General features: G+C 63.0%; 49 protein-coding genes and 1 tRNA gene (1 of these 50 only partly in view). 22 read left to right on the top strand and 28 right to left on the bottom strand.

Translation table 11 applies throughout. The features are described 5' to 3' along the window. Positions 1–144: the 5' portion of a bifunctional 23S rRNA (guanine(2069)-N(7))-methyltransferase RlmK/23S rRNA (guanine(2445)-N(2))-methyltransferase RlmL gene (gene rlmKL, locus POS17_RS09375; protein ID WP_060838300.1), read on the bottom strand. Its footprint begins 2121 nt before the window's first position; the window shows 144 of its 2265 coding nt (coding positions 1–144); the start codon lies at positions 142–144; its stop codon lies beyond the left edge, outside the window. Positions 145–689: 545 nt separating this feature from the next. Between rlmKL and rmf the strand changes: the two genes are divergently transcribed. After that, complete coding sequence (gene rmf, locus POS17_RS30780) at positions 690–905, top strand: ribosome modulation factor (protein WP_016965693.1); 216 nt, start codon at positions 690–692, stop codon at positions 903–905. 130 nt (positions 906–1035) lie between these two features. Here rmf and POS17_RS09370 read toward each other — a convergent pair whose 3' ends face one another. Beyond that, entirely contained in the window at positions 1036–2055 is a 1020-nt protein-coding gene (locus tag POS17_RS09370) for a quinone-dependent dihydroorotate dehydrogenase (RefSeq protein ID WP_060838299.1), read from the bottom strand. Between the two features lie 230 nt (positions 2056–2285). On the opposite strand from POS17_RS09370, the gene POS17_RS09365 reads away from it, so the two are divergent. The 8 genes from POS17_RS09365 to cobA all read left to right on the top strand — a co-directional run bounded on the left by POS17_RS09365 (position 2286) and on the right by cobA (position 14187). After that, on the top strand, positions 2286–3497 hold the full coding sequence (locus POS17_RS09365) for a CmpA/NrtA family ABC transporter substrate-binding protein (RefSeq protein ID WP_060838298.1): 1212 nt from the start codon (positions 2286–2288) through the stop codon (positions 3495–3497). Between the two features lie 15 nt (positions 3498–3512). After that, positions 3513–4088, top strand: a complete 576-nt coding sequence (locus POS17_RS09360; RefSeq protein ID WP_060838297.1) for an ANTAR domain-containing response regulator — start codon at positions 3513–3515, stop codon at positions 4086–4088. Positions 4089–4430: 342 nt separating this feature from the next. After that, positions 4431–5642 carry a nitrate/nitrite transporter gene (locus POS17_RS09355; RefSeq protein ID WP_060838296.1) on the top strand — a complete coding sequence of 404 codons (1212 nt, stop codon included), beginning with the start codon at positions 4431–4433 and terminating at the stop codon, positions 5640–5642. Between the two features lie 7 nt (positions 5643–5649). Then, positions 5650–7320: a bifunctional protein-serine/threonine kinase/phosphatase gene (locus tag POS17_RS09350; RefSeq protein WP_060838295.1), complete on the top strand. Its 1671-nt coding sequence runs from the start codon at positions 5650–5652 to the stop codon at positions 7318–7320. 632 nt (positions 7321–7952) lie between these two features. Beyond that, positions 7953–10406 (top strand): nitrite reductase large subunit NirB, encoded by a 2454-nt coding sequence (gene nirB / locus POS17_RS09345; protein WP_060838294.1) that lies wholly within the window; start codon positions 7953–7955, stop codon positions 10404–10406. Further along, positions 10403–10720 (top strand): nitrite reductase small subunit NirD, encoded by a 318-nt coding sequence (gene nirD / locus POS17_RS09340; protein WP_060838293.1) that lies wholly within the window; start codon positions 10403–10405, stop codon positions 10718–10720. Before nirB ends, nirD begins: the two co-directional genes overlap by 4 nt. Next, on the top strand, positions 10720–13437 hold the full coding sequence (locus POS17_RS09335; protein WP_060838292.1) for a nitrate reductase: 2718 nt from the start codon (positions 10720–10722) through the stop codon (positions 13435–13437). The genes nirD and POS17_RS09335 overlap by 1 nt, the downstream gene beginning before the upstream one ends. 9 nt (positions 13438–13446) lie before the next feature. Beyond that, positions 13447–14187 carry a uroporphyrinogen-III C-methyltransferase gene (cobA, locus tag POS17_RS09330; protein WP_060838291.1) on the top strand — a complete coding sequence of 247 codons (741 nt, stop codon included), beginning with the start codon at positions 13447–13449 and terminating at the stop codon, positions 14185–14187. Positions 14188–14264: 77 nt separating this feature from the next. Here cobA and POS17_RS09325 read toward each other — a convergent pair whose 3' ends face one another. From POS17_RS09325 to ppsA, 8 genes are all read right to left on the bottom strand, one after another. Further along, positions 14265–15245 carry an OmpA family protein gene (locus POS17_RS09325; RefSeq protein WP_060838290.1) on the bottom strand — a complete coding sequence of 327 codons (981 nt, stop codon included), beginning with the start codon at positions 15243–15245 and terminating at the stop codon, positions 14265–14267. Between the two features lie 107 nt (positions 15246–15352). Further along, a complete protein-coding gene (gene sigX / locus POS17_RS09320) occupies positions 15353–15943 on the bottom strand; it encodes an RNA polymerase sigma factor SigX (RefSeq protein ID WP_011060195.1) in 591 nt (196 codons plus the stop codon). Positions 15944–16030: 87 nt separating this feature from the next. Beyond that, on the bottom strand, positions 16031–16855 hold the full coding sequence (locus POS17_RS09315; RefSeq protein WP_016964357.1) for a mechanosensitive ion channel family protein: 825 nt from the start codon (positions 16853–16855) through the stop codon (positions 16031–16033). A gap of 2 nt (positions 16856–16857) precedes the next feature. After that, on the bottom strand, positions 16858–17103 hold the full coding sequence (locus POS17_RS09310; protein ID WP_060838289.1) for a hypothetical protein: 246 nt from the start codon (positions 17101–17103) through the stop codon (positions 16858–16860). Positions 17104–17166: 63 nt separating this feature from the next. Further along, a complete protein-coding gene (locus tag POS17_RS09305; RefSeq protein ID WP_060838288.1) occupies positions 17167–18162 on the bottom strand; it encodes a zinc transporter ZntB in 996 nt (331 codons plus the stop codon). Positions 18163–18187: 25 nt separating this feature from the next. Then, positions 18188–18679 carry a ribonuclease E activity regulator RraA gene (gene rraA, locus POS17_RS09300; protein WP_060838287.1) on the bottom strand — a complete coding sequence of 164 codons (492 nt, stop codon included), beginning with the start codon at positions 18677–18679 and terminating at the stop codon, positions 18188–18190. Positions 18680–18947: 268 nt separating this feature from the next. Then, positions 18948–19922 carry an alpha/beta fold hydrolase gene (locus POS17_RS09295; RefSeq protein ID WP_060838286.1) on the bottom strand — a complete coding sequence of 325 codons (975 nt, stop codon included), beginning with the start codon at positions 19920–19922 and terminating at the stop codon, positions 18948–18950. A gap of 101 nt (positions 19923–20023) precedes the next feature. After that, positions 20024–22399, bottom strand: coding sequence for a phosphoenolpyruvate synthase (gene ppsA / locus POS17_RS09290; protein ID WP_060838285.1), 2376 nt, complete (start codon positions 22397–22399; stop codon positions 20024–20026). 174 nt (positions 22400–22573) lie between these two features. On the opposite strand from ppsA, the gene ppsR reads away from it, so the two are divergent. Further along, on the top strand, positions 22574–23392 hold the full coding sequence (gene ppsR / locus POS17_RS09285) for a posphoenolpyruvate synthetase regulatory kinase/phosphorylase PpsR (RefSeq protein WP_016964354.1): 819 nt from the start codon (positions 22574–22576) through the stop codon (positions 23390–23392). A gap of 74 nt (positions 23393–23466) precedes the next feature. Here the strand turns inward: ppsR and POS17_RS09280 are convergent, their stop codons facing one another. Next, positions 23467–24891, bottom strand: a complete 1425-nt coding sequence (locus tag POS17_RS09280; RefSeq protein WP_060841905.1) for an aminotransferase-like domain-containing protein — start codon at positions 24889–24891, stop codon at positions 23467–23469. Positions 24892–24984: 93 nt separating this feature from the next. On the opposite strand from POS17_RS09280, the gene POS17_RS09275 reads away from it, so the two are divergent. Then, positions 24985–25953 (top strand): DMT family transporter, encoded by a 969-nt coding sequence (locus tag POS17_RS09275; RefSeq protein ID WP_060838284.1) that lies wholly within the window; start codon positions 24985–24987, stop codon positions 25951–25953. 110 nt (positions 25954–26063) lie between these two features. On the opposite strand, the gene prpD is transcribed toward POS17_RS09275, so the two are convergent. From prpD to POS17_RS09245, 6 genes are all read right to left on the bottom strand, one after another. Beyond that, on the bottom strand, positions 26064–27548 hold the full coding sequence (prpD, locus tag POS17_RS09270) for a 2-methylcitrate dehydratase (protein ID WP_060838283.1): 1485 nt from the start codon (positions 27546–27548) through the stop codon (positions 26064–26066). 283 nt (positions 27549–27831) lie between these two features. Next, a complete protein-coding gene (gene prpF / locus POS17_RS09265; RefSeq protein WP_060838282.1) occupies positions 27832–29022 on the bottom strand; it encodes a 2-methylaconitate cis-trans isomerase PrpF in 1191 nt (396 codons plus the stop codon). A 61-nt stretch (positions 29023–29083) separates the two neighbouring features. Beyond that, entirely contained in the window at positions 29084–31678 is a 2595-nt protein-coding gene (acnD, locus tag POS17_RS09260; RefSeq protein ID WP_060838281.1) for a Fe/S-dependent 2-methylisocitrate dehydratase AcnD, read from the bottom strand. Positions 31679–31877: 199 nt separating this feature from the next. Continuing rightward, the gene (gene prpC, locus POS17_RS09255; RefSeq protein WP_060838280.1) at positions 31878–33005 is read right to left on the bottom strand and encodes a bifunctional 2-methylcitrate synthase/citrate synthase; all 1128 of its coding nucleotides are present in this window, start codon (positions 33003–33005) and stop codon (positions 31878–31880) included. 161 nt (positions 33006–33166) lie between these two features. Beyond that, on the bottom strand, positions 33167–34060 hold the full coding sequence (gene prpB / locus POS17_RS09250; RefSeq protein ID WP_011060181.1) for a methylisocitrate lyase: 894 nt from the start codon (positions 34058–34060) through the stop codon (positions 33167–33169). After that, positions 34057–34779 (bottom strand): GntR family transcriptional regulator, encoded by a 723-nt coding sequence (locus POS17_RS09245; protein WP_060838279.1) that lies wholly within the window; start codon positions 34777–34779, stop codon positions 34057–34059. The genes prpB and POS17_RS09245 overlap by 4 nt, the downstream gene beginning before the upstream one ends. A 267-nt stretch (positions 34780–35046) precedes the next feature. Between POS17_RS09245 and rloA the strand changes: the two genes are divergently transcribed. The 4 genes from rloA (at position 35047) to pabB (ending at position 39614) form a co-directional block, all read left to right on the top strand. Next, positions 35047–35583, top strand: coding sequence for a retropepsin-like aspartic peptidase RloA (gene rloA, locus POS17_RS09240; RefSeq protein ID WP_060838278.1), 537 nt, complete (start codon positions 35047–35049; stop codon positions 35581–35583). 5 nt (positions 35584–35588) lie between these two features. After that, the gene (gene rloB / locus POS17_RS09235; protein WP_060838277.1) at positions 35589–37121 is read left to right on the top strand and encodes an osmotic stress tolerance membrane protein RloB; all 1533 of its coding nucleotides are present in this window, start codon (positions 35589–35591) and stop codon (positions 37119–37121) included. After that, on the top strand, positions 37121–38107 hold the full coding sequence (locus POS17_RS09230) for an alpha-L-glutamate ligase-like protein (RefSeq protein WP_060838276.1): 987 nt from the start codon (positions 37121–37123) through the stop codon (positions 38105–38107). The genes rloB and POS17_RS09230 overlap by 1 nt, the downstream gene beginning before the upstream one ends. 163 nt (positions 38108–38270) lie before the next feature. Continuing rightward, a complete protein-coding gene (gene pabB, locus POS17_RS09225) occupies positions 38271–39614 on the top strand; it encodes an aminodeoxychorismate synthase component I (RefSeq protein ID WP_060841904.1) in 1344 nt (447 codons plus the stop codon). Positions 39615–39728: 114 nt separating this feature from the next. Here the strand turns inward: pabB and thrH are convergent, their stop codons facing one another. Beyond that, complete coding sequence (gene thrH / locus POS17_RS09220) at positions 39729–40346, bottom strand: bifunctional phosphoserine phosphatase/homoserine phosphotransferase ThrH (RefSeq protein WP_060838275.1); 618 nt, start codon at positions 40344–40346, stop codon at positions 39729–39731. Positions 40347–40521: 175 nt separating this feature from the next. Here thrH and POS17_RS09215 point away from each other — a divergent pair, with 175 nt between their 5' ends. The 3 genes from POS17_RS09215 (at position 40522) to POS17_RS09205 (ending at position 44103) form a co-directional block, all read left to right on the top strand. After that, on the top strand, positions 40522–41256 hold the full coding sequence (locus POS17_RS09215) for a phosphoadenylyl-sulfate reductase (protein WP_016964342.1): 735 nt from the start codon (positions 40522–40524) through the stop codon (positions 41254–41256). A 515-nt stretch (positions 41257–41771) separates the two neighbouring features. Next, positions 41772–43319 (top strand): NCS1 family nucleobase:cation symporter-1, encoded by a 1548-nt coding sequence (locus tag POS17_RS09210; RefSeq protein ID WP_060838274.1) that lies wholly within the window; start codon positions 41772–41774, stop codon positions 43317–43319. 55 nt (positions 43320–43374) lie between these two features. After that, a complete protein-coding gene (locus tag POS17_RS09205; RefSeq protein ID WP_060838273.1) occupies positions 43375–44103 on the top strand; it encodes an aspartate/glutamate racemase family protein in 729 nt (242 codons plus the stop codon). A gap of 37 nt (positions 44104–44140) precedes the next feature. Here POS17_RS09205 and POS17_RS09200 read toward each other — a convergent pair whose 3' ends face one another. Beyond that, positions 44141–45064: a LysR family transcriptional regulator gene (locus tag POS17_RS09200; protein ID WP_060838272.1), complete on the bottom strand. Its 924-nt coding sequence runs from the start codon at positions 45062–45064 to the stop codon at positions 44141–44143. Positions 45065–45189: 125 nt separating this feature from the next. On the opposite strand from POS17_RS09200, the gene POS17_RS09195 reads away from it, so the two are divergent. Then, positions 45190–45936, top strand: coding sequence for a 3-oxoacyl-ACP reductase family protein (locus tag POS17_RS09195; protein WP_060838271.1), 747 nt, complete (start codon positions 45190–45192; stop codon positions 45934–45936). A 124-nt stretch (positions 45937–46060) separates the two neighbouring features. Here the strand turns inward: POS17_RS09195 and POS17_RS09190 are convergent, their stop codons facing one another. The 6 genes from POS17_RS09190 to POS17_RS09170 all read right to left on the bottom strand — a co-directional run bounded on the left by POS17_RS09190 (position 46061) and on the right by POS17_RS09170 (position 49492). Beyond that, the gene (locus tag POS17_RS09190; protein ID WP_047302870.1) at positions 46061–46756 is read right to left on the bottom strand and encodes an HAD-IA family hydrolase; all 696 of its coding nucleotides are present in this window, start codon (positions 46754–46756) and stop codon (positions 46061–46063) included. A gap of 153 nt (positions 46757–46909) precedes the next feature. Next, positions 46910–47071, bottom strand: a complete 162-nt coding sequence (locus POS17_RS32140; protein ID WP_164990755.1) for a hypothetical protein — start codon at positions 47069–47071, stop codon at positions 46910–46912. Between the two features lie 108 nt (positions 47072–47179). Next, positions 47180–47545, bottom strand: a complete 366-nt coding sequence (locus POS17_RS09185; protein ID WP_047302868.1) for a glycine zipper domain-containing protein — start codon at positions 47543–47545, stop codon at positions 47180–47182. 397 nt (positions 47546–47942) lie between these two features. Further along, positions 47943–48407: a hypothetical protein gene (locus POS17_RS09180; RefSeq protein ID WP_375136249.1), complete on the bottom strand. Its 465-nt coding sequence runs from the start codon at positions 48405–48407 to the stop codon at positions 47943–47945. Between the two features lie 446 nt (positions 48408–48853). Further along, on the bottom strand, positions 48854–49045 hold the full coding sequence (locus POS17_RS09175; protein WP_016964335.1) for a hypothetical protein: 192 nt from the start codon (positions 49043–49045) through the stop codon (positions 48854–48856). 357 nt (positions 49046–49402) lie between these two features. Next, positions 49403–49492, bottom strand: a tRNA-Ser gene (locus POS17_RS09170). A 318-nt stretch (positions 49493–49810) separates the two neighbouring features. Here POS17_RS09170 and POS17_RS09165 point away from each other — a divergent pair. The 3 genes from POS17_RS09165 (at position 49811) to POS17_RS09155 (ending at position 52561) form a co-directional block, all read left to right on the top strand. After that, positions 49811–50500 (top strand): crotonase/enoyl-CoA hydratase family protein, encoded by a 690-nt coding sequence (locus tag POS17_RS09165; protein WP_060838269.1) that lies wholly within the window; start codon positions 49811–49813, stop codon positions 50498–50500. 213 nt (positions 50501–50713) lie between these two features. Beyond that, entirely contained in the window at positions 50714–51436 is a 723-nt protein-coding gene (locus POS17_RS09160) for a lysophospholipid acyltransferase family protein (protein ID WP_060838268.1), read from the top strand. A gap of 153 nt (positions 51437–51589) precedes the next feature. Beyond that, entirely contained in the window at positions 51590–52561 is a 972-nt protein-coding gene (locus POS17_RS09155; RefSeq protein WP_060838267.1) for a magnesium and cobalt transport protein CorA, read from the top strand. Between the two features lie 40 nt (positions 52562–52601). Here the strand turns inward: POS17_RS09155 and POS17_RS09150 are convergent, their stop codons facing one another. The 3 genes from POS17_RS09150 to POS17_RS09140 all read right to left on the bottom strand — a co-directional run bounded on the left by POS17_RS09150 (position 52602) and on the right by POS17_RS09140 (position 56805). Then, positions 52602–53324 (bottom strand): amidotransferase, encoded by a 723-nt coding sequence (locus tag POS17_RS09150; protein ID WP_060838266.1) that lies wholly within the window; start codon positions 53322–53324, stop codon positions 52602–52604. Between the two features lie 105 nt (positions 53325–53429). Beyond that, entirely contained in the window at positions 53430–55574 is a 2145-nt protein-coding gene (locus tag POS17_RS09145) for a 3-hydroxyacyl-CoA dehydrogenase NAD-binding domain-containing protein (protein ID WP_060838265.1), read from the bottom strand. A gap of 25 nt (positions 55575–55599) precedes the next feature. After that, the gene (locus POS17_RS09140) at positions 55600–56805 is read right to left on the bottom strand and encodes an acetyl-CoA C-acetyltransferase (RefSeq protein WP_060838264.1); all 1206 of its coding nucleotides are present in this window, start codon (positions 56803–56805) and stop codon (positions 55600–55602) included. Between the last annotated feature and the right edge of the window lie 411 nt (positions 56806–57216).

The raw sequence follows: 57216 nt of genomic DNA, 5'->3' as shown, positions 1-57216 counted from the left end.
ATAGGCCGTCTCCATGTCGGCCATGCCGCGCACGGCAGAAGTGTGCTCACGCGCTTGCTCAAGGCCAAGCCCGACGGCTTCCTCGATCAGCAGGCCTTCAAGGCCTTTGGGGCAGGTGAGGAAGAGTTCGTAACGATCCGACATGGGAGTACCAGGGCCTTTGGCAATAAGTGAACGGGCAACGCATCGCCCGCTCGGTTTTCAATCAAGCGCTTTTCTTCAAGAGCGCTCGTGTGGCACGAAACTGTGCCGTCCCACCCCGGCAGGCAGGCTTTCTTGCAGGGCAAAAGAGCTTTGAGGCCGGGACAGATAAAAAGTCAGGGCAACAAAATGACATAAGTCGACCCTTCGTCGAATAGTAGTTGAGTGCAACCGTTCGACATTCTCACTAAAGCATTAACCTCATCATCTAGTCAGAGGCTGATCACAGCGGGCTTCGCCTGACAAACAGGCGACAAAACCACTCCCGGCTTATGGCCTGGACAGCAATATCGTTACGTCCTTATGACAAAACGATCATTCACTTGCTGTGACCTATTGGTTAGAACTCACCACAGGTTGACGCCGCAATGACGTCAACATCAAAGCTCGCCACGCCGGCAGCGAGCACCAACGGCAGAGACATTCTGCCCGACCTCAGAAGAAGGTCGACGGGACATAAAGCAGTCAACAAGTGAGGGAAACACCCTATGAGAAGACTAAAGCGTGATCCGTTGGAAAGAGCATTTTTACGCGGATATCAGTATGGCGTTAATGGCAAGTCCCGTGAGCTTTGCCCATTTACTCTACCGTCGGTACGCCAAGCCTGGATCAACGGCTGGCGCGAAGGACGCGGCGACAACTGGGACGGTATGACAGGCACTGCGGGCATCCACAGACTCAACGAACTTCGCGCTGTCGGCTGATCAGGGCACATTCCGACACCTACAACTTGAATAGATGACGACTTAACCACGCACGCCCCATCCGGGCGGCGGGCTTCGGCCCAGGGGCTCCTTCGAGGAGCCCTTTTTTATGCCTGCCGTCCTTGCCCTCTCAGCCCATGGCCGCGATAGCGTCCACCGACTCGCGAATCAACGCCGGGCCCTTATAGATGAAGCCCGAATACAGCTGCACCAGGCTGGCACCCGCGGCGATTTTCTCAGCCGCGTGCTTGCCTTCGGTGATGCCGCCCACGGCAATGATCGGCAAACGGCCGGCCAGCTCTGCGGCCAACACCTTGACCGTATGGGTGCTCTTGTCGCGCACCGGCGCGCCAGACAGGCCGCCCGCCTCATCACCATGCTCCAGGCCTTCGACGCCTTCGCGACTCAGGGTGGTGTTGGTGGCGATCACCGCATCCATGCCGGTTTCCAGCAAGGCCCGGGCCACTTCCACGGTTTCTTCATCGCTCATGTCCGGAGCGATCTTGATCGCCAGCGGCACCCGCTTGCCGTGGATAACCGCCAGCTCCTGCTGGCGCCGGCTCAGGGCCGCCAAAAGCTGCTTGAGCGACTCGCCAAATTGCAGGCTGCGCAGCCCCGGCGTGTTGGGCGAGCTGACGTTGACCGTGACATAGCTGGCATGGGCGTAGACCTTGTCCAGGCAGATCAGGTAGTCGTCCACCGCCCGCTCCACCGGGGTATCGAAGTTCTTGCCGATATTGATCCCCAGCACGCCCTTGTATGACGAAGCGGCAACTCGCGACAGCAGGTTATCGACCCCCAGGTTGTTGAAGCCCATGCGATTGATGATGGCTTCGGCCTGGGGCAGGCGGAAGATCCGCGGCTTGGGGTTGCCCGGCTGCGGACGCGGGGTGACGGTGCCGATCTCGACAAAACCGAAACCCAGCTGGGCAAAGCCGTCGATGGCCGCACCGTTCTTGTCCAGGCCGGCGGCCAGACCCACCGGGTTGGCAAACTCCAGGCCCATGACCTTGACCGGCAACTGGGCCGGCGCCTTGCACAGCAGACCGTTAAGCCCCAAACGCCCGCCCGCACCGATCAGGTCCAGGGACAGATCGTGGGAGGTTTCCGGGGAGAGTTTGAACAGCAGCTGGCGGGCCAGGGTATACATGGGCGGGATGAACTCGGTTGGCGGCGAAATTGGCCGCCGATTATAGCCGCGCCCGGGGCTTGCAGGCGAGGCGCACAAGCAAATCCCCGGCAATGGCATATGCCTTGCACCCCTTTTGCGCATCAAACCCGAGCCAATGGCGGCCCGGGCTCAAGGACAACGGCGTCGTCACCTGCGCGGGCTTGGCCCGGCCCGCGGGTACGACGCTTTTTTATGCAAGGTGCCCCGTCATGACTGAACGCCCAAACACCCCGCTGGCCTGGGTCAACGGCAGCGATGCCCCGGAAAAGTCCGCCATCGACCTGGGCTTCATGGCCCTGACCGATTGCGCCTCGGTGGTGGTCGCCGCCACCCAGGGCTTCGCCCAGCCCTACGGACTGACCCTGAACCTCAAGCGCCAGAGCTCCTGGGCCAGCCTGCGGGACAAGCTGGTGAGCGGCGAACTGGATGCCGCCCACAGCCTGTACGGCCTGATCTACGCGGTGCACCTGGGCATCGGCGGGACCAGCCACTGCGACATGGCGGTGCTCATGGGCCTGAACCAGAACGGCCAGAGCATCAACCTGTCCCGCGAGCTGCAGGCCCTCAAGGTGACCAGCCCTGAAGCACTCGACCGCCACGTGCACCAAAGCCGGGCGCGCCTGACCTTCGCCCAGACCTTCCCCACCGGCACCCACGCCATGTGGCTCTACTACTGGCTGGCCAGCCAGGGCATCCACCCGCTGCAGGATGTCGACAGCGTGGTGGTGCCGCCGCCGCAGATGGTCGCCCACCTGCAGGCCGGGCGCATCGACGGTTTCTGTGTCGGCGAGCCGTGGAGCGCCAGCGCGGTGCAGCAGGACCTGGGCTTCACCCTGGCCACCAGCCAGGCGATCTGGCCCGACCACCCGGAAAAGGTCCTCGGCTGCACCCGCGCCTTCGTCGAGCAATACCCCAACACCGCCCGCGCCCTGGTGATGGCGATCCTAGAAGCCAGCCGCTTCATCGAGCAAAGTCCGGAAAACCGCCGCAGCACAGCCCTGCTCCTGAGCGCCGCCGACTACCTGAATGCCCCGCTGGCCTGCATCGAACCGCGACTGCTGGGGGACTACGCCGACGGCCTGGGCAATCGCTGGCAGGACCCTCATGCCCTGCGCTTTCACCAGCACGGCACCGTCAACCTGCCCTACCTGTCCGACGGCATGTGGTTCATGACCCAGTTCCGCCGCTGGGGCCTGCTGCGCGAGGACCCGGACTACCTCGGCGTCGCGCGCCAGGTGCAACAGCTGGAGCTGTACCGCGAAGCCGCCGGCGCGCTGGGCATCGCCGCCTGGGGCCAGGACATGCGCAGCAGCCAACTGATCGACGGCAAGGTCTGGGACGGTTCACAGCCTGCCGCCTATGCCCGCAGCTTCCGCCTGCACGCCCTCAACGACTCACCGTCCCTTGTCGCCCAGCGCTGACCGGAGCCCGCCACCATGCTGCGTATCCTGCTGATCAACGACACCGCGAAGAAAGTCGGCCGGCTCAAGGCTGCTCTGAGCGAGGCCGGCTTCGAGGTGATCGACGAATCCGGCCTGACCATCGATCTGCCCGGACGCGTCGAAACAGTGCGTCCGGACGTGATCCTGATCGATACCGAGTCACCCAGCCGCGACGTCATGGAGCAAGTGGTGCTGGTCAGCCGCGACCAGCCCCGGCCCATCGTGATGTTCACCGACGAGCACGACCCGGGGGTGATGCGCCAGGCAATCAAGTCCGGGGTCAGCGCCTATATCGTCGAAGGCATCCAGGTCCAGCGCCTGCAACCCATCCTCGACGTGGCCATGGCGCGCTTTGAAAGCGACCAGGCCCTGCGCGCGCAACTCCAGGCCCGGGACCAGCAACTGGCCGAACGCAAGCGCATCGAACTGGCCAAGGGCCTGCTGATGAAAATGAAGGACTGCGACGAAGAACAGGCCTACACCCTGATGCGCCGCCAGGCCATGAGCAGGCAGCAGAAACTGATCCAGGTGGCGGAACAGATCATCGCCATGCAGGAACTGCTGGGCTGACCTGCGCCCCGTAGGAGCCGGCTTGCCGGCGAATAGGCCTCTGAACCTTGTGCCAGTCTTGAGGGCGCCTTCGCTGGCAAGCCAGCTCCTACAGCGAGCCTGCCCATGCCAGCCAACATGGCCGCCGGTTGGCTCGGCTCTTGCTTTCAAATCCACGACGGTAACCAACGGCGGTTGCCCACCTACGACAAAGACGTCGCGCGCCCTGCTCGCCCACCGCGAGCCGGACGCCGACGTCTTTGTCGTTCTGGCCCCACTGAACGGGGCCGGTGGCGCGGCTGCACGGCGCTCCACCTGCAAGCTCATGACGGCTCCAACGACCCCTATCAGCTGAGGTGCGCGATGAATTCAAGCTTCTGGAAATCCGGCCATACCCCGACCCTGTTTGCAGCCTTCCTGTATTTCGACCTGAGCTTCATGGTCTGGTACCTGCTGGGCCCTCTGGCGGTGCAGATCGCCGCCGATCTGCACCTGAGCACCCAGCAACGCGGCCTGATGGTGGCGACGCCAATCCTCGCCGGTGCGGTGCTGCGCTTCATCATGGGCCTGCTGGCCGACCGCCTGTCACCGAAAACCGCCGGCCTGATCGGCCAGGTGATAGTCATCGGCGCCCTGTTCGTGGCCTGGAAACTGGGCATCCACAGCTATGAACAAGCATTGTTGCTGGGGGTGTTCCTCGGCATGGCCGGTGCTTCTTTCGCAGTGGCCCTGCCCCTGGCCTCGCAATGGTATCCACCGCAACACCAGGGCAAGGCCATGGGCATCGCCGGTGCCGGCAACTCCGGCACCGTGTTCGCCGCCCTGATCGCCCCGCTGCTGGCGGCGGCTTTCGGCTGGAGCAATGTCTTCGGCTTCGCCCTGATCCCGCTGATCCTGACCCTGGCGCTGTTCGCCTGGCTGGCGCGAAACGCTCCCGAGCGCCCTCGCGCCAAGTCCATGGGCGACTACTTCAAGGCCCTGGGCGACCGTGACAGCTGGTGGTTCATGTTTTTCTACAGCGTGACCTTCGGCGGCTTCATCGGCCTGGCCAGCGCCCTGCCCGGCTACTTCAACGACCAGTACGGCCTGAGCCCGGTGACCGCCGGCTACTACACCGCCGCCTGCGTCTTCGGCGGCAGCCTGATGCGCCCCCTGGGCGGCGCCCTGGCCGACCGCTTCGGCGGCATCCGCACCTTGCTGGCGATGTACGGCGTGGCCGTGGTGTGCATCGCTGCCGTGGGTTTCAACCTGCCCAGTTCCTACGCCGCACTGGCCTTGTTCGTCTGCACCATGCTGGGCCTGGGCGCGGGCAATGGCGCGGTGTTTCAACTGGTGCCGCAGCGCTTTCGCCGGGAAATCGGGGTCATGACCGGACTGATCGGCATGGCCGGGGGCATCGGCGGTTTCGCCCTGGCCGCGGGCATGGGCGCCATCAAGCAGAGCAGCGGCAGCTACCAACTGGCCCTGTGGCTGTTCGCCAGCCTCGGAGTCCTGGCCTGGTTCGGCCTGCATGGGGTCAAGCGCCGCTGGAGAACCACCTGGGGCTCCGCCGCCGTCACCGCGGCACGAGTCTGAGCACGTCATGGGCCTGCAACTGAGCCACGCCGAGGCCAGCGCCAGCGGCCCGCGGGCGGAGAACCAGGACGCCCTGCGCCGGGTCACCCCGGCGCCGGAGCTGGCCGCCAGCAAAGGACTGCTGTTCGCCATCGCCGATGGCGTCAGCCAATGTGCCGATGGCGGCCTCGCCGCGCGTTCCAGCCTGCAGGCCCTGGCCCTGGACTACTACGCCACCCCGCAGACCTGGGCCGTGGCCGAAGCCCTGGAACGCCTGCTGAGCGCGCAGAATCGCTGGCTCCAGGCCAATGGCGGCGGCCAGCCCCTGCTCACCACCCTCAGCGCCCTGGTGTTGCGAGGGCAGCGCTTCACCCTGGCCCATGTCGGCGACTGCCGGGTCTATCGCTGGCACCAGCAGCAACTGCAACGCATCAGCCAGGACCATGTCTGGGAGCAACCGGGCATGCAGCATGTGCTCAAGCGCGCCCTGGGCCTGGACCAGCACCTGGTGGTGGATTTTCTCGATGGCGAACTGCGCCAGGGCGAATGCTTCCTGATGCTCAGCGACGGCGTCTGGGCCACCCTGGGCGACAGCGCCATCGCCGCCATCCTGCGCGACCAGCCGGACCTGGACCGCGCGGTGGCCACCCTGGTCAGTGCCGCGCACCTGGCCGGCAGCCAGGACAATGCCAGCGCACTGCTGGTGCGGGTCGACGCACTGGGGGAACGCAGCATTGGCGATGCCCTGCTGCACCTGCGGCAATGGCCCCTGCCACCGCCGCTGAAACCGGGGCAGCAGTTCGAGGGCTGGCAGGTCGAGGCACTGCTCAACCACAGCCGGCAAGCGCTGCTGTATCGGGTGCGTGACGAACAGCAACAGGCCTGGCTGCTGAAAACCCTGCCGGCGGCCCTGCACGACGACCGGGCGGCCTGCCAGGGGTTGCTCTCCGAGGAGTGGCTGCTGCGCCGCGTGGCCGGGCGGCACTTTCCCCAGGTGCACGGCGGCACGGCGCGCCAGCACCTGTATTACCTGATGCGCGAATACCCCGGGCGCACCCTGCAACAGCTGTTTCGCCACAGCGGCCCTTTGCCACTGGACCAGTGGCAATCCCTGGCCGAGCGCCTGTTGCGGGCCGTTGGCCTGCTGCACCGGCGGCAGATCCTGCATCGCGACATCAAGCCGGACAACCTGCTGCTGGGGGACGACGGCGAACTGCGGATTCTGGATTTCGGCCTGGCCTACTGCCCGGGCTTGTCGGCGGACCCGGCGCACCTGCTGCCCGGCACCCCGGGCTACATCGCCCCGGAAGCCTTCACCGGCGAACCTCCGAGCCCGCAACAGGACCTCTATGCGGTGGGCGTCAGCCTGTATTACCTGCTGACCGGGCACTACCCCCACGGCGAGATCGAAGCCTTCCAGCGCCCGCGCTTCGGCGCCGCGGTGCCTCCCAGCCGCTATCGCCCGGACCTGCCGGAATGGCTGGAGCAAAGCCTGGAACGCGGAGTCTGTGCCGACCCCGCCCAGCGCTATGAAACGGCGGAAGAATGGCTGCTGGCGCTGGAACAGGGTGAACGCCGCAGCCTGAGCCCCCGCCCGCGGCCCTGGCTGGAACGGGAGCCGCTGAAGGTCTGGCGAGGCATCGCCCTGCTCGCCCTGCTGCTGAACCTGATGTGGCTGCTGGCCCTGCTGCATCGCTGACGCCACCAGGGGGCGGGCACAACCTTTCAATCTCCCGATAACCTCCAGCCTCCTCAGCCCCACCTACGCCTCCTGCGGAGCCGTTCGCAGCCTGCGGCAGCGGCTACCCCCCCCCTATTGGCAGCTGGTGTAACCGCTGTCGAGCCAAAGCGAGGCTGCGAAACTACCCAAACCCCTTCAGCATTGGCAGCTGGTGTAGCCGCTGTCGAGCCAAAGCGAGGCTGCGAAACTACCCAAACCCCTTCAGCATTGGCAGCTGGTGTAGCCGCTGTCGAGCCAAAGCGAGGCTGCGAAAAGCTCCGCAGGACTTGCCTGGCGATCCCCCACCCAACAGCCGCCGCAAAGAGCCGAAAGAGGGCGTGACGCCTCGATTCGGTGCGCCAGCCGGACTCGGTCGGCACAGAATCGTCACCAGGGCCCGATAAAACCGCGCCCTCGACAACCTGGCACAAGCGCTGCATGACATCAGGCAACAGACATCAAGCCTGGCCTTCAACGACGAAGGCCGGCTTCCCGAGAGAACGGGATCGGACAAAGGCGTCCTCGTCAGGCCACTGACGGGACGCCTTTTTTGTTTGCGCGCAGTTTGTCGAGCCAGGCCCCACTGAACCTGCCTGGCCCCGGAGAAGCCCATGAAAAAACTCAAACTGGTGATGATCGGCAACGGCATGGCCGGGGTCCGCACCCTGGAAGAACTGCTCAAGCTGAGCGACGAGTTGTACGACATCACCGTGTTCGGCGCCGAGCCCCACACCAATTACAACCGCATCCTGCTGTCACCGGTGCTGGCTGGCGAGCAGACGTTCGAGGACATCGTCCTCAACGACCTGGACTGGTACCTGGAGCACAACATCAAGCTGCTGCTCAATCGCAAGGTGGTGGAAATCGACCGGATCAAGCGCCGGGTGATCGCCGACGACGGCAGCCAAGCCGAGTACGATCGCCTGCTGATCGCCACCGGTTCCACGCCCTTTATCCTGCCGATTCCCGGCAAGGACCTGCAGGGCGTGATCGGCTACCGCGATATCGCCGACACCCAGGCCATGATCGACGCCGCCAGGACCCACCAGCACGCGGTGGTGATCGGCGGCGGCCTGCTGGGCCTGGAAGCCGCCAACGGCCTCAAGCTGCGGGGCATGGACGTGACCGTGGTGCACATTGGCCAGTGGCTGCTGGAGCGGCAACTGGACCAGACCAGCGGCCAGTTGCTGCAGAGCGCCCTGGAAAGCCGAGGCCTGAAATTCCGCCTGAGCGAGCAGACCCAGGCGCTGATCGATGCCGGCAACGGCCGGGTCGGGTCGGTGCAGTTCAACAATGGCGACATCATCCCCGCCGACCTGGTGGTGATGGCTGCCGGGATCCGCCCCAACACCGAGCTGGCGGAACGGGCCGGCCTGCCGTGCAACCGCGGGATCCTGGTCAACGACACCCTGCAAACCTTCGACCCGCGCATCTACGCCCTCGGCGAGTGCGCCAGCCACCGCGGCATCGCCTACGGCCTGGTGGCGCCGCTGTTCGAACAGGCCAAGGTCTGCGCCAATCACCTGGCCCAGCTGGGCTTCGCCCGCTACCAGGGCTCGGTGACCTCGACCAAGTTGAAGGTCACCGGCATCGATCTGTTTTCCGCCGGGGATTTCATGGGCGGCGACGGCACCGAAACAATCACCCTCGCCGACCCCATTGGCGGGGTGTACAAGAAGCTGGTGATCAAGGACGACGTGCTGGTGGGCGCCTGCCTGTATGGCGACACCGCGGACGGCGGCTGGTACTTCCGGCAGATCCGCGAGCAGCACGCCATCGGCGAAATCCGCGATCACCTGATGTTCGGCGAGCAGGCGCTGGGCGATGTCGGCCATCAGGGCCAGGACAAGGCCATGAGCATGACCGACAGCGCCGAAGTCTGCGGCTGCAACGGGGTGTGCAAGGGCACCATCGTCAAGGCCATCCAGGAACAGGGGCTGTTCAGCGTCGACGAGGTCAAGAAACACACCAAGGCCGCCAGCTCCTGCGGCTCCTGTGCCGGCCTGGTGGAACAGATCCTGATCAATACCGTGGGCGGCGCGGCGGACGTCAAGCCGAAAAGCGAAAAAGCCATCTGCGCCTGCAGCGACCTGAACCACGGGCAGATCCGCCAGGCGATCCGCGAGCAGCACCTGCTGACCATCGCCAGCACCATGAGCTACCTCAACTGGCGCACCGCCAACGGCTGCGCCACTTGCCGCCCGGCGCTGAACTACTACCTGATTTCCACCTGGCCGGGGGAAGCCCGGGACGATCCGCAATCGCGGCTGATCAACGAACGGGCCCACGCCAATATCCAGAAGGACGGCACCTATTCGGTGGTGCCGCGGATGTGGGGCGGGGTGACCAATCCCTCCGAACTGCGGCGCATCGCCGACGTGGCCGACAAGTACCAGGTGCCCATGGTCAAGGTCACCGGCGGCCAGCGCATCGACCTGCTGGGCATTCGCAAGGAGGACTTGCCCGGGGTCTGGAAGGACCTGGACATGCCGTCCGGCCACGCCTATGGCAAGTCCATCCGCACCGTGAAGACCTGCGTCGGCAGCGAGTTCTGCCGCTTCGGCACGCAGAACTCCACCCAGCTGGGCATCGAGCTGGAGCACGACCTGTTCAACATGTGGTCGCCGCACAAGGTCAAGCTGGCGGTGTCCGGCTGCCCGCGCAACTGCTCGGAAGCCGGGATCAAGGACGTCGGGATCATCGGCGTCGATTCCGGCTGGGAGATGTACATCGGCGGCAACGGCGGGATCAAGACCGAGGTGGCGCAGTTTTTCGTCAAGCTCAAGACCGCCGAAGAGGTGCGCGAGTACAACGGCGCGTTCCTCCAGCTGTACCGCGAAGAAGCCTTCTACCTCGAACGCACCGTGCACTACCTGCAACGGGTCGGCATGGAGCACGTGAAAAAGGCCGTGCTGGAGGACCCCGAGCGGCGCAAGGCACTGAACGAGCGCTTGCAGTTCGCCCTGTCCTTCGAGCAGGACCCATGGCAACAGCGCCTGGCCGAGCCGCAGCTGAAAAAAGAGTACGAATCGATCCCCGTGAAACAACTGGAGGTGCCGGCATGAACTGGCTGGATATCTGCGCCCTGGAAGAGATCAATGCCCTGGGCTCACGCGTGATCAAGGGGCCCCGGGGCGATATCGCGATTTTTCGTACCGGCGACGATCAGGTCTTCGCCCTGGACGATCGCTGTCCGCACAAGGGCGGCCCGCTGTCCCAGGGGCTGATCTACGGCAAGCGCGTGGCCTGCCCCCTGCACAACTGGCAGATCGACCTGGAGTCCGGCGAGGCCCAGGCACCGGACATCGGTTGTGCCCACCGGCATCAGGCACGGGTGGAAGCTGGCCGGGTGCAACTGATCCTGCGGGATGCCGGGTGATGTCGCGCCAGAGCACGGCCTCGACCTGTTGCTACTGCGGAGTCGGCTGCGGCGTGCTGATCGAGCATGACGGCCGGCAGATCCTCGGAGTCAGCGGCGATCCGACGCACCCGGCCAACTTCGGCAAGCTGTGCAGCAAGGGCGCCAGCCTGCACCTGACCGGCGACCCCGGTGCCCGCGCCCTGTACCCGGAGCTGCGCCTGGGCAAGGATCTGGCCCGCAGCCGCTGTGACTGGGACAGCGCCCTGGAACATGCCGCCGGGGTATTTGCCCAAACCATCGCCGAGCACGGCCCGGACAGCGTGGCGTTCTACATCTCCGGGCAGTTGCTGACCGAGGACTACTACGCCTTCAACAAGCTGGCCCGGGCCCTGGTGGGCACCAACAACATCGACAGCAATTCGCGGCTGTGCATGTCCTCGGCGGTGGTGGGCTACAAGCGCAGCCTGGGGGCCGATGCACCGCCCTGCAGCTATGAGGACCTGGAACTGAGCGATTGCGTGATGATCGTCGGCAGCAACATGGCCTACGCCCATCCGGTGCTGTTCCGACGCCTGGAACAGGCCAAAAGCCGGCGCCCGCAGATGAAAGTGCTGGTGATCGACCCGCGTCGCACCGATACCTGCGACCTGGCCGACCTGCACCTGGCGATCCTGCCCGGCACCGACGTGGCCCTGTTCCACGGCCTCCTCCATTTACTGCTGTGGGAAGACTGGATCGACCGCGACTTCATCCGCGAGCACACCGAGGGCCTGGCCGAGCTCAAGGCCCTGGTCCGCGACTACACCCCGCCGATGGTGGCGCAGCTGTGCGGGATCAGCGTCGAACAATTGCAGCAATGCGCGCAATGGATCGGCAACGCGACGAGTTTTCTGTCCCTGTGGTGCATGGGTTTGAATCAGTCCAGCGCCGGCAGCGCAAAAAACAGCGCGCTGATCAATCTGCACCTGGCCACCGGGCAGATCGGCCGCCCCGGCGCCGGCCCCTTCTCCCTCACCGGTCAGCCCAATGCCATGGGCGGGCGCGAAACCGGCAGCCTGAGCAACCTGCTCCCCGGGCACCGGGAGGCCACCGATCCCGAGCATCGCGCAGAAGTCGCCGCCTACTGGGGCGTGGAGCAGTTGCCCGCACGCCCCGGGTTGAGCGCCATCGAGTTGTTTGAACAATTGCGCAGTGGGCGGATCAAGGCCCTGTGGATCGCCTGCACCAACCCGGCGCAGTCGCTACCGGACCAGAATACGGTGCGAGCGGCGCTGCAAGCCTGCCCTTTCGTGGTCCTGCAGGAAGCTTTTGCCACCACGGAAACCGCGGCCTTTGCCGACCTGCTGCTGCCCGCTGCCAGCTGGGGGGAGAAAGAAGGCACGGTGACCAACTCGGAACGCCGGGTTTCTCACGTGCGCCAGGCGGTGCCCGCGCCCGGCGAGGCGCGGCCCGACTGGGCCATTACCCTGGACTTCGCCCAACGCCTGGAGCGCCGCCTGCGTCCCGGCCAGCCGAGCCTGTTTGACTTCAATTGCGCGGCCCAGCTGTTCGATGAGTACAAAGGCCTGACTCAGGGCCGCGATCTGGATCTGTCCGGCCTCAGTCACCACCTGATCGACCGCCTCGGCCCGCAGCAATGGCCCTTTCCCGCCGGTGCGACACAGGGCACGCCACGCTTGTATGGCGACGGCGTGTTTCCCACCGCCTCTGGCCGTGCACGCTTTATCGCCGATCCCTATGTGGCCGCCAAGGAACAGCGAGACGCGCGTTTCCCTCTGACCCTGATCACCGGCCGGCTGCGGGACCAGTGGCACGGCATGAGTCGCACCGGCACTGCGGCGCAACTGTTTGGCCACGTCAGCGAGGCGCTGCTGAGCCTGCACCCGGACGAGTTGCGCCGGCAACGCTTGCGCGAGGGCGATCTGGTGAGCCTGAAAAGTCGGCGTGGCGCTGTGATTGTCGCCGTCGCCAGTGATGACGGCGTGCGCCCCGGCCAGGCGTTCCTGCCGATGCACTGGGGCGATCGCTTCCTCAAGGGCGGGGTCAACGCCGTGACTCAACCGGCCTTCGATCCCCTGTCAAAACAGCCGGAGCTCAAGCACAGCGGCGTGCGCCTGGAACCGGTGCAGTTGCCCTGGCAGTTGTTCGCCCTGATCGAAGGCGGGGTACAGGCCCACTTCAAGGTTCTGCGACCCCTGTGCGAAGCCTTTGCCTATGTCAGCTTCAGCCTGAGCGGTCGCGAGCGTCCGGCCCTGGTGATCCGCGCCGCCCACCAGGAGGCGCCGCAGCCGGCATTGCTCAAGCTGATCGACCAGCAGTTGGGGCTGGAAGGTGGGCCGGTCCTGGCCTACGACGATCCGCGCCGAGCCATCGGCAAGCGCGTGCGTATCGAACAAGGACGGATCACCGCGATCCGACTGGCCGGGGAAACCCTGGCCCAGCACTGGTTGCAGCAGTTGTGGCTCGAAGGCCGCGCCGATGAGCAACTGCGCCGCTGGCTGCTGGCGCCGATGAGCGCCCCGCCGGAAGCCGGCGGCCTGGGCGGGACAGGGGAACGGACCCTGTGCAACTGCAAGAACGTTGGTTATCGGGCGGTCTGTGCCGGTGTCGCTGAAGGCTTGAACCTTGAACAACTGAAACAGCAATTGGGTTGCGGTAGCCAATGTGGCTCCTGCGTGCCGGAGATCAAGCGCCTGCTGGCGGCGGCAGTGCAACCTGCCAGCGTCCCTGGGTGAGGAGTGAATATGAGTGCAAAAGTCTGGCTGGTTGGCGCAGGACCGGGTGATCCGGAGCTGTTGACCCTCAAGGCGGTGCGTGCCCTTGGCGAGGCCGAGGTGGTGCTGATCGATGATCTGGTGAACCACGCTGTGCTGGCGCACTGCCCCGGGGCACGGGTCATTGCCGTCGGCAAACGGGGAGGATGCCGCTCTACCCCGCAAGCCTTCATTCATCGCCTGATGCTGCGCTATGCCCGGCAAGGGCGCTGCGTGGTGCGCCTCAAGGGCGGCGATCCGTGCATCTTTGGTCGCGGCGGCGAAGAAGCCCAGTGGCTCAGGGAACGGGGCATCGAGGTGGAACTGGTCAATGGCATCACCGCTGGGCTGGCGGGCGCCACGCGCTGCGAGATTCCCCTGACCCTGCGCGGCGTCGCCCGGGGAGTGACCCTGGTCACCGCGCACACCCAGGATGACAGCCGCCTGAACTGGCAGGCCCTGGCGCAAGGCGGCACGACCTTGGTGATCTACATGGGCGTGGCCAAGCTGGCGGAGATTGCCGAGCAATTGCGTGAAGGCGGCCTGGCGGCCGATACGCCGGTGGCGATGATTGAAAACGCCTCGCTGCCTGAACAGCGGGAATGTCGCAGCGATCTGGCGGGGATGGAACGGGACGCCCAGCGCTTTGCGCTCAAAAGCCCGGCGATCCTGGTGATTGGGGCTGTGGCGGCCACGGCGTCCGCCCTTGAAGTCTGCGTCGGCCAAGCCTGAGTCGAGGCTCTGGCCGGACAAATCGCAGGCAAAGAAAAACCCGGCCTAGGCCGGGTTTTTCCAAGCTACAAGGCTAATTACTTAGCTTGAGCTTCAACCGAGGCTTCTACGCGACGGTTGATAGCGCGACCAGCTTCAGTTGCGTTGTCGGCAACTGGGCGGGACTCACCGTAACCAACGGATTGAACGCGGTTAGCGCCAACGCCGTACTGGTTGACCAGAACTTGTTTAACGGCGTTTGCACGACGCTCAGACAGCTTCTGGTTGTAAGCGTCAGGACCGACGGAGTCAGTGTGACCTTCAACAACGGTGGTGGTCTGTGGGTACTGCTTCATGAAGTCAGCGAGGTTCTTGATGTCAGCGTAGCTGTTAGGCTTGACGACCGACTTGTCGAAGTCGAACTTCACGTCCAGCTCAACACGAACAACTTCAGCAACTGGAGCTTCTGGAGCTGGTTCTGGAGCTGGAGCCGGTGCTGGAGCAGGAGCTGGAGCAACTTTGCCGCCGCTGCCACCGAAGTTCACACCCAGGCCGATAGTAGGAGCGTAGTCCCACTTGCCGTTGTCCAGCTTGTAGTCAGCTTCAACGCCGGCACGAGCGAACAGGTTGTCGGTGAAGTAGTACTTAACACCAGCGCCTGCAGTCAGGAAAGTCGACTGGTCGCGGCCGCTGTGACCGTCAGCGATCACGTTGGTCATGCTCTTGTGAGCAACACCGCCGGAAACGTATGGACGCAGAGCGTCACCCACGGTACCAAAGTGGTACTGAGCGTTCAGGCCGAAGTTGTCGCCTTTGATCTTCTGGTTACCAGTACCGTCGTTAGAACGGGTGTGGTTGGTCTTGTCGTAGGTAGCGTTCAACGACAGGTCGTCGGTCAGGAAGTAACCGATCGATGCGCCTGGGTTGAAGCCGTCTTCAACGTGATTAACGCTGTCGTTGTACTGTTTTTTGTAAAACAGTTCACCCTCGACCGCGCCTTGGCCTTGCGCCAGAACGCCGAACGAAGTCACGGCAACAATAGAACCAATGGCAATGCCCAAGGTGTTTTTCAGTTTCATCCGTTAAATCCCCATCTGGTGATTGTAAAGCAGTCCCACATACCGGGGGACAACTCGGCGGTAAGTCTATCAGAACTCACCTAGACGTAAGAGATATTTGCGCCGAACTAAGTTTCAGCAATGCCTGCAAATTTCTCACGCAATTTATCAAGAGCACGTTTGTAACGCATTTTTGTAGCACTCAACCCCATGTGCATGATGTCTGCGATCTCCTGGAACTCCAGCTCTGCGACAAATCGTAGCACCAGAATTTCCCGGTCAATCGGGTTCACATGCACCAACCAGCGGTCAAGTCCGCCCTTTTCCTCTGGTTTTGGCGCCTTCTCTTCAGAGGCCTCCTCGAGGGGGTCAAGACTTAAAGCGTCCATCAACCGACGCTTGCGCCGCTCCTTGCGATACTGCGTGATGCATTCGTTGTACGTGATGCTATATAGCCATGTCTTGAACTTCGATTTACCCTCAAAGTTCTTAAGGCCATACAGCACCTTCAACATCACTTCCTGACAGACATCATCCGCATCCCGATCGTTCCCCAGATAACGTGCACAAACATTAAATAGGGTCCTCTGATAGCGTCGCATCAACTCTTCATAGGCGCGTGTTACGTGAAACAGCTCCGTATGTGAGCGCGCAACCAACTCCTCATCAGAGAGCTCACGGGGGTCATAGCGCGTGGATAGCGATTGGGTTTTATTCAAAACGAGTCGTGCCGACAGTCAGGTCAATGTCCGCCGCTGCCCGGTGAGGGCATTTTGCGGCGGCATACATTAGCAGGGTTTGCCGGGTTAGCGGCTACTTACATGCTGCTCCAGCAGGATCCGATTGGACAGAGAGACTAGCTCACCCTCCTCGGTCAGCAATGTAGTTTTAACCGTGCCAATCTCTTCGATCTGGCCTTCGACCTCACCAACACGTACTTGTTGCCCAACCTGGTACAACTCACGCACATAGATTCCCGCAAGAATCTGCCCGGCAATTTCCCGGCTTCCCAACCCCATGGCCAGCGCAACGGCCAGACCAACGGTAATCAATACGATGACGATCACATGGTTGAGCAGGTCGGTTTTGACCTCCAACTGACTGATCGCCACGGAAATACTGATGATGATCACCAGCCCCTGGGCAATGCGCCCCAGGCCACTGGCGTAATCCAGACCTACGCCTTCCGCTGCTCCGCGCACCAGGCCGTTGGCCAGTTGCGCCAACAGAACCCCCACCAACAGCACCAGCGCAGCACCGAAAACCTTCGGCAAATACAGCGCAAGCATGTCGAGCGTAGCCGAAACTCGCTCAAGGCCCAGGGATTCAGCAGCAGATACCAGAAATATAAGCAGGACGAACCAGTAGACAATCTTGCCGATCAAGGTGGAGATCGGCACCTGCAGTCCCGCGCGGGACAGCAATTTGGTCAAGCCGGTACCGCCCATCAGACGGTCCAGACCCAGCTTGGCCAGCAATTTCGACAGCAGGGTGTCCAGCAGCTTGGCCACCACGAAGCCCAGCAACAGCACCACCAACGCGCCGAACAGGTTCGGAATGAAGTTCGCCACCTTGGTCCACAAGGCAGTCATCGCCGTGACGAGGCTCTGCGTCCAGAGATCAAGTTCCATATTCAATCAGCCTTATCAGCAGTGCGAGCAGAAGGTTTACGACGGGATACCGGCGCGATATGGGCCGATCCATTATTCAAGGCGATCATCAGCGCCGGCAGCCAGCGGCCCAGCAAGCTGAACAGATCCCCCGCCCCCACCTGGCGGTTGGCGGTTTTCAGTACGCGGCCCAGGCAGGCGTCATCATCGCGGCTCGATGGCGAGGCTTTGAGCATGTCACGCAAAGACTGTTCAAACGGATCGTGCATACGCACCTCTGGTGATGTCTGGAAAAGACGCGGTCAGTTTTATTCGGGTCACATGACGCATCATCACACCCAGCGCAAACGGCGGAACAACCACCATTGTCCGAGGGCCACCGCCACCAGCAGCAGGCAGGCGATGATGAATCCATAGGGGCTCGCGGAGAACGGAATCCCGCCGACGTTGATCCCCAGAAGACCGGTGAGAAAACTCATGGGCAGGAAGATCCCGGTGATGATCCCGAAGCGGTACATGGTGCGGTTCATGCGCACGCTCAAGCGCCGGTCTTCGGCCTCCAGCACAAGCCCCACGCGCTCTCGGGTCAGTTCCAGCTCTTCCAGGTAGCGGGTCAGGCTGTTGTGCAACTCATTCCAGTAGTCACCATCGTCGACGGCAAACCAGGGCAGTTTTATCCGACTCAACTGGGCAAAAATATCCCGTTGCGGAGCCAGAAACCGCTTCAGCCCGGCAGCCCGGCGTCGGATCTGCAAAATGCTGCCGTGCTCCGGGGTATACCGTTCGTCGGCATCCAGTTTTTCTTCTTCGACATCGACCACTTCAGACAAGTCGCTGACCAGATGCTGCACTTTATGGGTCAGATACTCGGCCATATAAAGGAGCAGTTCGGCAGCGGTTTTCGGCCCCTTGCCTTCGGTCAGTTGCAGCAAAAGCTCGTCAGTGGCGCGCAAAGGCCGCAGACGCAGGGAAATCACCCGCTTGGAAGAGGCGAAGATCCGCACCGACACCATATCCTCAGGCTCGGCCCCCGGATTGAGATTGATGCCGCGCAAGAACAGCAGCAACTCCGAGTCGGGCAAGGACAGCAGGCGCGGCCGGGTATTTTCCTCCAGCAGCAGATCACAGCTGAATTCGCTCAGGCCGCTGGAGCGGCGCAGCCAGGTCTGGGTTTGCGGATGACTGCGATCCCAGTGCAGCCACAGGCTTTCATGGGCCTGCAGCTGCAGATCGTCGAGCTCAGTCCGGGCTATCGAACGCGCACCACCTTCACCATCCAGCACCAGGGCATGCACCAGCCCCCATTGCGCGTTGTCTTCCTCGAACATCCTCATCCCTTGTCAGGCCAATGGTTTATTCAGGCATCTTCAGTGGGCTTGGCGAGACGATCACGCCGTTGTTGTCGGCGTAGACATATTCACCCGGACGGAAAGTCACACCGGCAAAGGTCACTGCCACATTGAGATCGCCGATGCCGCGCTTGTCAGTCTTCATCGGATGACTGGCCAGGGCCTGAACCCCGAGATCGGTCTGGGCGATGACATCCACATCACGGATGCACCCGTAGATCACCAGGCCTTCCCAGCCATTTTTCACCGCCTTCTCGGCCAGCATGTCTCCCAGCAGCGCACGGCGCAGGGAACCGCCGCCATCGACCACCAGCACCTTGCCGTGTCCCTTGAGCTCCACTTGCTCCTTGACCAGCGAGTTGTCCTCGAAGCACTTGATGGTGACGATTTCACCACCAAAGGAATCGCGACCGCCGAAGTTGCTGAACATGGGTTCAACCACCTGCACCAGGTCCGGATAGGCGTCGCACAGGTCGGGAGTGAGGTAATGATTCATCGAGAAACTCCTGTAGCAGAAAGAACACGATCGAAGGTATCGGCCATTTCAGGGGGCCATTCTGGACATACGAGTCCGGCAAGCCGAGGTTTAACCTGCCCCTCAAAGCAGCAGATCAGCCTGTCGCGCATCTGCAGCCATGCCACCTGAACGGAAAGTCGACTCAATAACTGAATGTGACCAGAACAGCACAATGCGTCATATCTTAGCCGCAAGCGCTATCCAACGAAATGCCCTTGTCAGAGCCCTCGCTTCAAACCTCAGCCACCTATTCGCCAGCAGAAGCCAGCAACGGCGTCTGCTGATCCTGGAGCCAGCGCGCCACCAATGGCCAGACCTCGGCCTGCGCCGGCTTGCTCACCAGCATCTCGACATGGCCGAAATTGCTACTGAACCCTAGCTCACGCCCCAGGCAGATAAATTGTTTCTGCTCACTGGCCAACTGATCGAACAACTTGCGACAGGCCCAGGTCGGATCCTGATGATCCCCGGCGGCACTGACCGCCAGTACCGGCACCGTCACCTGCGCCAGCCCCGCCCACCAGTCCTTGTCGGCATCGCCAAAGCGACCGAACAGGCCGTGCCAGCGCATGCTTTCCAGGGCCAGGCCAATAGGCTCGTCTTCCGGCCCGCGCTTGAGCCGAGAACCGGACAATTGGGCAAAGCGCTTGATGAGCAGGCGCCCGCCCCATTCCACCATGGGGATTTTCAACGGCCAGTAGGTCCGACTGATCTGGGTTCCGAAAAACGCCGCCGAAGCCACCCCCGCCTCGCCCAGGTACTGCCCGCCCAGCGCCGCCGCCAGGGTAGTGCCCCCCAGGGAATGACCGATCCAGTGGGGAATCTGGGCGCTTTGCTCACGGACAAAGGCGGCAATCGCCGGCAGATCGTAGCGCGCATAGTCGGCCACCCGGTTCTTGCGGTAGTCGGCATTGCGGCGCGACAAGCCATGGCCGCGCATCTCGGGAATCCACACATCGAAACCGGCACGGGCCAGGTAGGCGCCAAGGCCCACGCCCTTGGGCGAATACCAGAAGCGCCGGTTGGAAAAGCTGCCGTGGAGCAGAACCACAGGCACGCCCCGGGCTTGCGGCTCATCCGCCAGCCCCAGGCGGGTCACGGCCAGTTCGACCGAAGGGTCCGGACTGTTGCCGGGTTTCAAGCGATAGACATCTTCGCTGAGGTCGCCTCGACGCTCGGCACTGATCAAGGCGACGGGAAATAGGTTGCTGCTGCTTTGCATATTCTTCTTGCACAAAAAAGGGCGGCATCCAGAAGAAGCACGCCCTGCTTGAATCTTCAAGAGCCGGTCCGCCCAAGCGCGACCGGCTCTTCGTTCACCGATTACGCCGCGCCCTGACCTTCGGCCAGGAAGAACCAGGTTTCCAGCACCGAGTCCGGGTTCAGCGAGACGCTTTCAATGCCCTGCTCCATCAGCCACTTGGCCAGGTCCGGGTGGTCCGAAGGTCCCTGGCCGCAGATGCCGATGTATTTGCCGGCCTTGTTGCAGGCGGCGATGGCATTGGCCAGCAGCTTCTTGACCGCAGGATTACGCTCGTCGAACAGGTGGGCGATGATCCCCGAGTCACGGTCCAGGCCCAGGGTCAGTTGGGTCAGGTCGTTGGAGCCGATGGAGAAACCATCGAAGTACTCGAGGAATTCCTCAGCCAGGATGGCGTTGGAAGGCAGTTCGCACATCATGATCACGCGCAGACCGTTTTCGCCGCGCTTGAGGCCATTTTCAGCCAGCAGATCAACCACTTGGCTGGCTTCGCCCAAGGTGCGCACGAACGGCACCATGATTTCGACGTTGGTCAGGCCCATCTCGTTGCGCACGCGTTTCAGCGCACGGCATTCGAGTTCGAAGCAGTCACGGAAGGATTCGCTGATGTAGCGCGAGGCGCCACGGAAGCCCAGCATCGGGTTCTCTTCTTCCGGCTCGTAGAGCTTGCCGCCGATCAGGTTGGCGTATTCGTTGGACTTGAAGTCCGACAGACGCACGATGACCTTCTTCGGAGTGAACGCCGCAGCCAGGGTGCTGATGCCTTCCACCAGCTTGTCGACGTAGAAATCCACAGGATCATGGTAGCCGGCAATACGCTTGTCGACGCTGTCCTTGATCTCTTGCGGCAGCCCGGCGTAGTTCAGCAGCGCCTTGGGGTGCACGCCGATCATGCGGTTGATGATGAACTCCAGGCGGGCCAGGCCCACGCCGGCGTTCGGCAACTGGGCGAAGTCAAAGGCGCGGTCCGGGTTGCCGACGTTCATCATGATCTTGAACGGCAGTTCCGGCATGGCGTCTACCGAGTTCTGCTTGATGTCGAAACCCAGTTCGCCTTCGAAGATCAAGCCGGTGTCGCCTTCGGCGCAGGAAACGGTCACGCCCTGGCCATCCTTGAGCAGCTCGGTGGCGTTGCCACAACCCACTACCGCCGGAATCCCCAGTTCACGAGCGATGATCGCCGCGTGGCAGGTACGACCGCCACGGTTGGTGACGATGGCGCTGGCGCGCTTCATCACTGGCTCCCAGTCCGGGTCGGTCATGTCGGAAACCAGCACGTCGCCGGCCTGGACCTTGTCCATCTCGGAAACGTCCTTGATGATCCGCACCTTGCCGGCGCCGATGCGCTGGCCGATGGCACGGCCTTCCACCAGGACGGTGCCGGTTTCCTTGAGCAGGTAGCGTTCCATGACGTTGGCCTGGGTACGGCTCTTCACGGTTTCCGGACGGGCCTGGACGATGTACAGCTTGCCGTCGTCGCCATCTTTGGCCCACTCGATATCCATCGGGCACTGGTAGTGCTTCTCGATGATCATCGCCTGCTTGGCCAGCTCGCTGACTTCGGCGTCGGTCAGGCAGAAACGTGCGCGATCGGCCGCGTCCACGTCCACGGTCTTCACCGAGCGACCGGCCTTGGCCTCGTCGCCGTAGATCATCTTGATCGCCTTGCTGCCCAGGTTGCGGCGCAGGATGGCCGGACGGCCGGCTTCAAGGGTGTTCTTGTGGACGTAGAACTCGTCCGGGTTGACCGCGCCCTGGACCACGGTTTCACCCAGGCCATAGGCACCGGTGATGAACACCACGTCACGGAAGCCCGATTCGGTGTCGAGGGTGAACATCACGCCGGCAGTGCCGGTTTCCGAACGCACCATGCGCTGCACACCGGCAGACAGGGCCACCAGCTTGTGGTCGAAACCCTGGTGTACGCGGTAGGAAATGGCGCGATCGTTGAACAGGGAGGCAAACACTTCCTTGGCGGCACGGATCACGTTGTCCACGCCACGGATGTTGAGGAAGGTTTCCTGCTGGCCAGCGAAGGAGGCGTCCGGCAAGTCTTCGGCGGTGGCCGAGGAACGCACGGCCACGGCCATTTCCGGATTGCCGGCCGACAGCGCGGCGAAGGCGGTACGAATCTCGGTGTTCAGGCGCTCGGGGAACTCGGCTTCCATGATCCATTGACGGATCTGCGCGCCGGTCTTGGCCAGGGCGTTGACGTCATCGACATCCAGCGCATCGAGGGCGGCATGGATCTGGTCGTTCAGACCGCTCAACTCAAGAAAATCACGATAAGCCTGAGCTGTCGTGGCAAAGCCACCAGGGACCGATACGCCCGCACCTGCGAGGTTGCTGATCATCTCGCCCAGGGATGCGTTCTTGCCCCCCACATGCTCAACATCGTGTTTGCCGAGCTTATCGAGGGAAACTACGTACTCTACCAAGGTGATCTCTCCACTAACTGTGTTGGAAAAGCTCAGAAGCCGGCTGCTCGGGGGAGCGTTTGCCCGCTATATGGCCTGGACCTGGAAAATAAGTGAGAATGCGGGCCATTCCCGGCCGACAAATCGCGCCTATCATATCCAAGAATCGTCACTAGCTTAAGGCCCAAGCCGCAAATGAAACGATCTGCTTTCTTTATTTCCGACGGTACCGGTATCACAGCGGAAACCCTCGGCCAGAGCCTGTTGGCGCAGTTCGAAAACATTACCTTCAGCAAATTCACGCGGCCGTACATCGACAGCATGGAAAAAGCGCGGGCCATGGTACAACAAATCAATATGGCCGCCGAAAAAGACGGCCATCGGCCGATCATTTTCGACACCATCGTCAATCAGGACATTCGTGAGATTCTCGCGACCTCCAATGGTTTCATGATCGACATCTTCTCGACCTTCCTCGCGCCCCTGGAACAGGAGCTCAGCGAGCACTCCTCCTACTCCGTCGGCAAGTCCCATTCCATTGGCCACAACTCCAACTACATGGAGCGGATCGAGGCGGTGAACTTCGCCCTGGACAACGACGACGGCGCCCGCACCCACTACTACGACAAGGCCGACCTGATCCTGGTGGGCGTGTCGCGCTGCGGCAAGACCCCAACCTGCCTGTACATGGCCATGCAATTCGGCATCCGCGCGGCCAACTACCCGCTGACCGAAGAAGACATGGAGCGCCTGCAACTGCCCAATGCCCTGCGCGCCCACAAGCACAAGCTGTTCGGCCTGACCATCGACCCCGACCGCCTCACCGCGATCCGCAACGAGCGCAAGCCCAACAGCCGCTACTCCAGCTACGCCCAGTGCGAGTTCGAAGTGCGCGAAGTGGAGAACCTGTTCCGCCGCGAAAACATTCCCCATATCAACTCCACGCATTTCTCGGTGGAAGAGATCTCGGCCAAGATCCTCGTGGAAAAAGGCGTGGAGCGCCGCTTCAAGTAGGCCGCGCCACGGCTTCAGCCCGCCCGATGTGGCAAGGAATCGTCCCTGCCACAAGGCTTGCCCCCATCACCCCGTCACCACCCCGGCAATCCGCGCTCCTGGCGTAACGCCGTCGCCAGGGCAGCAAAGCCCTCGGTCAGTTTCCGATCATCGGCCGTGGTGTTGCAGACACTGGCACGAATGAACTGCGGCACCGCCGCCTGACCCACGGCAAATGTCTCGGCAGTGGCCACCAGATAGTGCTGCTGCTTCAGGTGCGCCTCGATCTCCGAGGCCCGCCAGGGCTCGGGAACGCGGATCCAGAAATGCGGGCAGGCCTCTGGACTGCGCCATTGCAACCCCTGTAGCAGCCCCGCCACCAACCCCTTGCGCCGGGTGATCTCGAGCATTTGCTGCTGACGCAGGCGTTCGGCAATACCGTTGTCGATCCAACCGGCAGCCAGCTCCAGGGCGAGTGGCGTGGCCATCCAGCAGGTCGCCCGCAGCGCGGCGGCCAATCGTCCCACCAGCGGCGCCGGCCCGCACAGGAAACCGACCCGCAACCCCGCGGCCACTGCCTTGCTCAAGCTGCTGATCAGCACCGTGCGCTCAGGGGCAAAATGCGCCAGCGGCGCCGGCCGCCGGGCCATCAGCACCGCGTGGGTTTCGTCCTCCAGAATCAACAGGTTGTGCCGCCGACAGACGTCGGCGATCGCCTCCCGGCGCGCCGCGGACTGCACCGCGGTGCTGGGGTTCTGCAAGGTCGGCGTGCAATACAGGGCCGCCAGCCGATGATGCCGGCATGCCTCTTCCAGCGCCTCGGGCAGCAGCCCCTGCTCATCCATGGGCAGGCCCAGCAACTTGATCCCCTGCATCCGTGCGGTACTGATCAGGCCCGGATAGGTCAGGTGCTCGGTGGCCAGGGTATCCCCGGCCTTGAGCAGCGCCAGCAGGGCGATATGCAAGCCGTGCTGGGCGCCGTTGACGCAAATCACCTGCGAGGCATCGACCTGTAACCCTTCCTGGGTCAGCCAGCTCGCGCCGGCCTCGCGATAGCGCGCCAGCCCGGCCTCCGGGCTGTAGCGAGCCACCTCCAGCAGCCCTTGGGGATCGTCCGCCAGCGCCCGCAGGCCCTGAGCGAGCAAACGGCTCTCCGCCCCGGGAATATGCGTATTGCGGCTCATGTCGAACAGCGCGGGCGACTCGTCCCCGACGTGACGAAACCCGGCGTCGCGCGAACGCTGCAAGCCGTCCTGACGCACGTAGGTGCCATCACCGACCCGCGCCACCACCTGCCCCATGCGCTCCAGCTCGGCATAGGCGCGACTGATGGTGCCAATGGTCACCCCCAGTTGATCGGCCAGCTGCCGATGGGGAAACAGCTTGCTGCCAGGGGCCAGCAGCCCCTGGTCAATGCCCTGATCCAGTGCGTCGGCCAGGCGCTTGTACTTGGGCCCCGCCCCTTCGTGCAAGGCGGAACGCAACATTGACACCATGTCAATACTTACTTTGACAGCCATCATTTACCCCAATAACGTGCTTTACAGGTTCAATCACCGGAAATGACCCGCTCAATATAGGTGTCAATTACCGATCACGAAAGGAGTGTCAGCGTGACCACAACCACCACGGCAGCACCGACCGCTCAAGTGCCTGCGCGCCACTGGCTCGCCACCCTGGTGACCTGCACCCTGTTCCTGATTGTCTGCCTGAGCTGGGGCACCACCTGGCTGGGGATCAAGGTGGCCGTGGCCAGCACGCCGCCCCTGACCGCGGCCGGGCTGCGCTTCTTGATCGCCTTTCCGCTGTTTGCCTGCTTTGCCTGGCTGCGCCGCGAGCCGCTGATGTTCCCCAAGGGCAGCCGCGGTTTCCTGCTGTTCGTCACCCTGTGCTATTTCAGCCTGCCCTATACCTTGCTCAACTACGGCGAGGTGCACGTGTCCTCGGGACTGACCGCCCTGCTGTTCAGCTGCATGCCGGTGTTCATCCTGATCTTTTCCGCCCTGCTGCTGCGGGAAAAAATCCACCTGGCGCAGGTACTCGGCATCGCCGTCGGCTTTGCCAGCCTGTTCCAGATCATCCGCGGCCAGGGCCTGCTCAACGATCACAACGAACTCTCGGGAGTGCTGGCGATTCTCGGCGCGGCGCTGCTGCATGCCTTGTGCTACGTCGTCACCAAGAAACACGGGAGCGCCATCAGCGTCATCACCTACAACGCCCTGCCCATCGGCATCGCCGGCCTGCTGCTGTGCCTGGCCGGCCTGTGGATGGAAAATCCGGATTACTCGGCCATCAGCCCCCGCTCCTGGGGCGCCCTGCTGTACCTGGGACTGGTCGCCTCGGTGGGCGGGTTTATCGTGTACTTCTTCCTGCTCAAACGCCTGAATCCGGTGATCCTGTCCTTCGTCTTCATCATCTTCCCGGTGTTCGCAGTGATCATCGGCGCCTGGTACGAAGGCCTGAGCCTGTCCAGCGATCTGCTGCTGTATGCCTCGACCCTGCTCGGCGGCTTCGCCATCACCAAATTGCCGCTGGATAAATGGCTGTCCAAAACAGCCGCCCAACCCCAGGAAAATCCGTAAGAGCGTGCTTGCTCGCGATGCTTCTGAGGGCACCCCGTTCGCCCGGCAAGTCCGCGTCATCCTTGACGTGCTTCGCGAGCAGGCTCGCTCCTACAAGAGAGGGAACGGCCTCAGATCACCAGCAGGTCGACGAACCGGTGCACCGGCGTCGCCTGCAGCCGTGCCGGGTCCTTGCACAGCTGGAAAATCTGCGTCGCGCGCTGGGCGGTGAAGCGCGTGGCCAGGTTGGCCTTGAACTTGTCTTCCAGCAGCGGGATGCCTTCGGCGCGGCGGCGCCGGTGGCCGATGGGGTATTCCACCGCCACCTGTTCAGTGCTGGAGCCGTCCTTGAAGAACACCTGGATCGCGTTGGCGATCGAGCGCTTGTCGGCTTCCAGGTATTCCCGGGTGTAACGCGGGTCCTCGACGATCTGCATCTTCTCGCGCAACTGGTCGATGATCGGGTGCGCGGCGTGAAAGTCGTCCTCATAGTGCTCGGCCACCAGGGTGCCGAAGGCCAGGGGCACGGCGGTCATGTATTGCAGGCAGTGATCGCGATCGGCGGCATTGGCCAGCGGCCCGACCTTGGAAATGATGCGGATCGCCGACTCATGGGTGGTGATGACGATGCGGTCGATTTCGTGCAGGCGATTGCGCACTTTCGGATGCAGGATCACCGCCGCCTCACACGCGGTCTGCGCATGAAACTCCGCCGGGAAGCTGATCTTGAACAGCACGTTTTCCATCACGTAGCTGGCGTATTCCTGCGCCAGCTTGAACTGCCGCTGGCCCTCGGGCTTGAGCGCCAGGTCCTTGTTGGTATGGCTGAACAGCACGTCATAGAAGCCCCACTGCGGCGCGCTGAGCACCCCGGGAATGCCCATCTCGCCGCGCAGGGCGATATCCGCCAGGCGCACCCCGCGACTGGTTGCATCCCCCGCCGCCCAGGATTTGCGTGAACCGGCATTCGGCGCATGACGGTAGGTGCGCAGCGCCTGGCCATCGACGAAGGCCTGGGACAGCGCCGCCAGCAGTTGCTCGCGATCGGCCCCCATCAGTTGGGCGCAGACGGCGGTGGAGGCGACTTTCACCAGCAGCACATGATCGAGCCCGACGCGGTTGAAGGAGTTTTCCAGGGCCATCACGCCCTGAATCTCATGAGCCATGATCATCGCCTTGAGCACATCGCTCATGGTCAGCGGCGCCTCGCCATTGGCCACGCGCTTTTGCGACAGGTGATCGGCCACCGCCAGAATCCCGCCGAGGTTGTCCGAAGGATGCCCCCACTCGGCCGCCAGCCAGGTGTCGTTGTAGTCCAGCCAGCGCACGATGCAGCCGATGTCCCAGGCCGCCTTTACCGGGTCGAGGCGGTAGCTGGTGCCGGGCACCCGCGCACCAAAGGGCACCACGGTGCCTTCGACGAATGGCCCCAGGTGCTTGGTGCATTCGGGAAAACGCAAGGCCAGCAGGCCGCAGCCCAGGGTGTCCATCAGGCAGTTGCGAGCGGTGTCGAGGGCTTCTTGGGAGTCGATGGAATAGGTCAGGACATAGTCGGCGATGTCCTGCAGGACCTGGTCGTACTCGGGACGGTTGTTCAGGTCTACGTTGGCGCTCATGAGGGCTTCACTCCTGTTGCAAGGTTGTGGGTAGCGGTGATTCCTCGGGTACAGGTCAATAACGGCATCGCAGGTCTGCGCCTGCTCAGCGATTCAATAACAACGTCACGCTTGGCGGTGGTGGCGAGGGAGCTTGCTCCCGCTGGGTGGCACAACCGCCCCAAAGGCGGTCCATGCGTTGCAACAGGTCAATCGCGAACTCAGGGCTTACGACCGCTACGCGGCCGAGCGGGAGCAAGCTCCCGCGCCACCTTAAGTCCCACCACCACCGACACTACTCTGCTTAGAAACTGTCGCCAGGCACTCGCACCCAGCCTTCCATCAGCACCCGCGCGCTGCGGCTCATGATGGCCTTGACCACGGTCCAGTCATCGCCGTTCCGGGTGGCTTCGGCGCCAACGCGCAAGGTGCCCGAAGGGTGGCCAAAACGCACCGCGCTGCGCGCACCACCACCGGCCGCCAGGTTGACCAGGGTCCCCGGAATTGCCGCCGCGGTGCCGATGGCGACCGCGGCGGTGCCCATCATCGCGTGGTGCAGCTTGCCCATGGACAGGGCGCGCACCAGCAGGTCGACGTCCCCGGCCTTGATCGCCTTGCCGCTGGAGGCCTGGTAATCCGCCGGCGGCGCGACAAAGGCCACCTTCGGCGTGTGCTGGCGCTGAGCGGCTTGGTCCAGGTGCTGAATCAGGCCCATGCGCAGGGCACCGTGGGCGCGGATGGTCTCGAACATCGCCAGGGCCTTGGGGTCGCCATTGATGTCGCCCTGCAGTTCGGTGCCGCGATAACCGATGTCCGCCGCGTTGACGAAGATCGTTGGAATCCCGGCATTGATCAGGGTCGCCTTGAAGGTGCCGACACCGGGCACTTCCAGATCGTCCACCAGGTTGCCGGTGGGGAACATCGAACCGCCGGCGCCCTCCTCCTCGGCCGCCGGATCGAGAAACTCCAGTTGCACTTCGGCCGCCGGAAAGGTCACCCCATCCAGCTCGAAATCACCGGTTTCCTGAACCTCGCCATTGGTGATCGGCACGTGGGCGATGATGCTCTTGCCGATATTGGCCTGCCAGATACGCACCACCGCCACGCCGTTCTGCGGAATGCGCGCCGGGTCCACCAGGCCGCTGCTGATGGCGAACGAACCGACCGCCGCCGAGAGGTTGCCGCAGTTGCCGCTCCAGTCGACGAAGGCCTTGTCGATGGCCACTTGGCCGAACAGGTAGTCGACGTCGTGATCGGCCTTGATGCTCTTGGACAGGATCACCGTCTTGCTGGTGCTGGAGGTGGCGCCGCCCATGCCGTCGATCTGCTTGTCATAGGGATCGGGGCTGCCGATCACCCGCAACAGCAGGGCATCGCGGGCCGCGCCCGGCAGCTGGGCCGCCTCGGGCAGGTCCTTGAGGTTGAAGAACACGCCCTTGCTGGTGCCGCCACGCATGTAGGTGGCGGGAATCTTGATCTGCGCTACAAATGCCATGAATTTCAGGTCCCGATAATGACCGGGGGCGGTGCCTTGCGGCCCGCCCCCGGTACGTTGCTTAGCTGGCTACGGCCGATTCCAGGAAGTCCTGGGCGAAGCGTTGCAGCACCCCACCCGCCTCGTAGATCGACACTTCTTCGGCGGTGTCGAGGCGGCAGGTGACCGGCACCTCCAACCGCTCGCCGTTGCGGCGGTTGATCACCAGGGTCAACTGCGCCCGTGGCGTGCGTTCGCCGATCACGTCGTAGGTTTCAGTGCCGTCGATGCCCAGGGTCTTGCGGTCGGTGCCCGCGAGGAACTCCAGCGGCAGCACGCCCATGCCCACCAGGTTGGTGCGGTGGATGCGCTCGAAGCCTTCGGCGACGATGGCTTCCACGCCCGCCAGGCGCACGCCCTTGGCCGCCCAGTCGCGGGACGAACCCTGGCCGTAGTCGGCGCCGGCAATGATGATCAGCGGCTGCTTGCGCTGCATGTAGGTTTCGATGGCTTCCCACATCCGCGTCACTTTGCCTTCCGGCTCGATCCGCGCCAGGGAGCCCTGCTTGACCTTGCCGTTTTCCTGGACCATTTCATTGAACAGTTTCGGGTTGGCGAAGGTCGCACGCTGGGCGGTCAAGTGGTCGCCACGGTGGGTCGCGTAGGAGTTGAAGTCCTCTTCCGGCAGGCCCATTTTCGCCAGGTACTCGCCCGCCGCACTGTCGAGCATGATGGCGTTGGACGGCGACAGGTGGTCGGTGGTGATGTTGTCCGGCAGCACTGCCAGCGGGCGCATGCCCTTGAGGCTGCGCTCCCCGGCCAGCGCCCCTTCCCAGTAAGGCGGACGGCGGATGTAGGTGCTCTGCGGGCGCCAGTCGTACAGCGGCTCGACTTTCGGGCCGGTGTCTTCGTGGATGGCGAACATCGGGATGTAGACCTTGCGGAACTGCTCCGGCTTGACCGCTGACTTGACCACGGCGTCGATCTCTTCGTCGCTCGGCCAGATGTCCTTGAGGCGGATTTCCCGGCCGTCGGCATCCAGGCCCAGCACGTCCTTCTCGATATCGAAGCGGATGGTGCCGGCAATCGCGTAGGCCACCACCAGCGGCGGCGAAGCCAGGAACGCCTGCTTGGCATAAGGGTGGATGCGCCCGTCGAAGTTGCGGTTGCCCGACAGCACGGCGGTGGCGTACAGGTCGCGATCGATGATCTCTTTCTGGATCACCGGGTCCAGGGCGCCGGACATGCCGTTGCAGGTGGTGCAGGCAAAGGCCACCACGCCAAAGCCAAGCTGCTCCAGCTCATGGCCCAGGCCGGCTTCTTCCAGGTACATGGCCACGGTTTTCGAACCCGGGGCCAGGGACGACTTGACCCACGGCTTGCGGGTCAACCCCAGCTTGTTGGCGTTGCGCGCCAGCAGGCCGGCGGCGATCACGTTGCGTGGGTTGCTGGTGTTGGTGCAGCTGGTGATGGCGGCGATGATCACCGCGCCGTCGGGCATCTGCCCCGGTACTTCGGACCACTGCCCGGCAATGCCCTTGGCCGCCAGGTCGCGGGTGGCGACCCGGGCGTGGGGGTTGCTCGGCCCGGCCATGTTGCGCACCACCGACGACAGGTCGAACTGCAGGCCGCGCTCGTAACGCGCGCTCTTCAGGCTGTCGGCCCACAGGCCGGTGTGCTTGGCGTAGCTCTCTACCAGGCGCACTTGTTCGTCTTCACGACCGGTGAGCTTGAGGTAGTCGATGGTCTGCTGGTCGATGTAGAACATCGCCGCGGTGGCGCCGTATTCCGGGGCCATGTTGGAGATGGTGGCGCGGTCGCCCAGGGTCAGGGCCGCGGCGCCTGCGCCGAAGAACTCCAGCCAGGCCCCGACCACTTTCTGCTTGCGCAGGAACTCGGTCAGCGCCAGCACCATGTCGGTGGCGGTGATCCCCGGTTGCAGCTTGCCGGTGAGCTCGACGCCGATGATTTCCGGCAGGCGCATCCACGAAGCGCGACCGAGCATGACGTTCTCGGCTTCCAGGCCGCCGACGCCGATGGCGATCACGCCCAGGGCATCCACGTGAGGGGTGTGGCTGTCGGTGCCGACGCAGGTATCAGGGAAGGCCACCCCGTCGCGCACCTGGATCACCGGGGACATTTTCTCCAGGTTGATCTGGTGCATGATGCCGTTGCCCGGCGGGATCACGTCGACGTTCTTGAAGGCCTTCTTGGTCCAGTTGATGAAGTGGAAACGGTCTTCGTTGCGCCGGTCTTCTATGGCGCGGTTCTTGTCGAAGGCGTCCGGGTCGAAACCGCCGCATTCCACGGCCAGGGAGTGGTCGACGATCAGCTGGGTCGGCACCACCGGGTTGACCAGGGCCGGGTCACCGCCCTGGTCGGCGATGGCGTCGCGCAGGCCGGCCAGGTCCACCAGCGCGGTCTGGCCGAGGATGTCGTGGCACACCACGCGGGCCGGGAACCACGGGAAGTCCAGGTCGTCGCGGCGTTCGATCAGTTGCCCGAGGGAGGCGTTGAGGGTCGCCGGATCACAGCGACGCACCAGGTTTTCCGCCAGTACGCGGGAGGTGTAGGGCAGGCTGTCGTAGGCCCCGGGCTGCAGCGCATCGACCGCCGCACGGGCGTCGAAATAGTCCAGCTGGCTGCCGGGCAGCGTCTTGCGAAATTCAGTGTTCATGGTCAGGGGACTCGATCACGGTAGTTTCAAAGGGAGCGTCCGGCACGGGGCTGAATGGGCATCCATCCCTTGTGGGGCGAGCTTGCTCGCGATGACTGAATCCGATCCGACATCGCTGTCGGCTGATCCATCGCGATCGCGAGCAAGCTCGCTCCTAAAGGTGTGGAGCATTCAAGCCACGGTGCCGGCGCCCTCCCGGTCAGCGGCGTTCGATTGGCACGAACTTGCGCTGTTCAACGCCGATGTACTCGGCGCTTGGACGGATGATGCGGTTGTTGCCCCGCTGCTCGAACACGTGGGCGGCCCAGCCGGTCAGGCGCGAGCAGACGAAGATCGGGGTGAACAGCTTGGTCGGGATGCCCATGAAGTGGTACGCCGAGGCGTGGTAGAAGTCGGCGTTGGGGAACAGCTTCTTCTGCTCCCACATGGTCTTGTCGATGGCTTCGGACACCGGGAACAGCACCTTGTCACCGACTTCGTCAGCCAGCTTCTTCGACCAGCCCTTGATCACCTCGTTGCGCGGGTCGCTGTCTTTGTAGATCGCGTGGCCAAAGCCCATGATCTTGTCCTTGCGCTCCAGCATCCGCAGCAGTTCGGCGGTCGCCTCTTCGGGGCTGTGGAAGCGCTCGATCAGCTCCATGGCCGCTTCGTTGGCGCCACCGTGCAGCGGGCCACGCAGCGAACCGATGGCGGCGGTGATGCACGAGTACAAGTCCGACAGGGTCGAGGCACAGACCCGGGCAGTGAAGGTGGAGGCGTTGAACTCGTGCTCGGCGTAGAGAATCAGCGAGACGTTCATCACCTTGACGTGCAAGTCGCTGGGCTTCTTGCCGTGCAGCAGGTGCAGGAAGTGACCACCAATGGTCTGCTCGTCGCTGACGCAGTTGATGCGCACGCCTTCATGACTGAAGCGGTACCAGTAGCACATGATCGCCGGGAAGGCCGCCAGCAGGCGGTCGGTGACATCGTGCTGCTGGGAGAAGTCCTTCTCCGGCTCGATGTTGCCGAGGAACGAGCAACCGGTGCGCATCACGTCCATCGGATGGGCCTGGGCCGGAATTCGCTCCAGCACTTCCTTCAGGGATTGCGGCAGATCCCGCAGCTTGCTCAGCTTGGCGCTGTAGGCGACCAGCTGTTCCTGGGTCGGCAGGTCGCCGTACAGCAACAGGTAGGCGACTTCCTCGAACTGCGCATCGGCCGCCAGTTCGCGCACGTCATAGCCGCGGTAGGTCAATCCGGCACCGGCCTGGCCCACGGTGGACAGCGCGGTTTGCCCGGCGACCTGGCCGCGCAGACCTGCACCACTCAATACTTTTGCTTCGGCCATTGCTCTCTCCAATCTTGAATTTGTTAGGGACTTGGCAACTTCGTTGGTCGGGACTCACCCCGACACTGTAGGAGCGAGCTTGCTCGCGATCCAGGCCCGCGCGCCCCAGCGAGTCAGGGGCTGCGCGTCAGCGTTGACGGCCGTCGCGAGCAAGCATTCATTCAACCTTTCTTCTGTGCGAACAGCGCGTCGAGCTTCTGTTCGAAGCTGTGGTAGTCGATGCGCTCGTAGAGCTCCATGCGGGTCTGCATGGTGTCGATCACGTTCTGCTGGGTGCCGTCGCGACGGATCGCGGTGTAGACGTTTTCCGCCGCCTTGTTCATGGCACGGAACGCCGACAGCGGGTACAGCACCAGGGAAACATCCACGGATTTCAGTTGTTCGGTGGTGTACAGCGGGGTCGCGCCGAATTCGGTGATGTTGGCCAGGATCGGCGCCTTCACCCGGTCGGCGAAGATCTTGTACATCTCAAGCTCGGTGATGGCTTCCGGGAACACCATGTCGGCACCGGCCTCGATGCACGCCGCGGCGCGCTCCAGGGCCGATTCCAGGCCTTCCACCGCCAGGGCGTCGGTGCGCGCCATGATCACGAAACTGTCGTCGGTGCGGGCATCCACCGCGGCCTTGATGCGGTCGACCATTTCCTGCTGGGAGACGATCTCCTTGTTCGGGCGGTGACCGCAGCGCTTGGCGCCGACCTGGTCTTCGATATGGATCGCCGCGGCGCCGAACTTGATCATCGACTTGACGGTGCGGGCCACGTTGAAGGCCGAGGAGCCGAAGCCGGTGTCCACGTCCACCAGCAGCGGCAGGTCGCAGACGTCGGTGATGCGGCGCACGTCGGTGAGGACGTCGTCGAGGCCGGTGATGCCCAGGTCAGGTACGCCCAGGGAGCCTGCGGCGACCCCGCCACCGGACAGGTAGATGGCCTTGAAACCGGCGCGCTTGGCCAGCAGGGCGTGGTTGGCGTTGATCGCGCCGACCACTTGCAACGGCTGTTCGCTGGCGACCGCATCGCGGAAACGCTGGCCTGGAGTGCTCTTGTTGGAACTCATGACTCACCTCGTGGAGTGGCTGTCTGATGGGCGCTGTCCTGGTAGTGACGCGCAATATTGCGTTTCGAGGCGCCGATGTGGCGGCGCATCAACAACTCGGCCAGTTCGCCGTCGCGATCGGCAATGGCATCGAGAATCCGGTGGTGTTCGGCAAAGGCCTGGTGCGGGCGGTTGGGGGTCGCGGAAAACTGGATGCGGTACATGCGCACCAGCTGATACAGCTCGCCACAGAGCATCTGCGTGAGGGTGCGATTGCCCGCGCCCTGGATGATCCGGTAGTGGAAGTCGAAATCCCCTTCCTGCTGGTAGTAGCCGACGCCGGCCTGGAACGCCGCATCGCGCTCGTGGGTATCGAGCACCCGGCGCAGTTCGTCGATCTCCTCGCCGGTCATGCGCTCCGCCGCCAGGCGACAGGCCATGCCTTCCAGGGATTCGCGGATTTCGTAGAGTTCGATCAGTTCGGCGTGGCTCAGGGACACCACCCGGGCGCCGACATGGGGCACCCGCACCAGCAGGCGCTGGCCTTCCAGGCGGTGGATGGCCTCGCGCAACGGGCCACGACTGATGCCGTAGGTTCGGGCCAATTCCGGTTCGGAGATCTTGCTGCCCGGGGCGATCTCGCCCTTGACGATGGCGGCCTGGATACGCCGGAAGACGTTTTCGGACAGGGTTTCAGAATCGTCCTGCGCCGGCAGCGGATGTTCCAGTTGATCCAGCATATTGTCGACACCTTGAAAATCAATGAGGCAAAAACTAGCCAATACCCCGAAAACAGTCAAAGGAAAAATTGAGATTGTCGACAATCGTCTAATAACCCTTTGCACCAAAACGAGACAAAAGGCCCGCCCCCAGCCCTGGCGCGGCAAAACCAGCATGCTAGAATGCCGCCCGCATTGGCCTGTCATCTTTTTATGGCACGCACACGAGGGAGCTTGCGCAGCAATGCCGGTCGCCTTGAATTGAAGAACCCATGCCCATCAGGATCTATGAGACTCAAGGCCCTCCCCCCCCTCCTCTGCCTGCTTGCCCTTCCCGGCATCAGCGCCGCCGCCGGCAAGACTGTCTACGGTTTGAATGAATACGCACGGTTGTCGGACATTGACCTGGAAGTCGCGGCCAAGCTCGACACCGGCGCCAAGACCGCGTCCCTGAGTGCCCGCGACATCAAGCGCTTCAAGCGCAATGGCGAATCCTGGGTGCGTTTCTACCTGGCCATCGACACCGCCCACAGCCACCCCATCGAGCGGCCTCTGGCCCGGGTCAGCAAGATCAAGCGCCGCGCCGGCGACTATGACCCCGATGAAGACAAGAACTACACCGCCCGGCCGGTGATCGCCCTGGATGTGTGCATGGGCAGCGCCTTGCGCAGCATCGAAGTGAACTTGACCGACCGCAGCGCCTTCCAATACCCGCTGCTGATTGGCTCCGAAGCCCTGAAACGCTTCGATGCCCTGGTCGACCCCAGTCTTAAATACGCTGCTGGCAAACCCGCCTGCGCCACCGACGCTCATACCGCAGAGTAATTCCAATGCGCTCTCTTACCCTTCATCTGAAAGTCCTGATCGCCATCCTGGTGGTGCTGGGCATTTCGATCACGGCCTATCAGATCTTCGTGCTGGGCATTCCAGTGACCGAAGACGCCACCGACGATCTGTGGAACATCGATGCCAAGGTCGAGTTCGTCGCCAACGGCAAGGACCCGATCAAGATCCAGATGTTCGTGCCGCCCCTGAGCCGCGACTACGTGAGCCTCAACGAGAGCTTCATCTCCAACAACTATGGGGTGGCGGTGAACCGCGTCGACGGCAACCGCAAGGTCACCTGGTCGGCGCGCCGGGCCAAGGGCAACCAGACCCTGTACTACCGCCTGGTGCTGACCAAGCGCTACAGCGCCGAGAAATCCAAGATCAAGGGCCCGACCTTCCGCGACAGCATGGCCGTGGAAGGCCCGGAAAAGATTGCCGCCGAAGCCTTGCTGGCGCCGATCCGCCAGCACTCGGCGGACGTCGAGACCTTCATCAGCGAAGCCATCAAGCGCGTCAACAACGCCAATGACGACAACGCCAAGCTGCTGCTGGCCGGCGACACGTCCAGCGCCAACAAGGCCAAGATCGTCGAGCTGCTGCTGTCCATTGCCCATGTGCCGATGGAGAAGGTCCACACCATCCGCCTGGTGGCCGACCAGCCGCAGACCCCGGAGCTCTGGCTGCGCAGCTTCAATGGCACCGACTGGCTGTACTTCAACCCGGAAACCGGCGAGCAGGGCATGCCCAGCGACCGCCTGCTGTGGTGGACCGGTGACGACAACCTGATCACCGTCGATGGCGGCAAGAAAGCCAACGTCACCTTCAGCCTCAACAACAGCGAAATGAACGCCATTCGCCTGGCCAAGCTGACCGACGAGAACACCGACGCCAACTTCCTCGAATACTCGCTCTACGGCCTGCCGCTGCAGACCCAGCAGACCTTCATGATCATGGTGATGATCCCCATCGGCGTGCTGGTGATCCTGGTGTTGCGCAACCTGATCGGCCTGCAGACCCTGGGCACCTTCACCCCGGTACTGATCGCCCTGGCGTTCCGCGAAACCCAACTGGGCTTCGGCATCGTGCTGTTCACGGTGATCACCGCGCTCGGGCTGTCCCTGCGCTCCTACCTGGAACACCTGAAACTGCAGATGCTGCCGCGGCTGTCGGTGGTGCTGACCTTCGTCGTGGTGCTGATCGCCGCCATCAGCCTGTTCAGCCACAAGCTGGGCCTGGAGCGCGGCCTGTCGGTGGCGCTGTTCCCGATGGTGATCCTGACCATGACCATCGAACGCCTGTCCATCACCTGGGAAGAGCGCGGTGCCGGCCATGCGATGAAAGTCGCCATCGGCACCCTGTTCGCCGCGTCCCTGGCGCACCTGATCATGAGCGTGCCGGAGCTGACGTACTTCGTCTTCACCTTCCCGGCGATGCTGCTGATCCTGGTGGGCTTCATGCTGGCGATGGGTCGCTATCGCGGCTACCGCCTGACCGAACTCGTGCGTTTCAAAGCCTTCGTCAAGGCAGACTCCTGATGTTCGGCCTGTGGAAGACCTGGAAAGCCCTGGAAGCGCGGGGAATCATGGGCATCAACCGGCGTAACGCCGACTACGTGCTCAAGTACAACAAGCGCAGCCTGTACCCCATCGTCGATGACAAGATCATCACCAAGGAGCGGGCGATCAAGGCCGGCATCCATGTGCCGGAACTGTACGGGGTGATCTCCACCGAGAAGGAAATCGACAAGCTCGACGCGATCATCGGTGAACGCAACGACTTCGTGATCAAGCCGGCGCAAGGCGCCGGCGGTGACGGCATCATTGTGATCGCCGACCGCTTCGAGGGACGCTATCGCACGGTGTCGGGCAAGATCATCAGCCACGAGGAAATCGAGCACCATATCTCCAGCATCCTCACCGGCCTGTACTCCCTGGGCGGCCACCGCGACCGCGCGCTGATCGAATACCGGGTGACCCCGGACCAGATCTTCAAGAGCATCAGCTACGAAGGCGTGCCGGACATCCGCATCATCGTGCTCATGGGCTATCCGGTGATGGCCATGCTGCGCCTGCCGACCCGCCAGTCCGGGGGCAAGGCCAACCTGCACCAGGGCGCCATCGGCGTCGGCGTCGACCTGGCCACCGGCCTGACGCTGCGCGGCACCTGGCTGAACAACATCATCACCAAGCACCCGGACACCACCAACGCCGTGGACGGCGTGCAACTGCCCTACTGGGACGGTTTCATGAAGCTGGCGGCCGGTTGCTACGAGCTCTGCGGCCTGGGCTACATCGGCGTGGACATGGTCCTGGACCAGGACAAGGGCCCGCTGATTCTCGAACTCAACGCCCGTCCCGGGCTGAACATCCAGATCGCCAACGACTGCGGCCTGACCCAGCGTACCCACGCCATCGAAGCCCACCTTGAGCAACTCAAGACCCGCGGCATCGTGGAAAGCGTCGAAGAGCGAGTGCGCTTCGCCCAGGAGCTGTTCGGTCACATTCCGCCGGTGGAAGGCTGATAACGACTGCCGCGGGGTGCGAAGGCAACTTTCGCCGCCTGCGGCAGCGGCTACAGGTCGGTGAATGCGCCCTGAATCAGGCAATCGCCGACATCCCCTCTAGGAGCAACTCCTGCACAGGCATACAATCGCCAACCGCGCTCCGATGGCTGATTTGCCCCGCATGTTGACCTGTTCCGTACACCCGCTCCCCTATCGCGCCAACCCCGCCGAGTATTTCGCGGCAATCGAACACGCTCCCGGCGCCGTGCTGCTGGACAGCGGCCGGCCCACTGCCGAGCGCGGTCGCTACGACCTGCTCAGCGCCTGGCCGCTGGCCGAGCTGACGGTGGCCGCCGACGAAAGTGGCGGCGACTTCCTCCAGCGCCTGCGGCACAACCTGCAGCAACTGGGGCCGGCCCAGGTCCCGGCGCCCTATGAACTGCCCTTCGCCGGCGGCCTGATCGGCTACCTCAGCTACGACTTCGGCCGCCATCTGGAACGCCTGCCGAGCCAGGCCCGGGATGACCTGAACCTGCCGGACGCACGCTTTGGCCTGTACGCCTGGGCGCTGATCAATGACCACCAGGCGGGCACCAGCCAGTTGCTGTTCCACCCCAGCCTGGAAGAGGCAGAGCGTCGGCGCCTGATCCAGCTGTTCAGCCAACCGCCCGCCACGGCGGCAGGCTCGTTCACACTCAGCCGGCCCATGCAGGCCGACCTGAGTGCCGAGGATTACCGTCAGGCGTTCCAGCGCATCCAGCATTACATCCAGGCCGGCGACTGCTACCAGGTGAACTTCGCCCAGCGCTTTCGCGGCCAGTACCAGGGCGAGCCGTGGGTCGCCTACTGCGCGTTGCGCGCGGCGTGCCCGACGCCCTTCTCGGGCTTTCAACGCCTGCCGGACGGCGGCGCGGTGCTCAGCCTGTCGCCGGAGCGCTTCGTCCATGTCAGCCAGGGCCGGGTGGAAACCCGGCCGATCAAGGGCACCCGCCCGCGCGGCCGGGATGCGGCCGAAGATGCGGCCAACGCCGCCGAGCTGCTGTCCAGCCCCAAGGACCGCGCGGAAAACCTGATGATCGTCGACCTGCTGCGCAACGACCTGGGGCGCACCTGCCGCACCGGCTCGGTGCGCGTGCCGGAGCTGTTCAGCCTGGAAAGCTACCCCAACGTGCACCACCTGGTGAGCAGCGTCACCGGCGAACTGGCACCCGGCAAGGACGCCCTGGACCTGATTGCCGGCAGCTTCCCCGGCGGCTCGATCACCGGCGCGCCGAAGATCCGCTCGATGCAGATCATCGACGAGCTGGAGCCCACACGACGGGCCCTGTACTGCGGCTCGCTGCTGTACCTGGACGTGCGCGGAGAAATGGACAGCTCGATCGCCATCCGCAGCCTGCTGGCCAAGGACGGGCAGATCTGTTGCTGGGGTGGCGGCGGAATCGTCGCGGATTCGGACTGGCAGGCGGAGTACCAGGAATCCATCACCAAGGTGCGGGTGTTGCTGGAAACGCTGCAGGGGCTCTGAACCCCTGTAGCCGCTGCCGCAGGCTGCGATCGACTGCGAAGCAGGCGTCGCTCTTGAGGCCTTGAAGCCCCTGCGGGGCTTGTCGCAGCCTGCGGCAGCAGCTACAGGTGCGCTTTACAGACTCAGGGTGCGGTTGGAAGCCTTGATGAATTCCTGCTTCAACTCGGCAAAGCTGTGCACCGCGGGGAACTGCGGGAACTCGCGGATCACGTTGTCCGGGGCATGGAACAGGATGCCGGCATCGGCCTCGCCGAGCATGGTCGTGTCGTTGTAGGAATCCCCCGCGGCGATCACCCGGTAGTACAGGCTCTTGAAGGCCAGCACCGATTGACGCTTGGGGTCCTTCTGGCGCAGTTGGTAACCGGTGACCCGACCGCCGTCATCGGTGATCAGGCGGTGACACAGCAGGGTCGGGAAACCCAGCTGGCGCATCAAGGGCTGGGAAAACTCATAGAAGGTGTCGGAGAGGATCACCACCTGGAAGCGCTCACGCAGCCAGTTGACGAACTCCACCGCGCCCTCCAGGGGCTTGAGGGTGGCGATCACTTCCTGGATGTCCGACAGCTTCAGGCCGTGTTCGTCGAGAATCCGCAGGCGCTGCTTCATCAATACGTCGTAGTCGGGAATATCCCGGGTGGTTGCCTTGAGGGATTCAATCCCGGTTTTTTCGGCAAAGGCGATCCAGATTTCCGGGACCAGTACACCTTCCAGATCGAGACAGGCAATTTCCACAAGACACTCCCATTGGTTCTGATTATTGACGTTGAGCGAGCAAAAGGACTGCCGAACTCTAGCGACTCGCCTGCGCAGGCGCAACGCAGAGGAGCGCGCCAGGGCCGGGTGGATTTTGTTAAGATCGCCCCCCTATAGAGCGCACAGCGCCACCGACCTGTAGGAAACCGCCCTGATGAACCCATCGTTCGACGTCGCTGAACTCGCCGCGACCTATGCCAACAAATCCGCCCAGGACATTCTCAAGCTGGCCTTCGCCCAGTTTGGTGACGACCTGTGGATCTCCTTCAGCGGCGCCGAGGATGTGGTGCTGGTGGACATGGCCTGGAAGCTGAACAAGAACGTCAAGGTGTTCAGCCTCGACACCGGGCGCCTGCACCCGGAAACCTACCGCTTCATCGATCAGGTGCGCGAACACTACAAGATCGACATCGAACTGATCTCGCCGGACCACAGCAAGCTCGAACCCTTCGTCAAGGAAAAGGGCCTGTTCAGCTTCTACAAGGACGGCCACGGCGAATGCTGCGGCATCCGCAAGATCGAGCCACTGCGACGCAAACTGTCCACCGTCAGCGCCTGGGCCACCGGCCAGCGCCGCGACCAGAGCCCGGGCACCCGCAGCCAGGTGGCGGTGCTGGAGATCGACAGCGCCTTCTCCACCCCCGAACGCCCGCTGTACAAGTTCAACCCGCTGGCGCAGATGAGCAGCGAGGAGATCTGGGGTTACATCCGCATGCTCGAACTGCCGTACAACAGCCTGCATGAACGCGGCTTCATCAGCATCGGCTGCGAGCCCTGCACTCGCCCGGTACTGCCCAACCAGCACGAGCGCGAAGGCCGCTGGTGGTGGGAAGAAGCCACCCAGAAGGAATGCGGCCTGCACGCCGGCAACCTCATCAGTAAAGCCTGACCTCCCTTCTTCTGCCGGCGCCAGGCTCCTCACCCCGAGGACGCCTTGGCTGACAAAGCGAACGCGCCCAGCTCACGCAGACAACAAAGATGTACACAGAAATGTCACCATCAGTGCCATTTTTGTGTGCACTTTCAGAACCCGCCGCCCCAAAAGGTTACAGGCCTTTCTCCCACCGGATTTCGTGGCATGCACTGTCGCGCCCGAGAAAAAATAAATACCTGTTCAATCGGTCAATTTTTAATCCAGCTGTTTCATACAGTTAGGCGCAACTCATAACAAAACGAAATCAGCAGCCGATTTCATAGCAGCAAAATTGGCACAGAAGTGGCTTTAGTCGACTTATGTTTTGTATACAAAACAAGCAAAACATACATACACTAACCGTCCGCACGCCTGACCCACGACTCAAGCTGCAGATGCCCCGAACCCAGTGATTCCTCCCCTGCGACGAAGATTGTCGAGCCTTGCGCTCAAGCACAGTCATCCAGGGCTGGAGTCAGGAGCATGCCGGAATGCGTACCAGCCCTTCCAACCACATCGCACTGGATCTGCCCTCCTCGCTGCATTCGCCCAACGCCCAGCACCCCGTCGCCGATCCCCACCCGCACCCTATTGTCCTCAGCCCGCGCCTGCACAACCGCGACCTGGCACCGACCAAGGTCGAGGGTCGGCGCTGGGGTGGCTACAGCATCTTTGCCCTGTGGACCAACGACGTGCACAACATCGCCAACTACTCCTTTGCCATCGGCCTCTACGCCCTGGGCCTGGGCGGCTGGCAGATCCTGCTGTCGCTGGGGATAGGCGCGGCGCTGGTGTACTGCTTCATGAACCTGTCCGGCTACATGGGGCAGAAGACCGGCGTGCCGTTCCCGGTGATCAGCCGCATCAGCTTCGGCATCCACGGCGCGCAGATACCGGCGCTGATCCGCGCGGTGATCGCGATCGCCTGGTTCGGCATCCAGACCTACCTGGCCTCGGTCGTGTTTCGCGTGTTGCTGACCGCGATCCATCCCGGTTTCGCCGATTACGACCACGACTCGATCCTCGGCCTGTCGAGCCTGGGCTGGGCCTGTTTCGTGGTGATCTGGCTGGTGCAGCTGGTGATCCTCGCCTACGGCATGGAGATGATCCGCCGCTACGAAGCCTTCGCCGGGCCGATCATTCTGCTGACCGTGGCCTGCCTCGCCGGGTGGATGTACACCCAGGCCGACGGGCAGATTGCCTGGTCGATCCGCGAGCCGTTGAGCGGTGGCGAAATGTGGCGGCAGATCTTCGCCGGCGGCGCATTGTGGTTGGCGATCTACGGCACGCTGATCCTCAATTTCTGCGACTTCGCGCGCTCCTCGCCGTGCCGCAAGACCATCAAGGTCGGCAACTTCTGGGGCCTGCCGGTGAACATCCTGGTGTTCGCCACCATCACCGTGCTGCTGTGCGGCGCGCAGTTCCAGATCAACGGCCAGGTTATCGAAAGCCCGACCCAGATCATCGCCTCGATCCCCAATACGCTGTTTCTGGTGCTGGGCTGCCTGGCCTTCCTGATCGTCACCGTGGCGGTGAACATCATGGCCAACTTCGTCGCCCCGGCCTTCGTCCTCAGCAACCTGGCGCCCAAGTACCTGACCTTCCGCCGCGCCGGGCTGATCAGTGCGGCGCTGGCGGTGCTGATCCTGCCATGGAACCTGTACAACAGCCCGCTGGTGATCGTGTACTTCCTCTCCGGCCTGGGCGCCCTGCTCGGCCCGTTGTACGGGGTGATCATGGTGGACTACTGGATCCTGCGCAAAGCCCGGATCCACGTGCCGCAGCTGTACAGCGAAGACCCGCAAGGCGCGTACTTCTACAGCCGCGGGGTCAATCTGCGGGCGCTGGCGGCCTTCATCCCCGCGGCGCTGATCGCCATCGTGCTGGCCCTGGTGCCGGGCTTTGCCAGCGTCTCGCCGTTTTCCTGGCTGATCGGTGCCGGTATCGCCGGCCTGCTGTACCTGATCATCGCCAAGCGCCAACCCGGGTACGCCGATGTCAGCGGCGAATCCATCGCCGTGGACAACGTCAGTCATTGAACCTGAACGGCCCGGTGCGCCGGGCCTTGAACTGCCCAACCAGTAAGGAACCCCCATGCGCATTCTCGTGGTCAACGTCAACACCACCGACTCCATCACCCAGGCCATCGCCCGCCAGGCGCAAAGCGTGGCGGCGCCGGGAACGGAAATCGTCGGTTTGACCCCCTACTTCGGCGCCGAATCGGTGGAAGGCAACTTCGAAAGCTACCTGGCGGCCATCGCCGTGATGGATCGGGTGCTGGCCTACGACCAGCCCTATGACGCAGTGATCCAGGCCGGTTACGGCGAGCACGGCCGCGAGGGCCTGCAGGAGTTGCTGAATGTGCCGGTGGTGGACATCACCGACGCCGCTGCCAGCACCGCGATGTTCCTCGGCCATGCCTACTCGGTGGTGACCACCCTGGATCGCACCGTGCCGCTGATCGAGGACCGGCTCAAGCTGTCCGGCCTCTACGAGCGCTGCGCCTCGGTGCGGGCCAGCGGCCTGGCGGTGCTGGAGCTGGAGGAAGACCCGCTGCGGGCGGTGGAAGCCATCGTGCGCCAGGCCGAACTGGCGGTGACCCAGGACAAGGCCGAAGTGATCTGCCTGGGCTGTGGCGGCATGGCCGGGCTGGATGAACAGATCCGCCAGCGCACCGGGGTGCCGGTGGTGGATGGGGTCACGGCGGCGGTGACCGTCGCCGAGTCCCTGGTGCGCCTGGGACTGTCCACCTCGAAGGTGCGGACCTACGCGACGCCCCGGCCGAAAAAGGTGGTTGGCTGGCCGCTGCGTTTGGGGCGCTGAGTTAGCCAGCGCCCGGGGTTGCCAGCCAGGCTGGCGCTTACAGGGCGCTGAAGGTTTGCGCCAGGCCCTGTTCGGCGAATTGCTCGATGACGAAGTCGACAAAAGCCCGGGTCTTGCCCGGGAGCATCTTGTGCTCGGCGTAGTAGATCGAGGTGTAGCCATCATCGACGTACCAATCCGGCAAGACACGTTGCAGCGCGCCGGAACGCAGGTAGTTGACGGCAAACGGCATGCTCACCAGGGCCAACCCCAGGTCCTGGGCGGCCGCCACGCAGGCGGCTTCGGAATCGCTCATGGTCATGCTGGCCTTGAGCTCCAACGGGCGCACGCCACCGCCGCGCCCGCTGAGTTGCCAGGGACGGATGCGGCCGGTCTGCGGAGAACGGATCAGGATCCCCCGGCAATGCTGCAGGTCCTGCGGATCGTGGATCGGCGCGCGCCCTGCGAGGTAGGCCGGGCTGGCCACCAGCACCCGATGGGCCGGGGAAAGGCGCCGGGCGACCACCCCTTGCGGCAACTCGAAACCGCCACCGATGGCGGCATCGAAGCCCTGGCCGATCAGGTCCACCTGGCGATTGTCGAAATGCCAGTCCGGCTGGATATCCGGGTAACGCTGCAGGAAGCTGGCGAGCATCGGCACGATGTAAAAACAGCCAAATACCGTTCCCATGCTGACCCTGAGCGTGCCTGCCGGGCGCCCCTGGACGGTGGACAGGCTGCTCACGGCGTTCTGGATGGTCTGCAGGCTGTCGCTGACTTCCGCCAGGAACAAGCGCCCGGCCTCGGTCAGGGTCAAACGCCGGGTACTGCGCTGGAATAGACGTACACCCACCCGCGCCTCCAGCTTGGCTACGCTTTTTCCCACCGCGGCAGGGGTCAATCCCAGGCGTCGCGCCGCCTCGGCAAAGCTGCCGACTTCAGCGCTGCGGACAAAACATTCGATACTGCCGAAAGCTTCCATCACCGGTCATTCCATACTTTTGGTTTACACAGAGTATAGGAATTACCCGCTACACAGCGGCCAATCGACAATCGATACTCGACGCCAAGCACAAGGCACCCGGCCTTGAACCTCTGGAGAAGCACATGAGCAAGCACAACCTCAGCGGCAAAGTGGCCTTGATCCAAGGCGGTTCCCGCGGTATCGGCGCCGCCATCGTCGAGCGCCTGGCCGCCGAAGGCGCCAGCGTCGCCTTTACCTATGTCAGCTCGGCGAGCAAGGCCCAGGCCCTGCAGGACAGCATCCTCGCCAAGGGCGGCAAGGCGTTGGCGATCCAGGCCGACAGCGCCGACGCCGAAGCCATTCGGGAAGCCGTGCAACGTACCGTCCAGGCCTTCGGCGGCCTCGACATCCTGGTCAACAATGCCGGGGTACTGGCAATGGCCCCGCTGGACGAGTTCAAGCTGGAAGACTTTGACCAGACCCTGGCCATCAACATCCGCAGCGTGTTCATCGCCACCCAGGAGGCTGCGCGGCACATGGGCGAAGGCGGACGCATCATCAATATCGGCAGCACCAACGCCGAGCGCATGCCCTTCGCCGGTGGCGGCCCCTACGCCATGAGCAAGGCCGCGCTGGTGGGCCTGACCAAAGGCCTGGCGCGGGACCTGGGACCACGGGGCATCACCATCAACAACGTCCAGCCCGGCCCGGTGGACACCGACATGAACCCGGCCGACGGCGCCTTTGCCGAAAGCCTGCTGGATCTCATGGCCGTGCGCCGCTACGGCCGTGCCGAAGAGATCGCCGGTTTCGTGGCCTACCTGGCCGGCCCAGAAGCGGCCTATATCACCGGTGCCAGCTTGAGCATCGACGGCGGCTTCAGCGCCTGAAAACCGCGAGCAGAAAAAAGCCGGGCCACCCATCTGAGGTGACCCGGCTCCCGAGCTTGCGGCTTGCGGCTGGAAACAGCCTGGCAGTGCCTTATTCCAACAGGCGAACGCCGCTCTCGCCCGTTCAGTCCCAGATCAGATGGGGCAAACCGCAGGTCGCAGGTTCGAAGCCCTTGAGCGAACGCAGAATCCTGTCGGCATGGGCAAACTTGGCATCGGCCATGGCCGGATCGGGGACCGCGATCACACTCATGCCCGCGGCCCGGGCAGCGGTCACGCCGAACGGCGAATCCTCGAAGACCAGGCACTCCTGCGGCGCCACGCCCAGGCGTCGGGCGGCGGTGAGGAAGATGTCCGGCGCCGGCTTGGCCGCCGTCACTTCCGGATCATCGGCGGTGACGATGGTGTCGAACAGAGCGAACCAATCGCCATGGCGGGTGGTTTTCTCACCAAAGGACATCTGTGACGAACTGGTGCCCACCGCAATGGGGATCCGGTGATCCTTCAAGTGGCGCACCAGTTGCTGGGCGCCCGGCATGGCTTCGGCGCGAGGAAAGCGCTCGCGCATCAACGGCTCGCGCATGACCAGGAACTCCTCGGCGCTGATGGGCAGGTCCAGGGCCTGCACCACGTAGCGCGCCAGATCAGCGGCCCCGCGACCGATGATGTTCTGCTTGATGGTCCAGTCGTAGGTGCGGCCATAACGCTCGGCGATCAACTGGGTGATCTCGGTGTAGATGCCCTCGGTGTCGAGCAGCAGGCCATCCATGTCGAAAATCACCGCCTTGATCGGCCCCAAATCATTCAACTGTGCATTCATCGCATCGGATCCGTTAGCAAAAGTACATTCCAGGGAGCGGCTCGGATACGGCCCGTGTTCTTGGCAACGCGTCAATTAAAGGGTTTGGCAGCATAGCGGCGGGGCTGGGTCAGGAGCAACCAAGGGGCATGGCCAGGGTTGAGCGGGACGGCATCAGGCATCGTCCGAGGATTCGTCCTCCTGCGCTTCAGGTGCCTCTTGCAACGGCACTTGCGCATCGTCCATCAAGGAGCCCGGATCTTCGTTGCCCGGGTCGTTGATCACCTGCGGTTCGACGGAGGGTGGCTGGGTAGTGCCTGGAGTCTCGCGGGGCATGATCGTCTCCTGGAATATCGGGGCTGACACTGTTGAGTATGGTGAAGCCAGAACCGACGCGCACAAAAAACCCGGCACAGGGCCGGGTTTCTTTGCAAACAACAACGATCAATGACGCTTCTTGTGGCCCATGCTGCTGCCCAGGGCTCCGCCCGCCGCGCCGCCGATACCGGCCCCCACGGTGGAACCGGTGCTGCCGCCCAGACGGTTGCCGATCAGCGACCCACCTGCCGAACCCAGGCCGCCGCCAATCGCCGCTTTGGCCCGGCTGCCCTTGCGCGCACCCGCTGCACTGCCGGCCGCCCCGGCCACACCCGCACCAATGGCTGCCCCGGTGCTGCCACCGAGCTGCTGGCCAACCACGTTGCCCAGCGCACCGCCGAGGCCGCCACCGATGGCTGCGGTGCCATCACCGGCCATGGCGCCTTGAGCCAGCAGAAGTCCCACAACCAGGGCAGGTAAAGTTGAACGCATGACTTGAACCTCAAAAAAAGACTGTGGATCCGACTTGTAAGACCAGCGCCGCGCCGCCCGAGATGCGGCGTCACGGCAACACCGGGTTGCTCTCCGGTGGCTTGGACAGCTGATTTTAAAAGAGTTTTATCACCGCGCAAAAAAAAGCCCGCTGGGGAACGGGCTAGGGGTATTGCGTTTAACGGATGGTTTGAGCGTACTCAGGCAGATGTGAAGATTCTGTGAAAAGACCCTACCGCTGGGAGCAACAGCGGCAGATCCTTCAACTCACAGATCCCGAGGCAACTTCAGCTCACCTGACTGAAGATGTTCAGGCCAGATCGGCAGCCCGCAGCCCCTTGGAAGACTGCTGCCGCACGATCCGGCCTCCACCCAGGACGCTCATGCGCAGCACGAATCAACGAATGCTGCGGATGTTGCCTTTATTGCCTTTGACCGTGACCGAGACTTTCTTGAAGACAAAGTAGTTTTCTTCGTTCACTTCATAACGCGGGGCAACGATCAGGTCGGCGCCCGACGACTTGACGGCCTTGTAGGCCGCAGCGGACTTGACCGAGCTGACCGGGTCCAGGCCCAGGCCACCCAAAGCACCGCCACCATCACCGCCGTAAGCCACACCGTCAGCGAACTGGCTATCGCCGCCAAACTGCAGGAAGCCAAACAGGATGTTCACCGACGATTGACCCGAGATCGCCTCGCCTACTGCCACGTCCGCCTTCAGGTCAGCCTTGACCTGACTGTCGATAGGCGCCGATGGCTGGCTGATGTTGTAGCTGGTGCAACCGGTGGCAGCGGCTACAAGCGTGGACAGGGCGAGGAGTTTGAAAATAGCTTTCACGTTTATTTCCTTATCGCTTTTCATATAGAGGCATCATCGCTGGATGCACAGCCCCGCTTTAATCGGGATAAGGAACATATCGTCAGTTATAGCCAATTGAGATAAGAAGATTCCCAAATCACAACAGAACCTTCTTTACTGATCTCTTCGCACTGGCGATAAACAATTAATACGGCTACTCAAAATCAATCAAAAATTTAATACACAAACTGGCCCACCCCTGCCGCATGCTCCTGACCCGCAACACCACTGAACCCCACCTACCAATGGCACTTGCCCACGACACCACAGCCCCCCGGAAAACGCCGCCTGACTCCGGGAAACAGCTTATCCGCCCTGCCCTGGGCAACCTCGCGCCCTGAACACACTTGCGCCCCCACCATTGAAACGCCGGGCCTTCCAACATCTGTCATCGATAACCTGCGGACAATAAAAAACCCCGCATCTGGCGGGGCTCTTATAACTGAACTTTACTTTCTCTTCGGCAATGCCTTGGGGAAAAACATCGTATTACTGGCTACCGGCAGCGGTGCAGTTTTTTTCCTGTTACTCACGCTGACTCGGGATTGATCTTCCACTTCAAATGCGGCCTGACCGCAACGCACCAAGTTGTTGATTGGGAACTCATCCCCGTTGTCTTCGATATAGGCAAGACTCCTCATCTCCCAGCTCCCTCCAACAACCGATCAGTACCGGCAAGCTCCTGATTGCCTGGAAAATACTGATCGCCACGGCAGATCAGACTAGACAGTCATTTACCGACCTGCCGTTCAAAATCGCCAGACACCGACGAGCGGCCAAGGCACACAGGAGGATAGCTGATCCAGGACAATCTTTCGCGCACAACCGGAGCGGCGGCAGAAGCTGTCGACAAGACTCACAACAATCATCAACGGCCACAGGGCCTGATCAAGCCCGCACGCACCAGCCACAACAGGCACCGAGCCCAGGGCCCAGGGCCAGAATGCAAAAAACCCCTGGCTTCTCGCGGAAACCAGGGGTTTTCTGTACATCGAATGTGGCGGTGAAGGAGAGATTCGAACTCTCGATACAGTTTCCTGTATACACACTTTCCAGGCGTGCTCCTTAAGCCACTCGGACACTTCACCGTATCTCGTCAAACCGATTCAGTCTGTCGAGGCGCGCTAATGTAGTCGATAGCTTTTCAGATGGCAAACTTTTTTTTCAGAATTTTCATGCGCTTAAGATCGATCCGTCGTTGCAGGGGGCTGGGAGCCAGCGGCAACAAGGCAAACCGGCCATTCTTCAGCCTTGTCTCTAGCTATATAGAAGAAAGCAGGCATGGCCGGCGGCGGCGTGCAGGCCAATGCCCGGCCTTGCACCTGACTCATCAGTCAGTCACGGCGCTTTACCAGTTCGGTCGTGGTGGGTAACTTCTGCTGCACTTCAATACAAGGAATTGCGTCATGAGTGAGTTGATTTCCTACCATCTCGAAGACGGTATCGCGACCCTGACCTTGAGCAATGGCAAGGTCAATGCCATCTCCCCGGACGTGATTGCCGCTTTCAACGCCGCGCTGGATCAGGCCACCGCCGATCGCGCCGTGGTGATCATCACCGGTCAGCCGGGCATTCTCTCCGGCGGTTATGACCTCAAGGTCATGACAGCCGGTCCCAAAGAAGCCGTGGCGCTGGTAACCCAAGGATCGACCCTGGCCCGCCGCCTGCTGTCCCACCCGTTCCCGGTGATCGTCGCTTGCCCGGGTCACGCGGTGGCCAAGGGTGCCTTCCTGCTGTTGTCGGCGGATTACCGTATCGGCGTCGACGGTCCCTTCAGCATCGGCCTGAATGAAGTGCAGATCGGCATGACCATGCACCATGCCGGCATCGAGCTGGCCCGCGATCGCCTGCGGCGTTCAGCCTTCCATCGTTCGGTGATCAATGGCGAGATGTTCGACCCGCAAGGCGCGGTGGATGCGGGCTTCCTCGACAAGGTGGTGAGCGCCGAGGAACTGCAAGGCACGGCACTGGCCGCCGCACGCCAGCTGAAGAAGATCAATATGCTGGCCCACAAGAACACCAAGCTGAAGGTGCGCAAGGCCCTGCTGGACACCCTCGACAACGCCATCATCCTCGACCAGGAACACATGGGCTGAATCGCCCGTGCTGAATGAATCGGCCCGACCTGTGTGTCGGGCTTTTTCTTGCCTGGCCGAGATGAACAGGCAAAGGCCTCTAGACCGCGGCTGGCACCAGCCTGCGGAAACATGTACTTAAACATCGCCCATCTCCCGGCTGAGAGCGGCAATTGCCGAAAACAGTGCACATCCGTACACTGCGCCACCTTTTGTCCCCGGTGGGCCGTTTAGATGCTGTATCTGTTTCGTATGTCGTTGATGGGCCTGCACTTTATCCTTGCCGGAAGCCTGGGCCTGCTGCTTGGACTGTGCCGCCCCTTCAACCCGGACAACAGTCGCCTGTGCGCCCGCCTCTACGCCTGGCCGGCCATGTGCATCCTGCGCCTGCGGGTCAAGGCCGAAGTCAGGCCGCTGATGGACAAGCCTGAGAGCTGCGTGATCATCGCCAACCACCAGTCCAATTACGATTTGTTCGTGTTCGGCAACGTGGTGCCGCGACGTACGGTGTGCATCGGCAAGAAGAGCCTGAAATGGGTGCCGCTGTTCGGGCAACTGTTCTGGCTGGCGGGCAATGTCCTGATCGATCGCGGCAACCCGCACAAGGCGCGGCGCTCCATGCTCACCACCACCCATACGCTGCAACACAAGGACACCTCGATCTGGGTCTTCCCCGAAGGCACCCGCAACCTCGGCGAGGACCTGCTGCCGTTCAAGAAGGGCGCGTTCCAGATGGCCATCGCCGCCGGCGTGCCGATCGTGCCGGTGTGCGTCAGCAGCTACATCAAGCACATGCGCCTGAACCGCTGGAACAGCGGCAAGATCCTGATCCGCTCGCTGCCGGCGATTCCCACCGCCGGGCTAACCATGGACGACATGCCGCGGCTGATCGCTCAGTGTCGTGAGCAGATGCGCGAATGCATCGCCCACATGGATCGCCAGCTGCAAGCCGCCTGAACCGCGAGCCCTCCCCCGATGCCAGCAAGCCCGCCCCGTGCGGGCTTTAATTTGTCTGCGAACTCCAGCTCCGGCAGTGACTCTGATGCTGCATTGCAGGCTAAGCTGCTGATTTGTAACCGCCCCATTGATAAGAAGAAGTGAAGCAGAGCCATGGGTAGAGTTGTTGCTGCCGCCGTGTACAGCGGCGGAAAGAAAGTCACCGATATCAGCCTTGACGAAGGGGCTGCCTGGGCCGCGAAACCCGGCCACTTCGTGTGGATCGGCCTGGAGGAACCCAATGCCCACGAACTGGCCAATCTGCAACGCCAGTTCAACCTGCATGAACTGGCCATCGAAGACGCTCTGGAGAAGCACAGCCGCCCCAAGCTGGAAACCTTTGGCGACGCCTTGTTCATCGTCACGTATTCGCCGGTGCGCACCGAGGGCAAGCTGGAGTTCATCGAAACCCACATCTTTGCCGGCAACGGCTACATCATCACCGCCCGCAACGGCCACTCGGCCTCCTATGGCTATGTACGCCAGCGTTGCGAGGCGCGCCCACTGCTGCTGGAGCACGGCGAGGACTTCGTCCTTTATGCGCTGCTGGATTTCGTCACCGAGAACTACCAGCCGGTCAGTGAGGCCATCCACGGCGAGATCGACGAACTGGAACGCAACGTCCTGTGCAACTCGCTGAACGAACGGGATATCCAGAACCTCCACGGCCTGCGCCGCGACGTGCTGCGCCTGCGCCGCTATGTCGCGCCGATGGTGGAGATCAGCGAGGAGCTGCAGAAACTCAGCTTTCCGTTCATCGACAAGAACATGCGGCCGTATTTCCGTGACGTGCAGATTCACGTCACCCGGCAGATGGAGGACTTGTCGACCCTGCGCGACATTGCCAGCCAGACCATCGAGATTGGTGTGCTGCTGGAGGCTTCACGGCAAAGCATCGTGCAGCGCAAGTTCGCCGCCTGGGCGGCGATCCTGGCGTTTCCCACCGCGGTGGCGGGGATCTACGGGATGAACTTCCAGAACATGCCGGAACTGAGCTGGCACTACGGCTACTTTGGTGTTTTGGGTTTTATCAGTGTCGGCTGTATCAGCCTGTGGGCCAGCTTCAAGCGTTCCGGCTGGCTCTAGGGGACTGGGCCCCGGGCGCGGACGCCAGGGCCCTGCCAGGTCATGCGGCTTCGGGCTTGTGGGCGACGAAACGCATCATCCATTCCGCAACGGTGGTGCCGTGGTGCTCGTGCTCGAGACTGGCCAGGCCCTTCTGGTAGATCTTCTCGCCGAGAAACTCCTGGCGCAGGTCCAGCAGCGCCCGGGAGTAGTCGTGGATGAACTCGGGGTGCCCCTGGAAACACAGCACCTGGTCATTGATGTGATAGGCGGCATAGGGGCAGAAATCGCTGGAGGCGATCACTGTGGCGTTTTCCGGTAGCGCGGTGACCTGATCCTGGTGGCTGATCAACAGTGTCAGTTCCTCCACCACCGGGCTCATCCACGGCGCCTTGGCGGAAAGCTTGTAGCTATGGGTGCCAACGCCCCAGCCCTGAGTCGCCCGCTCGCTCTTGCCCCCCAGCAACAACGCCAGCAACTGATGGCCAAAGCAGATGCCCAGCAGCTTGTCACCGCGCTCGTAGCGGCCCAGCAGGTAGGTCTTGAGGGTTTGAATCCAGGGGTCGGTGCCGAAGGAGTCGGCCTTACTGCCGGTCACCAGATAAGCGTCGAACTCCAGCTCGTCGCTGGGGTATTCGCCCTGGACCACGTTGTAGACGCTGAACTGGGCGGCAATGGGTTGCTGGGAAAACAGGCGCTGGAACATCTGCCCGTAACCCTGATATTGATCGACCAGTTCGGGACGCAGGATATCGGTTTCAAGAATGCAGATGCGTAGCGACATAAAAAATTCCTGACAAGGTGATGGCAATAATGAACAGCCCAGAGCCTGCCTTGAAATACCACGGCAAGGCAAGCCCCGGGGCCACTCATCGAGCGCCCGTCAACCTCAGAACAACTGCCCCTGGCGAGCCTTCTCCAGGAGCAGGGTCGGCGGGGCGAATCGTTCACCGTATTGCTGCGCCAGGTACTGCGCACGAGCGACGAAATCCTTCACCCCGTACTGGTTGATGAACTGCAGGGCGCCGCCACTCCAGGCAGCGAAACCGATGCCGAAGATCGAGCCGATATTGGCGTCCGCCGTGGACTGCAGCACCCCCTCCTCCAGGCAACGCACGGTTTCGATGGCCTGGATGAACAGCAGGCGGTCGCGCACGTCCTGGGGCGAGATCTGTCCATCGGCGCGATAGAAGCGCGTGTGCAACTCGGGCCACAAGTGCTTCTGGCCACCGGCCGGGTAATCGTAGAAACCGCCGCCGGCGGCCTTGCCCGCACGCTTGTGGTCGTTGAGCAACTGGTCGATCACGGCAAACGCCGGATGCTTGATAGGCGGCTTGCCTTCAGCCTGCAGGTCCTTGGTGGTCTGCTGACGGATGTGGCTCATCAGGCTCAGGGACACTTCATCGGAAATCGCCAGCGGCCCGACCGGCATCCCGGCCTTGCGCGCCTCGGTTTCGATCATCGGCGCCGAAATGCCTTCGCCGAGCATGGCAATCCCTTCATTGGTGAAGGTGCCGAACACCCGGGAGGTGAAGAATCCGCGGCTGTCGTTGACCACGATCGGGGTCTTGTTGATCTGCAGCACGAAGTCGAACCCACGGGCCAGGGTCGCCTCGCTGGTCTGTGCGCCCTTGATGATCTCCACCAAGGGCATCTTTTCCACCGGGCTGAAGAAATGCAGGCCGATGAACTTGTCCGGATTCGGCACCGCCGTGGCCAGTCCGGTGATGGGCAGGGTCGAAGTGTTGGAGGCAATCACCGCTTCTGCGCCGACCACCTGCTGCGCAGCCCGGGACACCTTGCCCTTGAGCTCGCGATCCTCGAACACCGCCTCGATGATCAGGTCGCAACCGGCCAGGTCGGCGTCCTCGGCGGTGGTACGGATTCGCGCCAGGGTCGCGTCACGCTGCTCGCGGCTCAATTGCCCACGCGCCAGCTTTTTCTCCAGCAGCGCCGCCGAGTGGGCCTTGCCCTTCTCTGCCGCCTCGACGCTGATGTCCTTGAGCACCACCTCGATACCCGCCACCGCGCTGACGTAGGCAATCCCCGCCCCCATCATCCCGGCCCCCAGCACCCCGAGCTTTTTCGTGGTCTGCGGCGCGATACCTTGAGGGCGCGAGCCACCGGCATTGATTTCATTGAGCTGGAACCAGAAGGTGCCAATCATGTTCTTCGCCACCTGGCCGGTGGCCAGCTCGGTGAAGTAGCGAGTCTCAATCAGGTGCGCGGTGGCGAAATCCACCTGGGCGCCTTCGACGGCGGCGCACAGGATCTTCTCCGGCGCGGGGAAACAGCCCTGGGTCTTGGCTCGCAGGATCGACGGGGCAATGGCCAGCATCTGCGCCACTTTCGGGTTGGCTGGCGTGCCGCCGGGGATCTGATAACCGCGCACGTCCCAGGGCTGCTGGGGCGCCGGGTTGGCGAGGATCCAGGCCCGAGCCTTGGCCAGCAGCTCATCGCGATCCGTCGCCAGGGCGTCGATCAGGCCAGCTTGCAGCGCCTGCTGCGGGCGCACTTTCTTGCCTTCCAGCAGATACGGCAGCGCCTTTTCCAGGCCCAGCATGCGCACCATGCGCACCACCCCACCGCCACCGGGCAACAGGCCCAGGGTGACTTCCGGCAGGCCGATCTGTACCGATTTATCGTCCAGGGCCACCCGGTGATGGCAGGCCAGGCAGATTTCCCAGCCGCCACCCAGGGCAGCGCCATTGATTGCAGCGACCACCGGTTTGCCTAGGGTTTCCAGAGCGCGCAACTGGCCCTTGAGGGCCAGCACCCGGTCATGAAAAGCCTTGGCTTGCGGCCTGTCGACCTTGATCAGCTCATTGAGGTCGCCGCCGGCAAAGAAGGTCTTTTTCGCCGAGGTGATGATCACCCCGGCAATCGATTGCTGCTCGGCCTGCAGGCGCGCCACGACGCCGGCCATGGCGTCGCGGTACACCGCGTTCATGGTGTTGGCGCTCTGGCCCGGCATATCGATGGTCAGGACGACGATCTGGTCCTGGCCCTTTTCGTAACGGATGGCATCGGTCATGAAGTTGATTCCTTGAAGTCGGGGCTCAGAGGCGTTCGATGATGGTGGCGATACCCATGCCGCCGCCGACACAGAGGGTCGCCAGGCCGTAGCGCTGGCGCCGGCTTTCCAGCTCATCGAGCAAGGTGCCGAGGATCGCGCAGCCGGTGGCGCCCAGCGGATGCCCCAGGGCGATGGCGCCCCCGTTGACGTTGACCCGGGCCGGATCGATGGCCATGTCCTTGATGAACTTGAGCACCACCGAGGCAAAGGCTTCGTTGACCTCGAACAGATCGATGTCCTCGACCCGCAACCCGGCCTTGGCCAGGGCCTTGCGGGTGGCCGGCGCCGGGCCGGTGAGCATGATGGTGGGGTCGGTGCTGGTCACCGCCGTGGCCACGATCCGCGCCCGGGGCTTGAGCCCCAGCTCCCGGCCCTTGGCCTCTGAACCGATGAGCATCAGCGCCGAACCGTCGACGATGCCCGAACTGTTGCCCGGGGTGTGCACGTGGTTGATGCGCTCGACATGGCTGTAGACCCGCAGCGCGGTGGCGTCGAAGCCCATCTGCCCCATCATTTCGAAACTCGGCTTGAGGCTGCCCAGGCCTTCCAGGGTCGAGTCGGCGCGGATGAACTCGTCATGCTCCAGCAAGACGATGCCGTTCTGGTCCTGCACCGGCACCAGGGACTTGGCGAAGGCGCCGCTGGCCCGGGCCCGGGCCGCCTTCTGCTGGGATTGCAGGGCGAAGCGGTCGACCTCCTCGCGGGAGAAGCCCTCCAGGGTCGCGATCAGGTCCGCGCCAATGCCCTGGGGGGTGAAATGGCTGTGCATATTGGTTTCCGGATCCAGCACCCAGGCCCCGCCATCGCTGCCCATGGGCACCCGGGACATGGACTCCACGCCACCGACCACCACCAGCTCCTCGAACCCCGAGCGCACCTTCATCGCACCGAGATTGACCGCTTCCAGCCCCGAGGCGCAAAAGCGATTGATCTGCACGCCGGCCACGCTCACATCCCAATCCGCAGCCTGAACGGCGGTCTTGGCGATATCGGCCCCTTGATCGCCGATGGGCGTCACACAGCCCAGGACCACGTCGTCCACCTGGCTGGTGTCCAGCTCGCAACGCTGTTGCAGAGCCCGCAGCAAGCCGGCCACCAGGTTCACCGGTTTCACGCTGTGCAAGGCGCCATCGGCCTTGCCTTTGCCACGGGGCGTGCGTAACGCATCGAATATCAAAGCTTGGGTCATGACGTCCTCGAACCGCTGTGCAGGGGAAAATGTCGAGCCCTCACCTTAGGCGCGACAGCCGTGGATTCAATGACCGATGCGCTCAGCCGCCTTGACGGTGACGCTCAGACGAACGGTAGGCAGCTAAGCGATCGCCCGATGAAGGGTCGCGAGCTGTCTAGCCAAAGGGCGACCACCCGGTGTGTCAGTGGATTTATAGCGTTTTCAGGGATTGCAGCTATAACTTCATACGAATTGGATCTAAGCCAGAGGATACAAGGCCCCTAAGGTAGAAGCTGTAGGAAGTCCCGGACGGATTCTGCATCGGGACAGGTCAAAAAAGGGACACATAACCGGCCCACAATCACATTCAGGACCGGCATGCATTGATGCTCAGGAATAACAACAAAAGGCATTCAGCCATGTTCAAAC

The sequence above is a fragment of the Pseudomonas sp. Os17 genome, from assembly GCF_001547895.1.
Taxonomy (GTDB): Bacteria; Pseudomonadota; Gammaproteobacteria; order Pseudomonadales; family Pseudomonadaceae; genus Aquipseudomonas.
Note: the sequence above shows the minus strand (reverse complement) of the source record. Positions and strands in the feature narration are given on the sequence as shown.

What these genes read in the sequence shown, in the direction of transcription:
- rmf (WP_016965693.1), top strand. Translation starts at nt 690, where the DNA reads ATGAGAAGACTAAAGCGTGATCCGTTGGAAAGAGCATTTTTACGCGGA.
- POS17_RS09370 (WP_060838299.1), bottom strand. Translation starts at nt 2,055, where the DNA reads ATGTATACCCTGGCCCGCCAGCTGCTGTTCAAACTCTCCCCGGAAACC.
- POS17_RS09365 (WP_060838298.1), top strand. Translation starts at nt 2,286, where the DNA reads ATGACTGAACGCCCAAACACCCCGCTGGCCTGGGTCAACGGCAGCGAT.
- POS17_RS09360 (WP_060838297.1), top strand. Translation starts at nt 3,513, where the DNA reads ATGCTGCGTATCCTGCTGATCAACGACACCGCGAAGAAAGTCGGCCGG.
- POS17_RS09355 (WP_060838296.1), top strand. Translation starts at nt 4,431, where the DNA reads ATGAATTCAAGCTTCTGGAAATCCGGCCATACCCCGACCCTGTTTGCA.
- POS17_RS09350 (WP_060838295.1), top strand. Translation starts at nt 5,650, where the DNA reads ATGGGCCTGCAACTGAGCCACGCCGAGGCCAGCGCCAGCGGCCCGCGG.
- nirB (WP_060838294.1), top strand. Translation starts at nt 7,953, where the DNA reads ATGAAAAAACTCAAACTGGTGATGATCGGCAACGGCATGGCCGGGGTC.
- nirD (WP_060838293.1), top strand. Translation starts at nt 10,403, where the DNA reads ATGAACTGGCTGGATATCTGCGCCCTGGAAGAGATCAATGCCCTGGGC.
- POS17_RS09335 (WP_060838292.1), top strand. Translation starts at nt 10,720, where the DNA reads ATGTCGCGCCAGAGCACGGCCTCGACCTGTTGCTACTGCGGAGTCGGC.
- cobA (WP_060838291.1), top strand. Translation starts at nt 13,447, where the DNA reads ATGAGTGCAAAAGTCTGGCTGGTTGGCGCAGGACCGGGTGATCCGGAG.
- POS17_RS09325 (WP_060838290.1), bottom strand. Translation starts at nt 15,245, where the DNA reads ATGAAACTGAAAAACACCTTGGGCATTGCCATTGGTTCTATTGTTGCC.
- POS17_RS09315 (WP_016964357.1), bottom strand. Translation starts at nt 16,855, where the DNA reads ATGGAACTTGATCTCTGGACGCAGAGCCTCGTCACGGCGATGACTGCC.
- POS17_RS09310 (WP_060838289.1), bottom strand. Translation starts at nt 17,103, where the DNA reads ATGCACGATCCGTTTGAACAGTCTTTGCGTGACATGCTCAAAGCCTCG.
- POS17_RS09305 (WP_060838288.1), bottom strand. Translation starts at nt 18,162, where the DNA reads ATGTTCGAGGAAGACAACGCGCAATGGGGGCTGGTGCATGCCCTGGTG.
- rraA (WP_060838287.1), bottom strand. Translation starts at nt 18,679, where the DNA reads ATGAATCATTACCTCACTCCCGACCTGTGCGACGCCTATCCGGACCTG.
- POS17_RS09295 (WP_060838286.1), bottom strand. Translation starts at nt 19,922, where the DNA reads ATGCAAAGCAGCAGCAACCTATTTCCCGTCGCCTTGATCAGTGCCGAG.
- ppsR (WP_016964354.1), top strand. Translation starts at nt 22,574, where the DNA reads ATGAAACGATCTGCTTTCTTTATTTCCGACGGTACCGGTATCACAGCG.
- POS17_RS09280 (WP_060841905.1), bottom strand. Translation starts at nt 24,891, where the DNA reads ATGGCTGTCAAAGTAAGTATTGACATGGTGTCAATGTTGCGTTCCGCC.
- prpD (WP_060838283.1), bottom strand. Translation starts at nt 27,548, where the DNA reads ATGAGCGCCAACGTAGACCTGAACAACCGTCCCGAGTACGACCAGGTC.
- prpF (WP_060838282.1), bottom strand. Translation starts at nt 29,022, where the DNA reads ATGGCATTTGTAGCGCAGATCAAGATTCCCGCCACCTACATGCGTGGC.
- acnD (WP_060838281.1), bottom strand. Translation starts at nt 31,678, where the DNA reads ATGAACACTGAATTTCGCAAGACGCTGCCCGGCAGCCAGCTGGACTAT.
- prpC (WP_060838280.1), bottom strand. Translation starts at nt 33,005, where the DNA reads ATGGCCGAAGCAAAAGTATTGAGTGGTGCAGGTCTGCGCGGCCAGGTC.
- prpB (WP_011060181.1), bottom strand. Translation starts at nt 34,060, where the DNA reads ATGAGTTCCAACAAGAGCACTCCAGGCCAGCGTTTCCGCGATGCGGTC.
- POS17_RS09245 (WP_060838279.1), bottom strand. Translation starts at nt 34,779, where the DNA reads ATGCTGGATCAACTGGAACATCCGCTGCCGGCGCAGGACGATTCTGAA.
- rloA (WP_060838278.1), top strand. Translation starts at nt 35,047, where the DNA reads ATGAGACTCAAGGCCCTCCCCCCCCTCCTCTGCCTGCTTGCCCTTCCC.
- rloB (WP_060838277.1), top strand. Translation starts at nt 35,589, where the DNA reads ATGCGCTCTCTTACCCTTCATCTGAAAGTCCTGATCGCCATCCTGGTG.
- POS17_RS09230 (WP_060838276.1), top strand. Translation starts at nt 37,121, where the DNA reads ATGTTCGGCCTGTGGAAGACCTGGAAAGCCCTGGAAGCGCGGGGAATC.
- pabB (WP_060841904.1), top strand. Translation starts at nt 38,271, where the DNA reads ATGTTGACCTGTTCCGTACACCCGCTCCCCTATCGCGCCAACCCCGCC.
- POS17_RS09215 (WP_016964342.1), top strand. Translation starts at nt 40,522, where the DNA reads ATGAACCCATCGTTCGACGTCGCTGAACTCGCCGCGACCTATGCCAAC.
- POS17_RS09210 (WP_060838274.1), top strand. Translation starts at nt 41,772, where the DNA reads ATGCGTACCAGCCCTTCCAACCACATCGCACTGGATCTGCCCTCCTCG.
- POS17_RS09205 (WP_060838273.1), top strand. Translation starts at nt 43,375, where the DNA reads ATGCGCATTCTCGTGGTCAACGTCAACACCACCGACTCCATCACCCAG.
- POS17_RS09200 (WP_060838272.1), bottom strand. Translation starts at nt 45,064, where the DNA reads ATGGAAGCTTTCGGCAGTATCGAATGTTTTGTCCGCAGCGCTGAAGTC.
- POS17_RS09195 (WP_060838271.1), top strand. Translation starts at nt 45,190, where the DNA reads ATGAGCAAGCACAACCTCAGCGGCAAAGTGGCCTTGATCCAAGGCGGT.
- POS17_RS09190 (WP_047302870.1), bottom strand. Translation starts at nt 46,756, where the DNA reads ATGAATGCACAGTTGAATGATTTGGGGCCGATCAAGGCGGTGATTTTC.
- POS17_RS32140 (WP_164990755.1), bottom strand. Translation starts at nt 47,071, where the DNA reads ATGCCCCGCGAGACTCCAGGCACTACCCAGCCACCCTCCGTCGAACCG.
- POS17_RS09185 (WP_047302868.1), bottom strand. Translation starts at nt 47,545, where the DNA reads ATGCGTTCAACTTTACCTGCCCTGGTTGTGGGACTTCTGCTGGCTCAA.
- POS17_RS09180 (WP_375136249.1), bottom strand. Translation starts at nt 48,407, where the DNA reads ATGAAAAGCGATAAGGAAATAAACGTGAAAGCTATTTTCAAACTCCTC.
- POS17_RS09175 (WP_016964335.1), bottom strand. Translation starts at nt 49,045, where the DNA reads ATGAGGAGTCTTGCCTATATCGAAGACAACGGGGATGAGTTCCCAATC.
- POS17_RS09165 (WP_060838269.1), top strand. Translation starts at nt 49,811, where the DNA reads ATGAGTGAGTTGATTTCCTACCATCTCGAAGACGGTATCGCGACCCTG.
- POS17_RS09160 (WP_060838268.1), top strand. Translation starts at nt 50,714, where the DNA reads ATGCTGTATCTGTTTCGTATGTCGTTGATGGGCCTGCACTTTATCCTT.
- POS17_RS09155 (WP_060838267.1), top strand. Translation starts at nt 51,590, where the DNA reads ATGGGTAGAGTTGTTGCTGCCGCCGTGTACAGCGGCGGAAAGAAAGTC.
- POS17_RS09150 (WP_060838266.1), bottom strand. Translation starts at nt 53,324, where the DNA reads ATGTCGCTACGCATCTGCATTCTTGAAACCGATATCCTGCGTCCCGAA.
- POS17_RS09145 (WP_060838265.1), bottom strand. Translation starts at nt 55,574, where the DNA reads ATGACCGATGCCATCCGTTACGAAAAGGGCCAGGACCAGATCGTCGTC.
- POS17_RS09140 (WP_060838264.1), bottom strand. Translation starts at nt 56,805, where the DNA reads ATGACCCAAGCTTTGATATTCGATGCGTTACGCACGCCCCGTGGCAAA.